The following is a 57,671-nucleotide window of genomic DNA, read 5'->3' as shown; positions in this document are numbered from 1 at the left end:
GCCGAACTCAGAAGTGAAACGCAGTAGCGCCGATGGTAGTGTGGGGCTTCCCCATGTGAGAGTAGGACATCGCCAGGCTTGTTTACTTGTTTTTAGATTTTGAAAAATCTAAAGGCAAAACTAGATAAAGCAATCTAACCATAAGACTTTATTTAGTAAAAGATACCACTGCGGAGTGGTAGTTCAGTTGGTTAGAATACCGGCCTGTCACGCCGGGGGTCGCGGGTTCGAGTCCCGTCCACTCCGCCACTTATTTTAAAAAGCCCTAATCGAAAGATTAGGGCTTTTTTACGTCTGTAACTTAGACAAAATTATAGTCTTTATGCTTATATATAGACGGTATAGGTGATACTACATGTGTCGCTAATACAAAAGCCAAAGTGGATCAATCTAGACCTAGAATGCATTTGAAACACTAAGACATCCTACCTCGACGAGCTCGAGATGTTATGCGATTGGTTATCCGTTGATCTTTTGGATGTATGCAAAGATATTCTTTACATCTTTTTCTTCCAATACACTTCTCCAGGCCGGCATGCCTTCATTACCGTTTAGCACAGTATCGATAAGTTCATACTCAGGCTCAAACCACGAGTTTAGACCTTCGTAAATATTTGAGGGTTGCTCTGATAAAGCCTTTCCAGCTAGGCCGTCGCCATGACCTAATTCACCATGGCAAGAAACACATAGGGTTTTGTAAGTACTCTCACCTGCGCTGATATTAATGTTGTCGGCATAAGCACCAGTACTGATAGTTGCAATTAGTAAAATGGCAGTGATCTTTAGCATAAGCTAGGCCTTCTGTATAATTGGATTACCTATAGTGTATGCTATGTTTGATGAATGAAGGCTGAATGAAATGTTCAAAAAAGCCGATGATAAACATCGGCTTAATCACGATAATGGCTAATGATATTTTAAGCGGGATTCATTAACTCTAGAGCTTTACGAGACACCTCATGGGCTGCTTTCGTTAAGTTTTGCTTCTCTAGCGCGTCAGAAAGATAACTGTAGTCAGACACGCTTGCACGTAACTCTAGTGCTTTTTCAAAGTGGTCTTGTGCTTCTTTCCACTTTTGATCTCGTAAGTAGAATTGAGCTAGAGCACTGTGCGCTTCCGCATTGCTACTGTCCTTATTCAATGTTTTTTCCAATAGGACCGTCGCAGGATATGCATCAGGAAGATTCATTTCAGGCAATAGGGTAAAAAGCTCAGGACTTGGGTTCTTTTTCAGAGCTTCTTTGACAACCGTATAGGCTTCAGAATCAGCTTTTCTTGCAATAAGCTGTTTAACAAAGCAATGAGTTAGATGTTGGCTCTGCTTTACTTTGCGAGGTAGGGAGTCCCAATGGCTAATTAAGCCTTCACTTCCTTGTTGTTGAGCAACCTCTGTTAATAAACCGCACTGCGCCGTTTGAGTTAAGCTCGCGTGCTCTTCACTATCGATTTGCTTAGCTTTAACAAGTTTAGGCAGCAAATCCAACAGTGGTTGCCATAGGCTTAGTTCCATGTAGGTGGTTTTCAGTAGGTTCAATACAATGCTGTTATTTGGGTAACTTGATTTAAGTGATGACAAGATATCGAATGCTTTATCAAATTCACTATCGCGTACCGATTGCTTCGCCTTAGTTAGCTCAACAGCAAGGTGAGAGTTTTCTTCTTTACTTGCTAACGCTAAATAGTTATCACGCTTCTCTTTATCGCCCATGCCTTGCGCTGCTTCAGATGCGACTAAATAGCAGAGTAAAGGCATATCGTGGTGGTTTGCCCAGCGAGTGACTTTTTTCTCAGCCCCTTTCCAGTCACCTTCTAGCAATTTTATGATGCCTTCGTTGGTATAGCGGCGAGAACGCTTCAACTTACGGACGCTAAACCAGTTCCATGTGGTTGAGCTTGCGTACAATGCTTTTTTAAATAGGAACTCTAAGCCAAATAAGATAGCAAGCAGTGCAATAATCATTAGCACTAATGTAGTGACACTCATCTCTATGGTTTTTTCAGCGATAGAGATCAGTACGTAACCCTGCTGTCCTGAAAATTGGGTTCCGACGAATAGTCCAGCCCCAAGGATAATAAAAAGAAAAATCCAACGTACCATTATTTCTCCTCCGTAATGATGGTTGTCACTTCACGGCGCAGACGATCGTTTATTACATCGGATAGAACATTTTGTGTTTGCAGCTTCACTGGGTATTCAACCTGAACATTCTGCTTACTTAGCTGGTTCAAACTCTTATTGAACTCTTTTACGGCATTGTCATCTTGATTGAAGAAAGCTTGAGACCAATCATTCGCGACCGATAAAGCCGTGGTGTATATCTCTTGTTGGTCAACATAAACAGCTTTGATTGCTGTTTCTAATTTGGCCTTAATGTTCTCTCTTAAATAGAAGTGCTGCTCAGGAGAGAGAAGAGGGATGACATTACCATCACGAGTTCGGAAGGTAATAAACTGCTCGGAGAATGCTTTGAGTGATGTCGTTAAGTTAGTCTGCCAATCGTTGATATCTTGAGATACTTCTTTTTTAACTTCTTGAGGTGCGTCAGGAAGAATTGCATTGGCTAATGGAAGTTTATTCACTTGCTGTTGAAGGCTTGTTAAGCGAAGAACGAGACCATCTCTATCAATGAGTGGAATGGTTCTTAATTTAGTGATGTCATTAGCCATTGCTTGGCGCAGCGGGACAAGGCTTGGATCATTCAATGCCGCTATGCGCTGATCCGCACTTTCCATTAGCTTAGTTGCACTTACCACGTCCTGTTCTAGGAATAATTTACGGCCTGCAAGTTTTACTAGGTAATCGGCTTCTGCTAGCAACCAATCATTTGGTCGGCGACCTTTAACATCGGCAATTGCGAGTTGAAGGCTTTCAATGCTTTTTTGTTGTTGACCTAAAATGACTTCAGCTTTATGGCTCGCAACCGTCGCTTTCTCGATGGTTTCATTTTTAACGTTATTAAGCTCACTCTGCATTGATGTTTGAGCTTGTCCTAGCTGATCTTTTAATGCTGAGATTTGTTGTTGGTACTCGGCATCTTTTTGCTGCATTTGGAATGTTAATCCGCCACCAAAAATAATGGATAAAATAATCGCAACAGTACCGAGTTTGACTCCGCGTTTTCCTTGTTTTTCTACAAATTCAGCAGGTTGTGCTGGCGCATTTTCTTTCTCAGGTTGAGGAGGCATGCTTTGCTCTTCTTGCTTGGCTTCAGGCGTAAGGCTTTCGGCTTCAACAGAAGTTTCGTCAACTACGGGGTGGTTTTTTTCGTTCTTATCTTCAGGTTCAATATGCTGATTGTTTTTTTTACTTGTCATACTTATATCCTGTTGTGCTATGGCTGGAGAGTAGCCAGTAAATCTGAATTTGATGCGCTACCTACGTTCAGCGCGTTTATAAAGCCTAAATTTATTGCTGTTTCTACAATACGTTGACTTGGAACGAGCAGTTGAAGATTAAATAGCCAAGTCTGATAAATTGGTGGTGTTTGAGAGACAAGAAACGCGAGTTGTTCACTACTTGTTATCACAATGCGAGTAACGTCATGCTGTTGCCAGTAAGGGAATGCTGATTCTGCAGAAAATGAGATAAATTCTCTGCAGTAGGTTTCACAATATTCAACCTTTGCTTGGCGTTGAACTAAGCGTTGATAAATTAACTCACGGCCACCATTACCGCGTAAAATTAAAATTCTTTTTCCATCAACATCTTGTAGTTCTGGTATTTCCAACAAGTGCTCACTATCCCCTACAAGCGGATAGTTTACTTTTTGTTTCGATAGTTTGCTTAAATAGTGTGCTGTTTTTTGACCAACGCCAAGGTAAATAATACCCACAGGCCAGTTTAAAGAAGCATTTGAGAGCAATTGCTGGGCGAAATTTACAGCGTGTTGGCTTATGGCTATTAAGATGTCACATTCCGCAAGTTGGTGAGCTAAATTGTTTCCATTAGGGTTTGCGACAATATTAATGAGCGGATGGTGGATTGCAGGAATCCCCACCCCCACCAATTGCTGGCAAAGTTCTCGCCCTTGTTGATCGGGTCTAGTGACCAACACAGTCATGATTAATCGTGTTCAGCGTAAAGTTTTTCTAGAATTTCACGCGCACCATCTTCTAAAAGTTGGTTGGCTAAAGTCACACCTAGAGTTTCCGCGTCTTCTCTATGGCCTTTAATTTCACCACGTACAATTTTTGAACCGTCTGGTTCGCCAACAAGCGCACGTAGCCAAATATCATCGCCATCGAGTAAAGAGTAACTGCCAATAGGAACTTGGCAGCCACCTTCTAAGGTGAGGTTCATCGCTCGCTCACATAGAACGCGATCGGCTGTGTCTTTGTGATTTAATGCACTAAGTAGTGAAATAACGCGTTCGTCATCTAGGCGACATTCAATACCAACAGCACCTTGGCCAACAGCAGGCAATGATTGTTCCGGTTCGATAAAGCTGCGAATGCGTTCTTCAAGTTCAAGGCGCTTTAGCCCCGCAGCCGCAAGTACAATGGCATCATAATTACCAGCATCGAGTTTGCCTAAGCGAGTTCCAACATTACCGCGCAACTCTTTGATGATTAAATCAGGACGCTGCTCTTTCAATTGACATTGACGGCGTAAGCTACAAGTCCCAACGGTTGCACCTTGAGGTAAGTCTTCAATGCAATCATAAGTATTTGAAACAAAGGCATCACGTGGGTCTTCACGTTCACAAATCGTCACTAAGCCTAAGCCTTCAGGAAAATCGACTGGCACATCTTTCATTGAGTGAACAGCCAGATCAGCACGGCCTTCTAGCATCGCGACTTCAAGCTCTTTTACGAACAAACCTTTGCCGCCAACCTTTGCAAGTGGTGTATCAAGAATGATGTCACCTTTAGTTACCATGGTAACCAATTCGACTTCTATACCTGGATGGGCCGCTTCAAGTTCGGCTTTAACAAAGTATGCTTGCCATAGTGCTAGAGGGCTTTTGCGAGTCGCAATGCGGATAGGGGAAGAGTTTGTCATTTGAGTTCCGATACTTATCTATTAATGGGGTAATCGTACCATTCAAATATCGAAAGTATTACTGTTAGATCGAGTCTGTGATAATTCGGTGATTGAATATGAATAATTAGCCAAAATAGTGTGACAAAGTTCTCATTTGATAGATGGACTATTATTAGTGAAGAGCATTAGAGTGGACACTATCGGCGCTCAAGCGTTTGTCAGTTTTTATCTCTTTGTTCGCTGAGATATGAAATTGCAAATTCTTTACCATTCAGGATAAAAGTGTTAAATTGATCACGTTTTGTTGTCGCTTTAGAATAAAACATAAACAAAACGTGCGTTTATACTCAAACCAAGGAAACACCTTGCAGGCTTACACTCAAACGTTAATCCAAAGATTAGATAACCTTAATCAACAGCGCATTGATCGTGCGTTAGCTCTCATGGATTTAGCCAGTCAGCGAGTGTTCCATCTCATTCCTACCCTATTTCATTTTAATCACCCTGTGATCCCTGGTTACTTCGATCAACAAGTGCCTTTTGGTATCCATAATTTTGAACTTAATGATATTCAATCGCAGTTTATTGAAGATACCCAACTGACTATTTCCCAAGAGCTTAATACAGCAGAAAAGCCTGCGATATTGGGCTTGTATACCATGGGCAGTACTTCATCTATTGGGCAAAGTACATCAAGTGATTTAGATATTTGGGTATGTGTATCACCACAAATGAGTAGTGATGATAAAGAGAATCTGAGTAATAAATGTTTACTGATCACTGATTGGGCGAAAGGTTATGGTGTTGAAGCGAACTTCTTTTTAATGAATGAAGAGCGTTTCAGAAGTAACCATTCTGAGGAGATGACCGGAGATAACTGCGGGTCTTCTCAGCATTTACTTTTGCTTGATGAATTCTATCGTTCGGCTGTGCGCTTAGCGGGCCAGCGATTGCTGTGGCAAATTGTGCCTCCAGAAATGGAAGAGTGCTACGACGAATATGTGCAAGGCTTGTGTGACCAAGGTTACATTGATTGTTCTGACTGGATTGATTTTGGTAAATTGAACCATATTCCAGCAGAAGAGTATTTTGGCTCAAACTTATGGCAGTTATACAAAAGTATCGATTCGCCATACAAATCCGTATTGAAAGCCATTTTGCTTGAAGCCTATTCGTGGGAGTACCCTCACACTCAGTTATTAAGTATTGATACAAAGCGTCGTTTTTTCGCCCATGAACCCGATCTCTATGGCATGGATGCGTATTATTTGATGCTTGAGAAAGTGACTCGTTACTTGGTTCGTATCAATGATACGACTCGCTTGGACTTAGTTCGACGTTGTTTCTACTTAAAAACTCATGAGAAGTTGTCCCGAGAGCCTAGTATGGGATCGGTAGCTTGGCGTCGTGAAGCGCTCAGTGACATGATCCAAAAATGGGATTGGGATGAGTCGGTGATTGAAGAGTTAGATTCGCGCCGTAATTGGAAGGTTGAGCTCGTTCAAATTGTACATCATTCATTACTAGATGCTTTGATGTTGAGTTATCGAAATCTGATTCAATTTGCTCGTCGTAATGGCATAACGTCTGCGATTAGCCCGCAAGATATCAGCATATTAGCTCGAAAACTGTATGCCGCTTTTGAAGTGCTTCCAGGAAAAGTCACCTTACTTAACCCACAGATCTCGCCAGATTTACATGAAGAAGATCTTAGCTTTATTGAAGTTCGAGAAGGGCGCAGTAATAAAGCCGGTTGGTATCTATATAAACAGCCGTTGATTGCTCATCGCATTATAGGTCAACCAGCGTTAGAGCATCATGAATACTTAAGCAAACTGGTTGCGTGGTCATTTTTTAATGGCTTGATCACGGAGTCGACCCGTTTGCATTCGGTTGTTCGTGACGCGCATATTGATATTGATAAGTTTTACCAGATGGTCAGCGACTTGAGAAATACCTTCTCGCTTCGTAAGCGTCGCCCAAGTATGCAAGCGTTAGCGAGCCCGTGTGAAATTAGCCAACTGGCGATGTATATTAACTTTGAAGATGATCCGACTGCTGAATTAAGTGGTAAGTCTCTTAAGGTTGATTTGAAAAATATCGATATTTTTAGTTTCGGGCCTGAAGCAAAAAGCTTAGTGGGCAGTGTGGATTTGGTGTATCGAAATTCATGGCACGAAGTCAGAACCCTGCATTTTAAGGGTGAAACCGCTATGCTAGATGCATTGAAAACGGTACTCGGAAAAATGCACCAAGATGCGATTCCCCCTGAATCTGTTGATGTGTTCTGCTACAGCAAGAATTTGCGCGGTGTGATGCGTAATATGGTGTATCAGCTTTTGGCTGAATGTATTGATTTGCGCCTTAAACCCGTAGAGCAAGAGAAACGTCGCCGTTTTAAAGCGATTCGTCTGGCTGATCAAATGTATGGCCTGTTTTTTGAACGCCGTGGCGTATCGGTACAAAAACTCGAAAATTCCGTCGATTTCTATCGCAGCATTTCGACCAATAAGCTGAAAGGCTCACCGCTGTTGATGTTGGATCGTGATCAGGAGTTCCAATTACCACGAGTAGTGGATGGCTTTGCGAGTGAAGGTTTGATTCAGTTTTTCTTTGAAGATACAGATCAAGGTTTCAATATCTATGTGTTAGATGAAGCGAACCAAGTGGAAGTGTATCACCAGTATAATGGTGAGAAAGATGAAATGATCGCAAGCGTAAATAGCTTCTATACCTCGGTTAAAGATGAGAACCAAGTTTCGTCGAAATACATTAACTTCAACTTACCGCAGTACTACCAAATCGTACATCCGGAAGATGGAGAAGCTTACGTCGTGCCTTATCGTAATGATTCATCACCGCACTCTAAACCCTCTAAAGCGGTGAATGCATAGATCTCAGCTTTTGGGTATGAAAAAGGAGTGATGATTCACTCCTTTATTGATTTCATTGCTTATCAAGTGATCTAAATGAGCAGGTTAAACCCAATCAATCGCTTCACCCGCGTGTTTTACGCACTCTTCCTTAACCATCTCAAAGAGTTCGATACCCGTTTTCGAGCATGTCCATTTATCATCAATTAATTTGAAGTGAAAACCACCCGAACGAGACGCTAACCAGATCTCATGCATTGGCTCTTGGCGATTAATGATGATCTGACTGCGATCATCAAATTCAAGCGTCATCACATTGCCAGATGTCTCAAAATCAATATCCGCACCCGATTCATCGATCGCTTCTTCGATGTTTTGCATCTGTGTATCTACAAGTTGATGAAATTCCGTATCGTTCATCCCGTCTATCCTATTGCTTTTCTTGAGTGTGGTGCGATTATAGGGGGCATTGAATCAATAATCACGATATGCAAAATGAAAAAATCAATCGCAGCCTTGTTTATGCTCTCTTTACTTGCCCTTTCTGGGTGTGGTCAAACCGGTGCGCTCTATCTACCAGAGCAAGCTCAACCAAGTGAACAGACGCAGTAATTGCAGTCGTTTTTTATAAGGGAAAAGAATTTTGGATTACTTCAACTATCAGGACGATGGCCAACTTTGGGCCGAAGATGTGGCGCTTTCAGAACTTGCTCAGCAACACGGAACACCTTTGTACGTATACTCTCGCGCAACATTAGAGAGACACTGGAATGCCTTCGATCAATCTGTTGGAGAGCATCCGCATTTGGTGTGTTATGCCGTTAAAGCGAACTCTAACCTTGGAGTACTTAATGTTTTAGCTCGTTTAGGCTCGGGGTTTGATATTGTCTCTGCGGGCGAACTTGAACGAGTGATCGCTGCTGGTGGTGATCCCGCTAAAGTTGTTTTTTCTGGTGTGGGTAAAACTGAAGCAGAAATGAAGCGAGCTTTAGAGTTAAAAATAAAATGCTTTAATGTTGAATCTGAACCAGAGTTAGAGCGATTAAATGACGTTGCGGGAGAATTAGGGGTGAAAGCACCTATTTCACTTCGTATTAATCCCGACGTTGACGCTCACACCCACCCTTATATTTCGACGGGCTTACGTGATAATAAATTTGGTATCGCTTTTGATCGAGCACCACAGGTTTATCAGTTTGCGAAAACGTTAAGCAACCTAGATATCCAAGGTATTGATTGCCATATTGGTTCCCAACTGACAGATCTTGCGCCATTTATTGACGCGACAGACCGTTTGCTTGCACTGATCGATCAACTTAAGGCGGATGGGATTAATATCAAACATCTCGATGTTGGCGGAGGCTTAGGGGTAACGTATCGTGATGAATTACCACCTCAACCGTCTGACTACGCAAAAGCGCTACTTGCTCGTTTAGAAAAGCATGCGGATCTAGAGCTGATTTTTGAACCAGGACGCGCGATTGCGGCAAATGCTGGTGTACTATTAACGAAAGTCGAGTTCTTAAAACCAACAGAGTATAAAAACTTTGCCATCATTGATGCGGCGATGAACGATTTAATGCGCCCAGCACTTTATCAAGCATGGCAAGATATTGTGCCTGTCAAACCTCGTCAAGGCGAAGCGGTGACTTACGATTTAGTTGGTCCAATTTGTGAAACGGGTGACTTTTTAGGTAAAGATCGTGATCTTGTTCTTGAGCAAGGTGATTTATTGGCTGTCCGCTCGGCGGGTGCTTATGGATTTGCGATGTCGTCAAACTACAATTCTCGTTCTCGTGTGGCGGAAGTGATGGTCGATGGCAAAAAAGCGTATCTTGTTCGTCAGCGTGAAGCGCTATCAAGCCTATGGGCACTTGAAAATATTATCCCGGAGTAAGTTGAAGCATTATGCATTTCCATTTTTCTAAAATGCATGGTTTGGGTAATGACTTCATGGTCGTTGACTGCATTACCCAAAACATATTTTTTTCTCCTGATTTGATTCGCCGTTTGGCGGATCGCAATACAGGGGTCGGCTTTGACCAGTTGTTAGTGGTTGAAGCCCCTTACGATCCTGAAACTGATTTCCACTACCGTATTTTTAATGCAGACGGTAGTGAGGTGGAGCAGTGTGGAAATGGCGCTCGCTGTTTTGCCCGTTTTGTTCGTATGAAAGGTCTTACCAATAAATACACCATCAATGTCAGCACCAAAAAAGGCAAGATGGTATTAAAAATTGAAGACAACGATTTGATTACGGTGAACATGGGTGAGCCTGTGTTTGAACCGGCTAAAATCCCATTCAAAGCCAAGCAGACGGAAAAAACCTACATTATCCGCACTGATGAACACACCCTGTTCTGTGGTGCGGTAAGTATGGGTAACCCTCATGTCGTAACGGTCGTTGATGATGTTGATACCACCGATGTCGATAAACTGGGGCCTCTACTTGAATCACATGAACGATTCCCTGAGCGAGTTAATGCTGGTTTTATGCAAGTCGTCAATCGCGAAGAGGTTCGCTTGCGAGTGTATGAACGTGGCGCGGGTGAAACTCAAGCGTGCGGCAGTGGTGCATGTGGCGCCGTTGCTATTGGTATTAACCAAGGTTTACTCGCTGAGTATGTGACGGTTCAGCTACCTGGTGGTGAATTGCAAATCAGCTGGCAAGGTCCGGGTTCTCCTCTGTATATGACAGGCCCTGCCACCCATGTATTTGATGGTCAACTTTCCTGTTAAGTCTTTCCATTATATAAAAATAAATTGTAGAGGATGAGTTTTGTCTCAAGTAGAAGCGAGTGCCCTGACGGCTGAAATTGTTGCGGAGTATTTGCGTGATAACCCCGATTTTTTTCTCCAGCGCCGCGAACTTGTTGATCGTCTATCGTTACCGAATCATCAACAAGGCGCGGTTTCGTTAGTTGAAGTTCAACTGAAGCGTCAGCGTCAACGAATTGAAGAACTAGAAGAAGAAATTACAACGTTAATGTCGTTGGCGGCCAATAACGACAGAACGTTTTATGAATTTATGGAGCTTCAAGAACAAATTTTACAGTGTGATAATATTGCTCAAGTGGTTAAGGCGATAAAGCTAAAAGCGAAAGATTTAGGCTTGAAGGCTTATGTCCGTTTGCTTAACCAAGAGGTTCCAGAACGTCGTCTTAGCCCAGAACTGAATCTTAGCAAAGAAGGTTGGGCTCGGTTTTCAACCAATCACTTAAATGGTAAAGATGCGTATTTAGGTCGGTTACGTAAAGCCGATCGAGAAGCGCTATTGGGTGAGCATTCAGGGCCAGAACTCGGATCTTATGTGGTTTTACCTTTAGTTAAGCAATCTTCATTAGGGGCTTTGGCTTTTTCAAGTGAAGATGGCGGCCATTTTCAACCTCATATGGATACCCTTTTCCTGCGCCACCTAGCATTAGTTGTGGCTCACCTTATTGAGACCTTAACTTGGCCAGAGAATGACGAACGAATCCAACACACCTCTTCCTTCTAGCTTGCAAAAGCCCTTAAACCGCTTCTATGAATACCTCAGAAGTGAAAAAGGGCTTAGCTTGCACACTCAGCGCAATTACAAACAGCAACTTGAAACCATGGGCAGCCACTTACTCCAAATGGGGCAAGATGAGTGGCAACAAGTGGATGCCGCTTGGGTGCGCCAGCTTGCAAGTAAAGGAATGCGAGAAGGGATGAAAGCCAGCAGTTTAGCGACTCGTCTCTCCTCATTACGTAGTTTCTTTGATTTTATGATCTTACGTGGAGAGATGACGGCCAATCCCGCAAAAGGGGTGTCGGCTCCTAGAAAGCAACGAACGCTACCAAAGAATTTAGATGTAGATGAAATGAACCAGTTGCTTGAGGTGAATGAAGATGACCCTTTAGCTATCCGCGATCGAGCGATGATGGAGGTGATGTATGGTGCGGGCCTGCGTCTGGCTGAAATGGTTGGGATTAATGTAAAAGACATTCATGGCAGCCGTGGTGAAATTCGCGTGATTGGTAAAGGCGATAAAGAACGGAAAGCGCCGTTTTCTGGACAAGCCAAAGAGTGGGTCGCGAAGTGGCTTAAAGTCCGTGGTGATATTGCTGCACCGGGTGAGCCCGCACTGTTTGTCTCTAAACTCGGCAGTCGGATCTCTCATCGAAGTGTGCAAAAACGAATGGCTGAGTGGGGTCAGAAGCAAGCTGTTGCCAGCCATATTAGCCCTCATAAATTACGCCACTCATTTGCGACACACGTATTGGAGTCGAGTAATAATTTACGCGCGGTCCAAGAATTACTGGGGCATGAAAACATCTCGACCACACAGATTTATACGCATTTAGATTTTCAACACCTTGCTCAAGCGTATGATGACGCTCATCCTAGAGCTCATAAAAATAAGAAACCGAAAGAATAGTGAGTGAATTGGCACATCCACCCATTGAAAATTTGGCACAGTAATGTAGGAGTTAAACATGCACATCTATCGCCGAACATCAGTCGTCAAAGCCATGACATTTGATCTTGATGACACCCTATATGACAACTGGCCTGTGATTCAAAATGTAGAGCAGAAGATGGTGGTTTGGCTGCATACTCATCACCCGGTATCGGCACTGATGAGCATTGAGCAATGGCAGGTGCTGAAACATGAACTGGCGATTCAAAACCCGAATTTAAAGCATGATGTCACTTTATGGCGCGAAACTCAGATTCAGCAGGGATTAATTCAATTAGGTTATGGTGAACCTGAAGCTACATCGGCAGCCAAAGAAGGGATGGAGCATGCATTGTGGTTGCGAAACCAGGTCGATGTCCCGGAACTTACTCACGAAGTGATGACCATTTTGGCAGAGAAGTTCCCACTGATCGCGATTACCAATGGAAATGTGGATCCTGATAAAATTGGATTGGGGCAATACTTTTCACATGTATTGAAAGCGGGGCCTGATGGTCGAGCGAAACCTTATGCAGATATGTTTGCTCGGGCGGTGGATTTGTTGGGCTTGCCTGCTGAGTCTATTTTGCATGTTGGCGATCATTTGATCACTGATGTATACGGGGCTAAGAGTAACGGCTTTCAAGCATGTTGGTATAATGACCAACGGAAAAATATTCAACATTGCGAAAAAGTGAGAGTTCTGCCTGATATAGAAGTAAATTCTTTGCGTGATCTCTTATACTTCAAATAGAAAAATTCCCATTTATGATAACTTATTGATAGATTAGATATTCTTGTACTCAATGTTTATCTGTTTATTCTTGATCTGCCTCGAAGAATGCGGACGGTGTCTAGATTTATGTTGGTATTGATTCAAATCTTTAACCGTACTTTATAGACAGATCATTAGGCTTTCATGAAAACACACTCAATTCTGTTTGATTCCATCGAACAGTTAAATGCCCAGTTAGAAAACTCAGTTTGGAATACGAACAAAAATTATTTAATCCAAGTCTTTTCAACTCAAGCGCCAGAAACAGTCCAACAATACGCCGAAATGCTTCAAATCAAATATCCTAACGGCGTTATCATAGGACAGAGCACAATGAATATCATCTGTGCGAATCAACTTGAGAGTGCGGGAACGTTATGCTTGGTGAGTGAGTTTGATGACACGACATTTTCAGCGACACGGCAAGAGTACAGTTTCTCCCCTAAGCACGATAGCGCCCAACTACTCAACTCATTGAACCTTAAGCCTAATACTCAAGCTATTATCAGTTTTTCAGATCAAATTGAGGATGGCGATTATCCCATCTATTGTGCTTTCAATCAGTCTGACAATTTACCACCTATTTCTGGGGGCCAAGCGCAAGAAAATAGGCATGGCTGTTGGGTTCTATTTGGAACCAAGACATATCAAAAAACGTGTGTCGCAGTGGCATTACACAGTGATAGCTTAAAAGTGTGGCGAGATGCTTACTCTGAGTGGAACCCGATAGGAATGAAACTGAGGGTGACAGAGGCACAAGGTAATCGAATCGATACCATCGAGTACAAACCCGCTTATGACGTCTATAAACATTACCTTTCCGATGGGCATAAGCTCTCTTTTGGTCAGTTGGTTCATTTCCCGTTGTATCGAGAATCCGGTACTTGTAAAGGCGTATGCACCGTCAAACAGGTGCTAGATAATGGCAGTATAGAGTTTGATCAAGCGTGGGAAATCGGTGATGAAGTTCGTTTTTGCTATAACCACCCTTCGTTAACGGTTGAACAAGTTCGTCATGGTACCGAACGTTTAGCTCTGCATCAGCCTGAATCCGTATTCATCTATAACTGCGCATCTCGACTTGATTTTATTGATGGTGCCGAAGAGTTAAAAACCTTTGAAGGGGTGGCAAGTAGTCACGGCGTCTACTGCATGGGTGAGCTGTATCGCTCAGAGCAGAAGCAAGAAATTTTGCATCACAGTATGACCTATTTGGCGATGCGAGAATCGTCTGTGATTGCCAAAATGACCAAGTTTGTTCCTCAAAATGAGCATGTCATTTCTCCACTATTCAGTTTAATCCGTAACGCAATTTCTGATTTAGACACGATGAATGCGCGTATGGAATATAAGCTTGATAAGCAATCGAAGAAACTATTAGACAGCTATCGCTATGATTCCCGAACAGGCTTGTTAAATCGCGCAGCGTTAAAAGAACATTTGGTCCATATTGATCCTGATGAGCATTTATTAACGTTAAAGCTGGTGAACTTTACGCAAGTGAACGAAAAGTATGGTTACCAAGTTGGTGACCAATTGCTGTGTGATTTATCCCAAAACTTCCAATCCCGCTTGGCGGATGTGGTTGGGGAGAAGAGTAGTTTTCGTCTGTTCAGTATTGGTGTTGGTGAGTGGGCGGTTATGTTCAAATCGAACATGCCGAGTTATACCATTAAGGCCCAGTTCGTCCAATTTGCGGATGAAATTGAACACATGAACTTTGAACCTTATGGGTTATCCGATGTGGATTACTTATCCGTCTCTCTGTGTGGAGGGTTGGCAAGTCGTCGTGATTTTATGTCTGACAGCGGTGATGAATGGCTGCTGAAGGCGATAGAAGCTCGTCGTGAGGGGGTCAGAAATAATACTCACATCTATAATGCCAATGAGATTGAGTTGGGTGATGAAAAGCGAAGAGAACAACTTGGCTGGTTAAGCTGTGTAAGCCGAGCGATCTTAGAACAGAAGATTGTCACTTTTCATCAGCCGATTGTTGCCGCCCACACTCACGAAGTGGTTTCACATGAGTGCTTGGTGCGAATTATTGAAGATGACCAGATTATTCTTCCCGGTAAATTCCTACCGATTATTGAAGGGACCCATCTTTACACTCGTCTAAGTCGACATATGATTAAAAAAACACTCGATTACATGTCAGATAAGGATCAGTCATTTTCAATCAATTTATCCCCTCAAGATCTGATGAGTGATAAAACGCTGCTATTACTTGAAGCATCAATTAATAATTTGCAGCACCCAGAAAATATTGGGTTGGAAGTATTAGAGTCGGAACAGATTAAAGATTACGGGCGGATGATTGAAGTTTGTAACCATTTCAAATCATTAGGCGCGCGGATTATTGTGGATGATTTTGGTTCGGGTTATTCGAATATCGATGAAATAATTAAACTTGAACCGCAAGTCATTAAGCTTGATGGAAGCCTTATTCGAAATATTGATACGGACTTAAAACAACGTAAAATTGCGTCACAACTTGTTAGATTATGCCAAGTGATTAATGCCAAAACCGTGGCTGAGTTTGTGCATAATGAAGAAGTGTGTCGCATTGCTGAAGGGATGGGCGTCGATTACTTACAGGGTTTTTACCTCGGTGAACCTAGCCGTCTGTTTTGATGGAGGGTTAACTTTGTACACTGCAAGGCATGTATCACGAATGAGAATTTAGGTTAGACTTAATCGTTAAATTCACATAATTAAAAAAATCTATAACCATTCAGTGCTATAGCGACGTTACCATTGCATAATGTTACGTATTACCACTCGTAACTGCTATGTGATTATGATATCTCAGTCTTACTTGATACACGATATTGAACAATTAAGAAGTGAATTGGCTCGCCTTGATAGCCAATTCACGGGTTCAGTGCTGGTTCAAATATTTTCATCACAGCCTCGTTCACTCGTCACGCAGTATAGCCGTGAAATTCAGCAATATTTTAATGACGTCACCATTATTGGGGCCAGTGGAAAGTACGCGATTAAGAGTGGCACGATCCAAAGTGAGAGTTCGTGTTTCGTCTTTACCTACTTTAAACAGTCGACATGTACATCATCGGTCGTGTCATATAGCGCTAATGCGGCGAGCGATAGCCAGTTACTTGCTAAAAACCTAAACCTGTCCTCATCGACAAAAGCCATCATCTGTTTTGCCGACCGTCTTTCAGTTAGTGAACGTTCACTTTTTTCAGCCTTCAGTGAAGGGGAGTATCGTATCCCTGTTGCGGGCGGAGCATCCGCTGATACCGATACTGGCCGTTGGATATTACATAATCAAACTATTTATGAGAATGCTTATGTTGCTGTGGCGTTGCATGGCGCGGAATTATCGGCATGGACAGGAAGTTACTATGAGTGGAACCCGATAGGTAAAAAGTTTCGAATCACTCATGCCGATAAGCATCGAATTTACAGTTTGGATGATCAGCCGATTCAGCATATTTACAATCGTTATTTAGCGGATGGGCTTGATGTGCCTTATGCGCAGATTACCGACTTTCCTTTAATGATTGGCGATCCTCGTGAACAGAATGTGTACTTACCATTAGCTTGTCATCAAGATAATTCCATAACGTTTGACGGTGAGTTCAATGTGGGTGATGAAGTTCGATTTTGTTATGATCATCCCTCACTGACCATTGAACAAGTTCGTTTGGGGTTGCAGCAAGTTGCGTTGCATCACCCACAACAGTTTTTTATCTATAACTGTATATCTCGTTTGGATTTCATTGAGGGAAACCAAGAGTTAGAGCCTTTTCAACAGGTCGCGAATAGTGATGGATTCTTTTGTTTTGGGGAGTTTTGCTATGAGAATGACCATCAACAGATTCTACATCATAGCCTGACGTATTTAGCTCTGCGAGAAGGGCCTGCCGATAATGCGGTTCGTTCAATTCCGCATCATGAACACACGAGTTCTATTTCGCCGCTATTTTCTCTGATTCGAAACGCTTTATTAGATGTTGATATTATGCACCAGGATATGGCACAGAAAATTCAACATCAAGCGAAGGCATTAACAACAAGCTATCGAATTGAAAGAAGAACGGGGTTACCCAATCGAACGGTACTGCGTGAACACCTTGCTAAAATGAAAAAAAGTGAGTATTTGCTAACATTAAAAGTCACGAATTTTCATCAAATTAATGAGAAGTATGGCTACCCGGTTGGGGATATGCTGCTTAGTGATTTAAGCCAATACTTTAAAGATAAGTTACACGGGGTATTTGATAAAAAATGCCAACTATATGGGGTTGGCATTGGTGAATGGTCCATCATCTTCGAAAGCCAAAATAAAATGTCACATATTCAGCAGCGTTTTTCTGAGTTTGCTGAAAATATTGAGCATGTGAATTTTGAGCCGATGGGCTTGCCCGATGTTGATTACCTCTCTGTCTCAGTGAGTGCAGGTATCATCAGTAAAGCCGACTTTCCAAATAGCTCTGTAGATGATCTATTATTGCGTTCAATTGAAGCGCGTCGTTATGCGGTGAGCAATAATCAACACTGTTGCAATGCCCGTACTTTGAAAGAGCAAGAGCAGAAACGTCAAGAGCAGTTAAGGGTGTTATCTTGTGTTAGCCGAGCGGTGTTAAATCAAAATGTGATCGCCTATGCTCAACCTATCGTGGCTGCGCATAGTCATGAGGTGCAATCTTTAGAGTGTCTGGTTCGAATCGAAGAGGAAGGGGTGATTATTCCGCCAGGCAAATTCCTCTCGATTATTGAAGACACGCATCTTTATACTCGTTTGAGTCGCCAAATGATCTCACGTACTTTCGATTTCATGAGTAATACAACGGATTCATTTTCGATAAATTTATCCCCCCAAGACTTAATGAGTGATAGAACACTGCAACATCTTGAAGCCGCGATAAGCAAAATTAGCCACCCTCAACGCATTGGTTTAGAGGTGCTTGAAAGCGAGAAAATAAAAGATTACGGACGAATGATAGAAGTCTGCGATCACTTCAAAGATTTAGGGGTGAGCATTATTGTGGATGATTTTGGCTCGGGTTACTCGAATATCGATGAGATCATCAAATTAGAGCCGCAAGTGATTAAGTTAGATGGCAGTTTGATCCGTAATATTGATACCGATAAAAAGCAGCGTAAGATCGCGCAGCAATTGGTGAGTTTGTGCGGCATATTTAAAGCGAAAACTGTGGCTGAATTTGTTCACAACCAAGAAGTATGCAACATCGCAGAAGACATTGGTGTGGATTATCTACAAGGTTACTATTTAGGAAAGCCGAAGCGGTTGTTTTAAATCGGTGACGAAACCATTGCTGGTGGCAGTGTTGGTAAAAATGAAACAAAGGCTCGAATTTTCGGGCCTTTGCTTTTTCTTCGATGCGATGCATGGTTACTTTTTGAGAAGGTGACCGCATTTGTCAGCTTTGAACATGGCCATGTAATGATCAAAATACTGGCTGAGCTGTATTGATGAAGATGTCTCTCCTAGCTGAGTGAGTAACTCAATAGCGACTTCACAGGTACATAAATGACCATCATCTTGATTACGTCGGAGCTGATAGCGTGAAGAGGCGGTCGATGACAAATGCACATGAGGTAATGCTTTTAGCCATGGACTACGACGAAGCATCTTCTTGGCTTCTTGCCAGGTTCCGTCCAAGATAATAAAAAGTGGCTTAATGGCTTGGTGTTGAGATGACGTATCTGACTCTGCCGAATTTTGGGCAGCGGTAGTGTCATGCAGTGTCGTGACATCCACGCTGTGTTCATTGGGGAACAATAAGTAGGGCTGAAGATCTTGAATCTTTATTCGATTGAGTAACGCTTCAGGTTGCTCTTTTCTGACCCAAACATGTTGGCTGCATTCGGGCAGCGTTTGTAGCAGTAGACGCCCAGTATTGGTATCTCGCGATAGCTCATTTTCATGCATCAGCAATGCAATCGGTAATGACGAGTGAATGTTAGGAATATCATTACAGATGCATTGATGTTGGAACCCACAATGAGGGCATGGTGTAGTCTTGGTCATTCTGATTGTGTCTTATTTTAAGCTTAACGATGATGATTCGAGTGAAAGTCTTAATTCCCTTGTTCCTGAAATAACACCAATCCGCCATTCGCGATGGGGTAGATAGTGTCACCGACTTTCTCTTTTTGTGCCGTTATTTTTCCATTATGACCCGTAAAGATGCGTTCTGACACTAAGTATTGCCGTTGGTGGCGTGTCATCACCACTTGAATTTGATTGGCATTGAGTTGCTGCCAGAACCCCGTTTCAATCGTAGGAGAGTCACCGTTAGCATAATCATAGGTGGTGATTGCGGTGTGATCTGACTTTAGTTCTAAATTGACACTGAAGTTGACGGATTGAGTGTGGCTTGCAAAATAATTACCCACCCAAGTTAATGTAGGATCTTGATTCGCGAGTGTCGCACACCCGGTATAATCTTGTTTGTTAATATTCAGTTTTGCTTTCCATCCATAAATAGAGTCACTCATGGTGTCATTACAGGTGGTTTTATTAAGGCTCAGTTGCCCATCACTAAAATAATACTTGCGGCTTGCTTGCTGTATAAGGGTTTTATCTAATGCGACTGTTTTCGTCTCTTCTCCCATTGGCTCAAAGTTTATGTGCCCTTTAGAGAAAGAGAGAGACCAAAATGGTTCGTTACCAAATGCGCGAGTAGAACGTAAGGATTGGTCACAGCGGTTCGGATTTTCTGCGGTCAGGAAATTTACATGGTCGACAACAAAACGAGCGGTGTAATCAGCATCAAACCCCATTTGAGTTGGACGCTCTAAATGACCGATAACTTCCCCATATAAAGGTTGATATGGGCGGGAAGTTAAGTTCATCACTTGTTGAGTATACGTTTGAGGTAATGTGAGCCAGAATTGTTTATTACTGCCACAAGGTGTGATGGTTTGAGCTTCATGACCAATAACAACTTCACCTCGCATGATAAATGTAGGAGGCGAAATGGATGATGGGCTATCTAAGCTCGCTTTTGGCATAGGCGTTGGGCTAGGCTCTGATTCTTGTGGAGTAGAGCAAGCTTGTAAAGTGAGTAAAACAAGCAGCAAGCCTGAGATTTTAAGCGTTTTCATGCCATTCATTCCTTATGCGGAGACAGGTCAGCAAACATTATGGCATATCAGTGGTTTAAAATAGAGCGATAGGGCTTCTATTGACCGTTTCCAGACATTGAGGTGGCAGATGTAGAGATGAAAATGTGGAAAGGAAAAGGCAACCTAAGCTGCCTTTGATTTCGTTACTTTGGATATGGAGTGTATTTAGAAAAGGTTATCTCGTAAGTAATGCGCAACGGCATCATCAGCATGGCTGCCAATGACCTGATTATTCGGTAGTGCTTTCATTACTTTTTCATGAGAAGTGGCCATGACTAACCCTTTTCCTGCCATTGAGAGCATTTCAACATCGTTCATGCCATCTCCGAAAGCAATACAGTTCTCTAGCGCCTTGCCAAGTGATTCAGCCACGACTTTGAGTGCTTCGCCTTTTGACACTTCAGCGGCCATCACTTCTAAACACCAAGGCGTTGAGAATGCGACATTCAATTTATCACCAAATTGAGCGTTAAGTTTCTCTTCAAAGGTGACGAGGTAGTCATGGTCATGATTTGGGTGAGTGATGAATATCTTAGCGATGTCGTGGGTTGGTGCGTTATCCACATCAAACAACTGGTAGCTAAATCCCGTGTCTTTATGGAAGTTCTTAAGGTAGTCATTCTCTTGGCTGATCAGCCACTCATCGCCTTGGTAGATATGAATGAATAGTTCAGGATCTTGTTTGATGGTGTTAATGATGGATTGAATTAAGGTTGAAGGTACATTTCCGCTGTACATCAATTGATTGTTTTGATCATGAACACGAGCGCCGTTTGAGGTAATCATGTAAGCAGGGATCCCTGTTTGCTCACGAATACCGGCTACATCTACATGATGGCGACCAGTCGCAAAAATAAAAGTGAACCCTTTTTGATGCAACTCTCGCAAGGTTTGCTTGGTAAAGTCACTAAGCTGATGATTTGGTGCCAGTAATGTTCCGTCTAAATCTGACGCTACAAGTTTGATCATTGCGTGATTATCTTCAATACAGTTTTTGCTTAGTGCGCTAGTGGTCATGCAACCCTCTTTGAACATCAATCGATGACAGTAGTTAATAAATATAGCCCGATTTAAAGCGTGGAAAGCCATCGGTTAAGCTAAGGATTTTACGCCAAATTAAACAGGAAAAAGAGGGTAAAAGTCAGGTGGTTGATTTCCTTATTTCGTCATTAATTGTTTTTAAAAAAATTAAACAGCGCATCTAATGTTTGGTTACGATACCGATCTTGTTCGAACAGTAGCTCATGTTTAGAGCCCGCAACACGGATCATTTGGCTGCAATGATTCGTTTTATTGAGTTTAGTAAAGAAGGTCTCTTGAGCGGTGTTACTGACGATCTGATCATTACCTGCCTGCAATAGAAGCAGAGGAATATGTATTTGTCGGGTTTGCTGAATGCACTGTTTTGCCGCCATCAAGCCTTGCCAAACCCAACGAGTACTTGGGCCTCCAAGTTTTAACTCAGGCTTTTTCTCATAAAGGTCTCGGAACCAGTGGTAGCGAATGGCACTTTGGGTAAGCAAGCTATCTTTAAAAGGCTTGGCATAATAGGCTTTATGGCCGGGAGCGTAATTTGGGGTTGCATGAACTTCGGTAAGCAGTTGGCTTAATCCCATTGCAATTGGGCGTAAGTACCAAGCGACGTTAATACCGTACATAGGGGCACTTAACGCGATCGCATCAAAGCTATGCTGTGGTGTTGTCTCTAAGTAACGGGTCGCAATGGCCCCACCCATAGAGTGAGCTAATAGATAACGCTTTTGATAGTGGTCGAGTTTAAAATGGTCGACCATAGCAGCGAGATCTACTAGGTAGTCATCAAACTCATCTACGTATCCCATTTGTTTATCGTCAATCAGGCGATTGGATAAGCCTTGACCTCGATGATCAAATGAGTAGATGTCATAACCCTGTTGGTAAAGGTCATAAAACAACTCTTGATATTTCCAAGCGGACTCAATACGCCCATTGACTACCACAATGGCTTTAGTATGCGACGCTGAGGTAAGAGAGCACCAATAGAGTGATTTTTTGTCGCTACTTTTGATATAGCCATCATTACGCTGCTGCCACAGTTCTGCAATCTGATGATTGATTGCTTGCTCAAAATTGCTCTCTTGGGTATAACGAGAATTCACAGAGCTCGAATTGACCATAAAACTACCTATTGTATGGATTGATCTTGAGTGGCGATTAATATTCGCTAGATTAAAGCAGTAGAGAGGAAATGCAATGGATACTCATGTTTGGTTGGCATATGTTGCTACCGCTATTATTTTTAGTTTAGCGCCGGGCTCTGGAACCGTAAATTCGATCAGTAATGGCTTAAGCTACGGCACTCGAAAGTCACTCGCGGCCATCGTTGGGTTACAGTTAGGCATGATTTTCCATATCATTTTAGTTGGAGCTGGCATCGGTGCATTAGTCGCGCAATCGGCATTGGCATTTTCAATCATTAAATGGGTTGGTGTGGTTTACTTGGTGTGGTTGGGTATCCAAAAGTGGCGAGATCGTTCGAGCATGGTTGCGAGAATGGGTGATGATGGTCTCTCAAGCATGACATTAATGCGTAAAGCGATACTGATCAATTTAACCAATCCTAAGTCGATAGTCTTCCTCGTCGCGCTTTTCCCTCAATTTTTAGACCCAGCGAAAGACCAACTTACTCAGCTTTTAATTCTGGGTGCCACTACGGTATTTATTGATGCGGTTGTTATGTTAGGTTACACATCATTAGCGTCACAAATGGGACGATTTATTCGCTCAGATGCCGTGATGGGTAAAATAAATAAAGTCTTTGGTTCAATGTTTATCGGTTGTGGTGCATTATTAGCGGCAGCTAAAGCGTAGCAGATCAAAATAATCAAATAGTTATATTGAGTGGATCGATGAATAACACCTATGTGGCAAGACAGCCTATTTTTAACCGAAAACAGAATACTATCGGGTATGAGCTGTTATTTCGTGACGGTGAAAATAATGCTTACCCAGCCCATATTGATTCAAACCGGGCCACTTATCGGCTGATTGTCGAAAATTTCTTATCGATAGGCGTTAATCCGACGATTCAAAGTTCGCGTTGTTTTATTAATTTCCCTCAAGCTAGCTTATTGCGTGGCTTGCCTCTGACTCTGCCTAAAGAAAGTATTGTGGTAGAAATTCTAGAGACGTGCGAACCGACGGATGAATTGCTTGAGGCGATACGTGAACTTTATCGCCGTGGTTATATTCTGGCTCTTGATGATTTTACCTTTCTTCCTGAATGGGAACGTTTTCTACAGTACGCCCATATCATTAAACTCGATATTATGGCGTTAGGCTTAGACAATGCTTGCCAAATTGTGCGTGAACAGCAGTTAAAAAGGACTAAGTGTCAGTTTCTCGCTGAAAGAGTCGAAACGGAAGCTGAATTTGAAAAAGCAAAAAACTCAGGCTTTAAGTTTTTCCAAGGTTACTTTTTTAGCAAACCTGAAGTGATGAAAACGCAATATGTCGGGCCAGAACAAGCGATTGCAATGGAACTATTTCAAGAAGTTTGTAAGCCCGGAGTTGACTTTAAACAGGTGGAAAATATTGTCGCTAAAGATGTGGCGTTGTCATATAAATTATTGCGCTTTGTTAATACGATGTCACCGCGCCTTGAAGTCACTATCTCCTCTTTTCGCCAAGCTTTAGTCTATTTAGGGCAAGATAAGCTTAAGATTTTTGTCTCTTTGGCTGTTGCGTCTTATGTTTCTGATAAGAAGCCGAAAGAGCTATACAATATGTCACTGCATCGTGCTCAATTTTGTCAATTGATGTCTCGGTATCGCCCTTTTCAAGATCATCAAGAACAAGCCTTTATGATTGGACTGTTTTCAATGCTTGATGCTCTGCTTGATCTCTCCTTAGACAGTTTGGTTGAACAACTTCCGTTAAGCCATGTTATCAAGGTCGCACTACTCAGACGAGAAGGGCCCTACGGAAGCTTACTAGCATTGGAAGAGTGTTATGAACATGCTGATTGGAGTGGCATGGAGGAGCACTGTAAAATATTAGGCTTAAATATGGATGATGTGCGCTATGAATTAGTGGCGGCACAGAAATGGAGCCAAGACATGGTCAGTCTTTCTTAATTGCTCGACGCCACCTTATCATTTTTGGATATGAATTTTTGATGACAAGAACGCACTCGCATTGACGGGTGCTTTTTTTTATCTATTATATATGGATATGCGTATATGTGAGATTTAAGTATGTTACCTCATCAATTTTTTAAAATGCTTGCGGATGAAACTCGCATGCGCTGCCTGCTAATTATTGCTCGTGAAGGCAGTTTGTGTGTGTGTGAATTAACGCAAGCTTTAGGTGAAAGCCAGCCTAAAGTATCGCGTCATTTAGCACAGTTACGTCAATCCGGCGTGCTGGTGGATGAGCGAAAAGGGCAGTGGGTGTATTACCAAGTCTCAAGCGATCTTCCTGGTTGGATGAGGAAAGTGATCACCAGCTTGAAGGAGTCAAATTGCTTGCAGCAACAGTATTTAACCGATAGTGAACGATTGAAATCGATGAGCGATCGACCTTGTGTTTAATGGATTGAATTGAGTAAAGATTGAGAGAGAAAGAGTATGACGATTAAGATTGGTATCAATGGATTTGGACGAATTGGTCGCTTGGCTTTAAGAGCGTCATTTGATTGGCCAGAAGTGGAGTTTGTGCAAATAAATGATGTGGCTGGAGATACCGCGACTTTAGCGCATTTGTTGGAATTCGATTCTATTCAAGGCCGTTGGCACCATGCTGTAACGGCTAAAGATTCAGATATTGTTATTAATGGCCATAAGGTTGCGACTTCGCAAGAGAAAGAGATTAATGCCGTTGATTGGTCTGGCTGTGATGTTGTGATTGAAGCGACAGGCGTACATCGCAAAACGGCTTATTTGAACCAGTACCTTGAGCAAGGAGTGAAGCGCGTTGTGGTTTCTGCTCCGGTAAAAGAGGACGGTATTGCCAATATCGTTGTCGGTGTGAATGACCATATTTTTGACCCTGCAGTACATAAGATTGTAACAGCTGCATCTTGTACGACGAATTGCTTGGCTCCTATCGTTAAAGTGATTCATGAAAAGTTAGGCATTGAGCAAGCCGCGTTCACGACGATTCATGATTTGACCAATACTCAAACCATTTTGGATGCACCTCATAAAGACCTACGCCGTGCTCGTGCATGTGGTATGAGTTTGATCCCAACCACCACAGGGAGTGCTACAGCAATTGTTGAAATATTCCCTGAGCTAAAAGATAAGATCAACGGTCATGCGGTACGTGTACCTTTAGCGAATGCGTCACTGACAGATATTATTTTTGATGTTCAGCGCGATACAACCGCTGAAGAGGTGAATGCGTTACTGAAAGAGGCGTCAGAGAATGAATTAAGCGGCATTCTTGGCTTTGAAGAGCGTCCATTGGTCTCTATTGATTACAAAGGGGATCAACGTTCAACGATTGTGGATGCGCTTTCAACGATGTTGGTCGGTAAGCGTATGGTGAAAATTTATGCTTGGTATGATAACGAAATGGGGTACGCGACTCGTACTGCTGAATTAGTTCGTACTGTTGGTTTGGCATAAGGAGCAAGCATCATGACAAATTCTACTGTTCACCCAACGTGGCAACTGGATGTAGAGGCGGGAGCCTTAGTGCTCACACCGTGTCCAGGTACCAAAGGGATCGATCTAGATACTTCTTTAGCCCAGCTTAAAGCTCAAGGTGTTGAAGCGATTGTCACAGCTCTTGATGATGCTGAACTGGCAAGTAAAGGCGTGAGCGAACTCGGTGAGAAGACCCAGGCTCTAGGCATGCGATGGTTTCAGATTGAAATTGAAGATGACTGTGCGCCAGGGGCTGATTTTGCCAAAAAATGGCAAGCGACAAGCCCGACCCTTCATAAGATTATAAGTAATGGAGGCAAGGTGGCGATGCACTGCATGGGGGGCTCTGGTCGTACGGGGCTATTTGCGGCGCACTTTCTATTAGAGAAAAACTGGGCATTAGAAGAGATTATTCGTGATGTTCAAGCTCTTCGTCCGGGAGCGTTTACCAAATCCGTTCAAGTTGAATACATCAACAGTGTCGCGGCTCAATAATTTTTGATTCGTTAGCGAAAAGAGCTTTAGGATCACCATGTCCCTAAAGCTCTATGAGCGACAGCTCGGGGAATAAAAGCTCCATGAACTACCTGAATCATTTTCCTTCGATAGGTATGACGTTATGTTTTCAAGCCTAAGCAAAAGCGTTCGCCAATATATATTGGTCACTTTTAATTATTGGAATTTTACATTAACCGATGGTGCGCTTCGCATGTTGGTGGTGCTCTACTTTCATGATTTAGGTTACGGAACGTTAGCGATCGCGTCTCTGTTCCTTTTCTATGAATTCTTTGGAGTGGTGACGAACCTCATTGGTGGCTGGTTGGGTGCTCGATTAGGGCTAAATCGAACCATGAATGTCGGTTTAGCAATGCAAATTATCGCCTTACTCATGCTCGCGGTGCCAAGTGGGTGGTTGACGATACCATGGGTGATGGCGGCTCAAGCATTATCAGGAATCGCCAAAGATTTAAATAAAATGAGTGCAAAAAGCGCGATCAAGACACTAGTGCCAGATAACCAACAAGGTGCGTTGTATAAATGGATTGCGATTCTCACGGGGTCTAAGAATGCACTTAAAGGTGCGGGTTTTTTCCTAGGTGGGTTGCTGTTATCGATGATTGGCTTTCAAGCCTCGGTTCTGTTGATGGCTTCTGTCCTCGCGGTGGTACTGATTGGCAGTTTATCGTGGTTAGAAAGCGATATGGGCAAAGCGAAAAATAAACCTAAATTTACTCAGATCTTCTCTAAGTCTGAACCGATCAATATTTTGTCCGCCGCGCGAATGTTCTTATTTGGAGCTCGCGATGTATGGTTTGTCGTTGCTCTGCCTGTCTACCTGGGTAGCGTGTTTGGTTGGGATCACTTGTGGGTCGGTGGTTTTCTCGCGACATGGGTGATTGCGTATGGTGTGGTTCAAGGCTTTGCCCCTAAGATCACAGGGAAAGCGCAAGGACGAGTGCCAGATGGTCATGCGGCTCTACGATGGGCAGGGTTACTTGCCATCATTACAGGGCTGATTGCTTATGCCGTACAAATCGGTTGGCAGCCACAATTAGTGATTGTATTGGGGTTGATGATCTTCGGTGCGGTATTTGCGGTCAATTCATCATTGCACTCTTACCTTATCGTGAGTTATGCCAAGGGTGATGGCGTATCAATGGATGTCGGTTTTTACTACATGGCGAATGCGATGGGCCGTTTGATTGGTACGATTCTGTCGGGTTGGGTATTCCAAGTGGCGGGGCTGGCAGCGTGTTTGTGGGTCTCGTTTGCTTTTCTATTGGTGACGACACTCATTTCACTCAAACTCCCGACACTTTCGAAAGATAGAGCCATTCAGTAGGGGATCTTATTGGTTGGCATTGAGTGATGAAGAAGCCGCGTATGGTTATCCTACGTGGCTTTTTTTCTATTCATCGTAACGAGCACCAATTGGATAATTGAATTTACTCGTTATGCTCTCGACTTAGCGCTTTTAAGATCAGTTGCAGTGCTGGTTGTAAGCTCGTTGTGGCGGGGTAACATAGCCCTAAGCGGCGAAACATTCTTGGTCCATTGAGCGGGCGAGTGATCAGTTTTTGAGAGGCTTCTAATACCCCTGTTGGCAGAAATGAAATACCTAATCCAGACTGCACCAAGTGCATGACTTGAGTTTTGTGTTCTGCTTTTGCCACCATATTCAGGGCGAGTCCATCACAAGCCAGTAGTCCAACGGTTTGTTGATGCGCTTGGCAAGGTGGACACTCAATAAAATCGTGCTGGTGGAGTTGATATGGCTCGACACTCTCTTGTTCGGAAAGTGGGTGATCAGGCAACATACAAAGAACGTAGTCCTCATCCCATAGCGGTAGGAATATCTCATCTTCCCCCTGAAATAGATCTAGGGTGATTCTCGCATCGCACTCTGCATCATGATCGACAATCTCTATCAGTAGGTTTGGGATCTGCTGAGTTAATCTTTTGAGCAGTTTTGCCATTTCAAGCTGGCTGATATCAGGGAAATTTGCCAGCTTGATCGGTAAGCATTCGGTTCTTTCTTGGAATAAGCTAGGTAACTTATTTATGTCATTAAGTAAACGAATGGCAAGAGGGTAGAGGTAATGCGCCTCATCAGTGAGGTCGACCCCTTTTTTATGTCGAACAAAGAGCGACGTATTTAACTCTTCCTCTAGCTGTTTTACGGCATTTGAAATGGAGGGTTGAGAGACAAAACAACGTTCAGCCGCTGCCGTGATATTTTTCTCTTCATAAACAGCAACAAAGCTGCGTAACAGGCGTAAGTCCATCCTCATTCCTTTTCTAAAAATCAAACCATAAGTTTAACTTATCATAACTCTAAGAAAACGATATTTATCATTTACTCTTGTTATCCATATAGTAGCGCCATCCACACAAAACGTGTGACTCAAACAAGATAGGAAGAATCAGAATGTCTAAATTAATCGTCGTTACAGGTGCAAGCTCTGGTATTGGTGAAGCAACAGCGAAGCAACTTTCATCTGAAGGTTTTTCATTACTACTTCTTGCTCGTCGCGTTGAAAAACTAGAAGCATTAAACCTACCAAACACACTTTGTCGTCAAGTAGATATCACAGATCTAGAAAGCTTCCGCAGTGCAGTTGCTGAAGCAGAAGAAAAATTCGGCCCAGTTGACGGTTTAGTTAACAACGCTGGTGTGATGCTGCTTGGTAATGCTGATGTTCAAGATCCAGCAGAATGGAAGAAAATGTTTGACGTGAATGTACTTGGTCTTCTAAACGGTATTCACCTAGTTCTAGAGAAAATGAAAGCGCGTAAAACAGGTACGGTTATCAACATCAGTTCTGTTGCAGGTCGTAAAACATTCCCAAGCCATGCGGCTTACTGTGGTACTAAATTTGCGGTTCATGCTATTACTGAAAACATCCGCGAAGAAGTGGCAGATGATAGCGTACGCATGATCACGATTGCACCAGGTGCGGTAGAGACAGATCTTCTTAGCCACACAACTAACGAAGATATTATTTCTGGTTACCAAGAGTGGAAAGAAGGCATGGGTGGTGCAATTGCTCCTCAAGATATCGCTAATGCCATCAGCTACGCTTACAACCAACCACAAAATGTCTGTGTACGTGAAATCGTGATTGCTGCGACTCGTCAACCTGCATAATTTTTTGCAACCGACATAAGCTTTTACTTATCGCTGACCTTGTGTATTCACAGGTCAGCTTTTTTGTTGTTATAGTTTGATGACGCCACTTATTCGGCTCGACTACAGGTCATCAATTTATATGAGACAAAGAGTTCAATTTTTCGATTTATTGCGATGTGTGGCAGCGATTGCCGTTATTGCCATTCATGTACTCGCCCCTTACCGTTCTGAGTTAGGTTCGATTCCATTCGACCAGTGGTTAACGGCGGTGAGCATTAATAGTGTGAGTCGTTGGGCTGTCCCAGTGTTTATTCTTATCACTGGTGCATTAATGCTGAGTGATACACGCCCTTTTGATGCGAAGTATTATGTCAAAAGACGCTTAGGAAAAGTGCTGCTTCCTTTTATTATTTGGTCTCTTTTCTACACTTATCTTTCAGGCTGGTCGGCTGCAGGGTTTGATGGTGCGGTGAGTTGGGATGTACTGCTTAATAGTTACCACCATTACACTTACTACCATTTAGGCTTCTTTTACTACTTTATTCCACTCTATTTTGTGATCCCATTCCTGCAGATCTTTGTCAGGAAAACAGACGACTCCGCCATATATGCGTATACCGCAATATGGTTACTGACCACCACGCTATTTCTATTTCAAATTGATGGCCCTTGGAGTCACCAGTTATGGCTTTATAGTGGGTACTTACCATTGGGGTATCTGCTGTTTAAAAAAGTGCCGTTAAATAAAATGACCCTCTTCCTTTCGGTAGCGCTAGGGATCATTGCTTTGGTTGCAACGATTGCAATGGTGGTTTCAGGAAGTATCACTGCTGAAAAATATACGGTAGGGCGCTGGTTATCTTACAAAACGCTGAATACGGTTTTAGCGGCGAGCATGGTGTTTGTGGTGTGTCGTTATTATGGTGAAAGGTTATCTCAGCGTAGTCATCAAGTGGTGAGTTTCATTAGCCAACATAGTTTAGGGATTTATATTCTCCATCCGATTTTTTTATGGCCGATGAAAGCGTTTAACTGGCATCAAGGCCATCCTGCTTGGGTTATCCCTCTGTGGGTCATCATTGGAGGCGCTGGTGCCTTAGGGTTAAGTTGGTTGTTGTTTCGTTCAGCCAAAACGCGCTGGTTATTACCATAGATAGCGAGTGCGATTAATAAAGGTGCTTAGCTTTCTCTCTGTTTCGCAAAATGTAGAAAGCGAGTTCCTTGGTATGTCATCACTCCTTTATCCCCTGGTTGAAGTGCATGGAAGTAGTGAATGCCAACTTGAAATTCTCGTTTTAATCCCATGCGGCCTCGCTGTACATAAATCCAATACTCTTGGTCATCTTCTCCTGGCTGAGCGTCTTCTATCTGAATGGATTGCTTATCAAGAATCGTTACATTCGCAGTTTGTTCTGGTGCATTCTCACCTTGAATATGTTGTTGGTAGAATCGACTGAACCCCCAACCTGCGAGGATAGCTAAAGTAATAAGAGAGAGTAAAAGTGAGACTGGCATGGTGATGACCCCTATTGTAATAAGTCTATATTCTATATGGAGAAGTGCTCTGAAAGTCGGACTTTGATATTTATCTGCGATTTTACTTAGACATGGGGAGTTATTTTTCGGCTCACTTCACAATCTTTGGTGTGGTATATGCATCGTATTTACTCAAATTTACGCTTAAGTGCTCGAAAATGTGTTCTATTTATAGAAGAATGGAAAGTAGCTCGACTAGAATTATGATGAGTTAAGGAGAACTGCGATGTCTGATATTGAGAAAGTCGTCACGCGCACTCGAAAGATCGAGAAGCTGTTGAGAGTTCAATACCATGCCGATGGAAAGGGTTTGCATCAACTGATTACCAGTAGTGAAGAGAGGTTACCTCACGACGTTATCGGTAAGTTGAGATATATCGCGACGATTCGTAATAAGATTGTTCACGAGGATAATTATAAGCTTGATGACCGAAAACAGTTTTTATCGGTGTGTGATGAATGTGAAAGAGAGTTAACCCCTAGAAGTAGCCGATTCATTTGGCGAGTTGTGGTGTTATTGATGGGGCTGATCACTTTTGCAGCATTGGGTGTTTATTACTTACACTGGGATGAATTAATGAATCATCTTTCATAATAATGAGAATAAAACAAAAAAGGGACGCAATCGCGTCCCTTTTTGTATTTTTGATAGTACTGATTAGTACATCATTGGCAGTGTCATTAGGCCAACAACTACTGCGATCATTACAAGCCCTTGTTTTTGCGACGAAGAAATCATAACACTGCTCCTTTGTTTGGTGGATGTTCTCTATGTCTTTAACAATAGCATTACTTTGGTGGTTTGATCAACTAATTTGTTGTCAAGCTTTCGTAAATATACATTATCTACCCAGTAATCTTGTTTATATCCTTACTTTTTTTGTATTTTTGATGTGTTTTTTATTTGTGCGTTAAGTCTAAAAAACATACGCCAATGGTTTTAACTTGTTGTTTTTGTTGGTGGTATTTAGTGTTTTTATTGTGTTAATAGATGTAAAGTTTGCTTAATTGCGCTTTCCTTATCTGAATCTTGTTTTGGTCGGTAAATGATACTTTTGATTATTCCTGTTGGCTCTGTTTGTAAGGTGAGTGTCAAAAAAAAGATGCAATGACAATAAATCGTCATCAATTACATTGTTTTGTTGGCTCTGGATAGGTTGTGGAGTCTGTCTCTGTGTAAGTTGTTATTTTTGTTTTAACTATATGAAATTAATAATTATTTGTTGGGTGTTTCTGGTTTTTTTTAGGATTTCAAAGGACAAAAGTAGGCATGACCATGCTCGCAGATGGAGGTTGCTAGAGAGTAAGCGCTGTAATCGTTTGCTTTTGGTGTTTTACTTTAATTTTTGAGCCGAAGAGGCCGCTATAAAAGGCTTGAGCGTTGTGAGGAATACGCGGCTAGATTATTTATAAACTCGTAATGCCAATAAATACTTATTCACAATCAAGATCCAACTTTTTCTCTATATCGCTTTACATCAAATCATAGCTCCCTAGACTGACGGCGATGAATCATCAGAGGTAATGATATGTGGAGTTGGCTAGCTGTTAGCCTATCAGGCTATATTTGTATTTCGGCCGCTAATCGAGGCGAGCGAACTCACTCTTTAGCAGCGAAAGTATTTACGCTGTTGTTACTGATTTTGATTGTTTTGACCGAAGTTCAGACTCAAAGCACTGCGTTCTGGATGGTTTCGGGTTTAGCGCTCTTCATGTTCTCAGATGTATTGCACGTACTGACAGAAAAAAGAGTCTTACCTTTTATTGGCTTTCTGATTGCGCAAATATGCTATAGCAAACTATTTTGGTTGCAGCTTTCTGGCGATATTGTGTGGTGGTTACCTGCATTGTTGTTGGCGACCAGTATCGTGGCGTTTCTGTTGCTTCTTCCCCAACTTGATAGTTTTCTATTTCCAGCCACAATTATGGGGATTGTCTTAATACAGTTAAGCTGGGCGAGTGGAGAGTTGTGGTTACTAGAACCCACGCTAGGGCATAGTCTTGGGTTTATTGGCTGTTTTATTCTTATTTTTTCGGGGTTAATGTTTGTTATTAACAGTTATCGAAAGCCAATAAGAGGTGCGAACTACTGGATATCAGGTAGTTATTTTCTTGCTCACGCGCTTATTGTGTCTTCTATCATTTTCTAAAATTAAACTGTGATAAATCAAAACAGAGTATTGATAATTCGCTATGCTGTGTGCCTCAAAATAGGAGTGAATAAAATGACTGAAGTTCATGGCCATAATGTGCTGAATTTATTAAACGAAACCCCAATGTCTAAAGAAGACCTACATGCACATGTTGCAGCTGAACATGGTCAAGATACTCGCTTTTGTACTTGTCAGCACAGCGACCTTACATTAGATGATCTGCTTGAGTTCCTACTATCAAAAGGAAAGCTGGTGGAAGTGGATGGAAAACTGGCAACAAATACAGAGCGTGTTTGTCATCACTAATACGTTTTCATTCTAAATAGTATTCCCGCTTTTAGCATCGAAAAGCCAGAATTAGGCTGTTATACTGCGCCAATTCTGGCTTTGTGAGACTATCTTCATGGAAATCTTATCTGCTGCAACCATGTTGTTCCTTATTATGGATCCACTTGGTAACTTGCCTATCGTTTTATCGATCCTAAAACACTTAGATCCAAAGCGTAGAAGAATGGTTTTAATTAGAGAGCTTTTCTTTGCTCTAATTATTCTCATGGTCTTTCTATTTGCAGGTCAGGGGATCTTGAGTTTCCTTCACGTCCAGCCTGAAACATTAAGTATTTCTGGTGGTATCATTCTATTTATCATTGCGATTAAGATGATATTCCCGCAAGCAGGAAGCATTACTGGTTTGGCGGCGGGTGATGAACCTTTCATCGTACCAATGGCCATTCCCATGATTGCTGGGCCATCGGTTCTTGCATCTTTGCTTCTGCTTTCAAGTAAAGAGCCCGATAGACTTTTTGACTGGTCTATCGCTGTGTTACTCGCTTGGGGGGCTACTTTCTTTATTTTGATGTTCTATAACTTCTTCCATAAATTACTTGGTGAGAAGGGACTGAAAGCCATTGAGCGACTCATGGGGCTCATGCTAGTGATGATTTCAACTCAAATGTTCCTCGATGGTGTGAAGCTTTACCTAGGCTAGACTACGAATAGAGTGTATTGAATAAAAAAACGGAGCTCGATAATGAGCTCCGTTTTTATTTGGTACGATGAAAGATCACATCATATGTTTACGACGTATATCCAGCAGAGCGAAAATACCAAAGAAAAGAATCGACCATCGTTCCCAGCGACTCATTTTGACTTTATCGCCGAAAGCTCCAATGAAGATAAGCATTTGCAAGCCATGCATAATGAACAGAAAGGCCGTCATGATATATAGAGCAATGGCTGCTTTGCCTGGGAAAGGCTGAAAAATATTAAACAGCAATACAAACCACACAAAAGCAATAGACGCTTTCGCTAATAAAATTAGAATTTTCATTCAGTTACCCTTTCAAATAATCGATAGCAAACTTGGCCTGCGGTTTTCTCGCGGTGTAAGTTCCAATGCTGAGGTATCCCCTCTAACAGCAGCTTTTTTTCTGTCTCAATATAGATCATCGCGCCATCACTGAGCCAACCATTTTGCTCTAAAAGTGTAACGGTTTCTGTCAGTAAGCCTTTATGAAAGGGAGGATCAATAAAAACCACATCATAAGGGGTACCTGATTGGCCTAAAAAAGCTAAAGCATCGGTTTTTACTGCCGTTATGTTATTGGCTTTCAACGCGGTGATGTTAGTCTTAATCTGTTGGAAAGCCGCAGGGTTTAACTCCAATAAGGTCACTTTGTCTGCTTGACGAGAGGCGGCTTCAAAACCTAGCCCTCCTGAACCAGAAAAAACATCCAAGCAGTTAGCATGTGGGATATCTTGTGCTAACCAATTAAATACCGTTTCTTTCACACGATCGGTCGTTGGTCGTAGACCTTCAGCATCATGGACAGGAAGTTTTCTGCCTCTCCATAAGCCACTAATGATGCGCACAAAGCCAGTTGAAGGCTTTTTTTGTGATGTGTTTTGCTGACGACGTCTTACCATAGATTTTTTGACCGCTAATAAAGTGATACTATACCGAGCCCCATGACATTGGAGTGGGTGTTAAACAAATTTGTAATGGTGAAGTGTAGCAAGCTAAATGAAAAATTTTCACTGCTTTATCATTTTTCTTTGTCGAAAAGGCAGAGAGTTGTAATTATTTAAGTAGATCTAGGAAGCTCCTCAGATGACAGAAAAAAAGAAGCGCGGATTACTCTCGTGGCTTGGCTTTGGTGATGATGATCAAAAAGCCCCAGTAGAAAAGCAAGAGATTGAAGAGTCAGCATTAGAACAAGAAGCCGTTGAGCAAGAACTTGCCCAGCAGGAATTGGTCGATGAGCTTAAAGAAGAGGTTTCTGAGGTTGAAGAAACTACACAAAATAGTATTGAAGAAGAGACGACTGCAGATAATGCTGACCTAGCAGAAGCAGAAGCAGAAGCAGAAGCAGAAGCAGAAGCAGAAGTCAGAGTTCAAGAGCAAGAGAAGCCAACAGAAAGCTTTTTTGCACGCCTAAAACGCAGCTTAAGCCGCACGAAAGCCAATATTGGTGCTGGGTTCTTTGGCTTGTTTAAAGGCAAAAAAATCGACGAAGATCTTTTTGAAGAACTCGAAGAACAGTTGCTTATTGCTGATGTGGGAATGAACACCACAGTAAAAATTATCGAAAACCTAACGGAAAAAGCATCGCGTCAAGATTTGAAAGATGGTGAAGCGTTATATGGCCTATTAAAAGAAGAGATGTCAGACATCTTGACTCAAGTCGACCAACCACTAGAAGTGGATACCACCAAAACACCTTACGTTATTTTGATGGTGGGTGTGAATGGTGTTGGTAAAACCACGACGATTGGCAAACTTGCGAAGCAGTTCCAAGGCCAAGGTAAAAAAGTCATGCTTGCGGCGGGTGATACTTTCCGAGCGGCAGCCGTTGAACAACTGCAAGTTTGGGGTGAGCGTAACGACGTTCCTGTGATCGCGCAACATACCGGAGCAGACAGTGCTTCTGTTATTTATGACGCCATTGAAGCGGCGAAAGCGCGTGGTGTTGATGTTGTGATCGCCGATACCGCTGGTCGTTTACAGAATAAGAGCAACCTGATGGAAGAGTTGCGTAAGATTGTTCGAGTGATGAAGAAAATTGATGATTCAGCACCGCACGAAATTATGCTAACCCTTGATGCGGGTACAGGACAAAACGCAATTAGCCAAGCAAAGTTGTTTAGTGAAGTTGCGCCAGTAACCGGTATCACATTGACTAAATTGGATGGCACAGCAAAAGGCGGCGTTATCTTTGCGATTGCAGACCAATTCCAGATCCCTATCCGTTTTATTGGTGTGGGTGAAGGCATTGACGATTTACGTCCGTTTGAAACTCAAGATTTTATTGAAGCGCTATTTAGCCGAGAAGAGTAATAGTTCGCCGTTAATGGTGACTAACTTGTAAGAGGATATATTCGGTGATCAAATTTCAACAAGTGAGTAAAGCTTATCGCGGTGGGCGACAAGCATTGCAGAAAGTGGATTTTCATTTACGTCGCGGTGAAATGGCGTTTTTGGGGGGGCATTCTGGTGCAGGTAAAAGTACCTTGTTGAAATTGATCTGCGCGATTGAAAGACCAACTGATGGCAAAATCAGTTTTAATAATCACGACATCACGCGAATCCCAAACAAAGATATCCCATTTTTGCGTCGTAACATTGGTATTGTCTTCCAAGAACACCGCTTGTTAATGGATCGCAGTGTATTTGAGAACGTCGCGCTACCAATGCGAATTGAATCTATCTCTGAAAATGAGATAAAACGCCGAGTGTCGGCAGCATTAGATAAAACCGATCTATTAGATAAAGCGCGTTGTTTGCCAAGCCAACTGTCTGGCGGTGAGCAACAGCGCGTTGGCATTGCACGAGCAGTGGTTAACCGACCAACGCTACTATTGGCCGATGAACCTACTGGTAACTTAGATACAGAACTTTCCAGCCGAGTGCTTAAGCTGTTTGAAGAGTTTAATCGTGCAGGTGTCAGCATTCTATTAGCGACGCATGATGTCAGCCTTGTGAATTCTCGACCTCAGTATCGTCACTTAGAGTTGAATCAAGGTTTTTTGAGTGAGGTCGAAGATTATGGCCGCTAATCGTCGTAATAAAAAAGTCCAAAATAAATCTCGAACGGGCTACCGACCAAAAACAGATGGTTTCATTCGCATCCATATCAACCAAGCAAAATCCTCATTTTCAGCATTGTGGAGCCGCCCTTTAGGCAACTTATTAACCCTAGCCGTTATTTCAATGGCGTTGAGCATGCCAGCTTGTCTTTACTTATTGGGTAAAAATATTTCAGTTGCGGCACAAGATGTTACGGGCTCTTCGCAAGTGAGTGCTTATATAGAAGAAGGAATGCCAGACGCCCGGGTCATGGTGCTTAAAGATGAAATTGAACGATGGGATGTGGTGGCGGGGGTCGAATATATCTCTCCACAACAAGGTCTCAGTGAATTAAGTCAGTATTCTGGTTTTGATCAAGCGATCAGTCTGCTTGATGACTACGCCTTGCCCGGTGTCCTTGTTATTACTCCTAATGTGAGTGATAACACAGAAGTAAAAGGTATCGCTAAGCAGGTTCAAGCGAAACAAGAAGTGACAGATGTGCGTTTGGATGAAGATTGGTTGGCGCGGTTGAGTGCCATTCAGACGTTAGCTACGGCAATCGTCATTGCATTAACGATTTTGATGGTTGGTGCCGTATTTTTGATTGTAGGTAATACATTACGCTTTAATGTATTGGCGAATAAAGATGAAATCCAAACCATGAAGCTTATCGGTGCGACTGATAGCTTTATATTACGCCCATACCTTTATTCAGGAATGTGGTTTGGTCTGTTAGGTGCGGTAAGTGCGTGGGTATTAACCGCATTAATAACCGTATTACTTAACAGTACTGTCGCCGATCTTGCTCGGCTTTATGACAGTCAATTTCGATTAATAGGCTTGAGTTGGGATGAGTCCTTATTGTTGCTCATGCTTGGGACGTTACTCGGTTGTATGGCTGCGAAGCTTTCTGCACAAAGGCACCTAAAAGAAATTGAACCTGTATAAGTGAATGGGGTCATATTTAAACAATAAGTAAGCTCTGTGGTTTATTTATTGACTTGTATCAGGGGAAAGTTTATGCATAATAACTTCCCCCAACTTGAATCCTGTTCATTTTAGGTTCAAGATAGGCGGTTAGAATACTCAATCGATGTAAGTTTAATCGATTCGAAGTAGGTAATACTCCAGATCAGAGATTGATGAGGAATTGAATGACAAAGCAAGCATACCCAATGGCTCTAGTCACACAAGACAGTTTAGACAGCTATATTCGTTCTGCTCACAGCTACCCAATGCTGACACCAGAAGAAGAGCGCAGTCTAGCTGAGCGACTACATTACAAGGGTGAAATCGATGCAGCGAAAGGTTTGATCCTTTCTCACCTTCGATTTGTTGTCCATGTGGCTCGTGGTTATTCCGGTTACGGACTGCCAATGGCCGACCTTGTCCAAGAAGGTAACATCGGTTTGATGAAAGCGGTAAAACGCTTTAACCCAGAAGTGGGCGTCCGACTGGTCTCTTTTGCTGTTCATTGGATTAAAGCTGAAATCCATGAGTATGTATTACGTAACTGGCGTATCGTAAAAGTAGCAACGACAAAAGCTCAGCGTAAATTATTCTTTAATCTACGTAAGTCAAAAAAACGCTTAGGTTGGTTTAATAATGGTGAAGTTGAGACGGTAGCGAAAGAGTTGGGTGTCGACCCTTCTGAAGTTCGTGAAATGGAATCTCGCTTGGCTGCTCAAGATCCAACGTTTGAAATGCCTTCTGACGATGATGATTCAGCTTCTGCTTATACTGCTCCTGTTCTGTATCTTGAAGATCATGCTTCAGATGTTGCAGAAAACATTGAGGCGGATAACTGGGAGTCGCATACTAATAACCGCTTAGGGCTCGCTTTGGCTACTCTTGATGAGCGCAGTCAGCATATCGTGCGATCTCGTTGGTTAGAAGATAATAAATCGACCTTGCAAGAGTTGGCCGAAACTTACAGTGTTTCTGCCGAACGAATTCGCCAACTAGAAAAAAATGCCATGAAGAAATTGAAACTGGCGGTTGGAGAGTTCTAACGACCTCAAACAAATATTATGAAAAAGCCGAGATCATTTGATCTCGGCTTTTTTGTGGGTGATCGAAAATAAATCGAAATAAGATCGTATATGACAACTTTACCTGTGGGTAAGTCTGTGGGGTAATTCTTCAACAGTAGTGAAAAAGCAGGGTGTATCAAGGCAGGAGAGCGGTTTGTCTTGTGGGGATACTTTCCATCTTACACACAAATAAATAAGGATCATTACTATATATAGTGGATCTAATTTGTAGGTAACACTTTATCAACGCAATCCACAGCTTTATCCACAAACGATGGTTTTTTGAACGTTAGTGGATAACCCTACTGAGTGTCTGTGCTTGTTTGTCTTGGGATAGGTTACAATGACTAAATAATAATTAGCCTAAGAGAAAGTCAATGGAACAGTTTCAACACATTAATGTTCAAGATGCCAACAACCTGATAGATCAGAAAGGCGCTCGCCTTGCCGACATTCGAGACCCACAGTCTTTTGCTGTTGCTCATGCGAAGTCGGCTTACCATTTGACCAATGACAGTATGGTTTCCTTTATGGATGAAGTAGAATTTGAACAGCCTATTTTAGTTATGTGCTACCACGGAATTAGTAGCCAAGGTGCGGCACAATATCTAATTAACCAAGGCTTTGAACAAGTTTATAGTGTCGATGGTGGGTTTGAAGCTTGGCACCGTGCACAGTTACCAATAGAGAATCACTAAATGATAAGACTGATCACATTAAATAATCCTCGAGTTGCCCAATCGTTCATTGATTATATGGCAACGCGTCAAATTGAAGTTCAGATGATGCCTGAAGGAAGTGGTCAGTTTGCATTGTGGCTCAGGGATGCGCAATTTCAAATTGAGGTCGAATCTGAACTGAATCAATTTTTGCAAAACCCTCAGCAGAGTAAATACCAAGCTGCATCGTGGGATGTGGCTGAAACGAGAAAGAACGTACTACATTATCCAATGCCAAGCATGCTAGCCATGATAAAAGCAAAGGCTGGACCTTTTACTCTTGTGATTATGCTGACTTGTATTGTCGTTTTTATTTTGCAACAAGTTGGTTTTGGACAGCAGATATTCTCTGCTTTGCATTTCCCCGCAATTGAAGGACAACAATGGCAAATTTGGCGTTGGTTGAGCCATGCTGTATTGCATTTTTCTGTCATGCACATCGCATTTAATGTGCTGTGGTGGTGGCAACTCGGCGGCGATATTGAGAAAAAGCTGGGCGCGTTCAAGCTCGCCCAGATATTCGTCATTTCTTCCGCTTTATCAGGAGCCGGGCAATACTGGATTGAAGGGGCTAATTTTGGTGGGCTCTCAGGGGTTGTGTATGCATTGGTTGGCTACTTATGGGTCTTTGGCACTCGTGCGCCACATCAAGGTTTATCGATTCCAAAACCAATCGTGGGGTTCATGCTGGTATGGCTCGTTCTGGGGTTTGTTCAACCATTTATGGCGATAGCAAATAGTGCACACTTAGCAGGTTTGCTCAGCGGTGTTGTTCTTGCCTACATCGACAGTGCTAAATATAAGAAAGCGTAATAGCCTTTCTGTTGGGTTTGAATATAAAAAAAGCGACATGAAGTCGCTTTTTTGGTTCTTTCATCGGTAGAGACCTCATTGGTCTAGAGCTAATAGAAGGTTTATTAATAGAAAGCTTTACTGGTGACGCGTTTTATTGATAAAGATATTTTGTGAAAAGTAGATCGGCGATTAACGTTTTTCCCGTTTCAGGGAGTAAAATCGTATTTAGGTGATCAACTAACACTTTTCTCAAATCTTCACGTCCTGAGAGTGATTTTACGGTATCTTCTGATTGTTGGCCAAGTAGCTCAATAACAGCATCACGAATTAATGGTTGGTGAAGCTCCACCGTCGCTAAGTCTGCTGAATTAGCGACCATGATATCGATACGAACTTGAATATAGCCAAGCTTCTTACCTTTGGTATGAAAATTGGTTGTTAGATCCGGTTCTAATGTAAAGTAAGCCAATGTTGGAGCCGCTTCTTCTTCCGCAACGGTTGGGAGCGACATAAGAACGCTGAATGCGAGAAGTATCTGGGTTATATAACGTTTATACATAGTGCTAACTTTTCTTTCTCTTATCTCGATATTCGAAACGCCTTTGTCTTGGTACAATGGAGAGTCAAAAATTTATAATAAACAATATGGTCAGAGTGACCACTCATTGAAGCTTTATTGTACGATATAAAGCCACTAATTGAATACTAGTATGAATCAACTTACAGCACCTTATCTATCTTATTTATTAGAGGTAGAGTGGCAAAAAATAGAAAATTTCGTGTTCCCGAGTGAATTTGCCAAGCAATGGCTTTTAGAGCAAGGATCACTTTCACGTCGATTAGGTGAACATTGTCAGAATTTGACGGTTGAACTGTTACATAACCAGATTGTTGATATGTCCGTACTCAAGGATGACGAAACGAGCTTATTATCTCCTCAAGAATGTTTATTACGAGAAGTGGTGTTGAGTGGTGATAAACAAGCTTGGGTTGTAGGTCGAACACTGATCCCACGTTCAACATTGATTGATCAGCAGTATGATTTAGCAAGGCAAGGGGATATCCCATTAGGGCTGACCGTGTTCAGTGCTGATGCCGTTAAGCGTGATGGCTTGCAAGTGGGAGTTATTATGACTCCTGATGGTCCACTATTGGCTCGTCGCTCTCGGTTATGGATGAACCATAAGCCGATGCTCGTGGCTGAACTATTTTTACCGACATCCCCAATTTACTCTAAGGAGAGAGTGTAAATGACAGCATCGAAAGCTCGCGCCTATTGGCAGTTGATGCGTATGGACAGACCGATTGGAACCTTGTTGCTCTTATGGCCGACCCTCTGGGCATTAATTATTTCAGCACAAGGCATCCCAGATGTAAGCGTGCTTGTGGTATTTGTTGCTGGTGTGATTCTAATGCGTGCTGCTGGTTGTGTGATTAATGATTTTGCTGATCGCAAAGTCGATGGGCATGTAAAAAGAACCAAGTCACGTCCATTACCCGCAGGAAAAGTGAGCTCGAAAGAGGCGGTAGGGCTGTTTTTAGTGCTCGCAGTGGTCTCTTTTCTGCTGGTATTAACCATGAACCCACTCACCATTCAGCTCTCTTTTGTCGGGCTTGTGTTAGCGTTCATCTATCCATTCATGAAACGCTTTACCCACTTACCACAACTGTTCCTCGGTTTGGCATTCAGTTGGGCGATTCCTATGGCTTGGGCTGCACAGTCTGGTGAATTACCGACGTTAGTGTGGTTTGTCTTTGGTATTAATGCACTATGGACAATTGGCTACGATACTCAGTATGCCATGGTGGATAGAGATGATGATCTTAATATCGGCATCAAATCGACGGCTATATTATTCGGTCGTTTTGATAAGATGGCGGTAGGGTCTTTTCAGTTAATATCGCTAGCGATGCTGATTGTGCTGGGTAACTGGTTAACGCTAGGGGCGAGTTATTATTGGGCATTGTTAATCGTTGGCGCTCTGTTTGTCTATCAGCAGCACCTAATTCGTCATCGAGATCGTGATCTCTGCTTTCAAGCTTTTTTGAATAATAACTATGTCGGCATGCTTGTCACATTGGGTTTGTTTATTGCTTACTGGTAATCAAAAGCTATAGAAAGATAGAAAGATAGAAAGATAGAAAAAAGGCATCCCTCGGTAGGATGCCTTTTTGCTCATGGTGTTACCAACGCTCACTTAAGCGTGGTAAGCACTTTCTTGAATGGTTAGGCGTATCTCTGGGTAAAGCATAGAAAACAGTAGATTAGAGAATTCACGCGTTTTCTCTAAGTCACAGTTACCATCTTGGTCGAGATAATCTTGTTCTTTCAATGTATTGAACATCGCAGAGAACACGCCTTTATCGAAGAATTCTGGTGCATTGATACCGTGTAGGCGACCTAAGCGCTGAGCGATATCTTGGCTCTTCTGTTCTAAATCTGATTTACCTAGCTCAGGGTTTGATACCAATAAGTTCATCGTAATCGAGTAGCGTTGTAGCGTTTCTGTAATCGTGCGTCCTAGCAGCATTAACGTCTGGCTATTTGATTCATTGATTGAGATGACATCGTCATCAATCGTGAGCATTTTCTGTTGAGAAAGTTCATTCACAATCGCCGTTACTACGCCATCTAACTGCTCATCTTCATAGCTTAAGAACAGCTCTTTCTTTAAGAAAGGATAAATGTTCGCAACATTCTCTTGGACTTGTTGAATCGATAAGTGGCGATGACGAATCAACATCTGTGCAATGAGCGAAGGCAAGGCAACTAAATGAATGATGTTATTGCGATAGTAAGTCATCAAAATCGACTGGTTGCGATCGAGTGAAATGATGTCACCCATGCTGTCAGATTCGATTACAAACTTATTCAGTGACTCCGCGTGTTTCACTAACTCAGCCGCAGTCTCACTTGGAATTGTACTGGTTGCTGAGTAAGGAATATTTCTTAAGATCGATAGATAACAGTCAATCTGAGAGATCAATGAATCACGAGATAATGCACGCTGACGAGAAGCCAATAGAGCGGTGGCACATAAAGTTAACGCGTTGGTGGCAGCAGCATCATTGATATGCGTCATCATCTTAGTGGCAAGTTGATTAACCACAGGGTTTAGCCATTGTGGTTTGGTTGTGCCCATCGCATCAATATCTTTATTCCACTCAGGAGCATGCTCATTTAGGTATTGATTCAGAGGGATCGGCTCACCAAAGTTAACGTACCCTTGGCCGAAATTACGCAGTTTACGAATGGTTCGTAGAACTAAACTCGCATTCTCTTTCTCTTTGCGTTTACCGCGTAGCTCTTTGGCGTAAGTGCCCACTTCCATTACGTGCTCGTAGCCGATGTAAACCGGAACTAACGTAACAGGGCGATCCAATCCACGGAGCATGGCTTGAATCGTCATCGCAAGCATACCCGTTTTCGCTTGCAGTAAACGGCCAGTACGAGAGCGTCCACCTTCACTGAAGTATTCGACAGAGTAGCCTTTAGTGAACAACTCTGCTAAATACTCACGGAAAATAGTCGAATATAATTTATTGCCTTTAAAGCTACGGCGAATAAAGAATGCGCCACCACGGCGGAAAATAGGACCCGCAGGGAAGAAGTTTAAGTTAATACCAGCGGCAATATGTGGTGGAACCATACCTTCATGATAAAGCACATAAGAGAGTAGCAAGTAGTCCATGTGGCTGCGGTGACAAGGAACATAAACGATTTCATGTCCATCTTGTGCTAAACGACGCACGGTTGCCGCATTATTAATATTTAGACCTTGATAGATTTTATTCCATACCCAGCCCAATATTTTTTGACCATTTCGGATGAGCGAATATGAGAAGTTCGCAGCAATTTCATCCATGATCGCTTGTGCTTCTTTGCGCACTTTCTCTATCGGGATGTTTTTGGCTTGTGCTTCTTCTTCAATCGCTTTCTCAATAACCGCTGATTTCAGTAAGCGATCAAACAGCACCATGCGATTAGGTAAGTTAGGGCCAGATGCTGCCAGTTTTTGGCGAGAAAAGTGAATTCGAGCCACTCGAGCTAATTTGTGCGCGATAGTTTCGTCGGTGCCGTGGGTATCTGCCATATGGCGTAGTGATACCACAGGGCTAAAGCGAACGAGGCAGTCTCGGCCAGATACGATAACGGCTTTCGCTTTTTGTAAACCATTCATCGCTTGCAAGTACGGCTTCTGTTTATCTTCTTTACCTGGCTTGCGACCCCAAAGTACCGTCGCAGGGATAACCTGTACGTCTAACTCAGAATCCAAGCTATGTAATTTTAGTAGCTCTGAGAATAACGAAATTGAATCACTTGGAACATGCTGATCATTTTGAACAATCGTAGGTCGTGATGAGATAAACACAAAACGTTTAAAGGATTGGCCATTGATCTCTAAAGGTGAAAGTGGATCGGGTAGCCCGAACTCTAGAGCATGTTTTTGAAGAGTCAGTAGGTCGACACTGGAGCGAAAAGGCAATGCATAAACAATGGGTTTATTGATATCAATACTATGGTCTTCAATAGGATTTGAAGGAATAGCCGTTCCTTTTACCAATAATGACATGGGTAATTTTAGTAATGAACGTGAGAAAGAGTGCCCTGAAGACATAAAGGTTCGCAGCCTCGAAAGTTATAAAAAATACATAGGCGTATCTTTACTTTCAACCACATAAGACAGAAAGACTTAGGAAAAAAATAGAGATAGGCATAAGCGTTAAATTTAAGCGATGCAAGAATACCAGAAACTGGTCGAACCTTTTAATGGTATTAGTCATGTGAGCATCAATTAATGTAAAAGTATTCACTCACTAAATTTAAGTATACGCGATAACGGGTTAAAAAATATTAAACCATCGTTCTAGAAGCATTGATGTTTAATCGGCTGAATGTATGAATAGTTCAGTCGTTTTCGCAGTGAATGAAGAGATTAAAAGACTAAAAAAGAGAGGTTTTTCATCGGTAATGATGCAGGAACTCGTGCGTCTTTATGAAACAAATTAAAAAACAACCAATTAGCTTTTCATTTCACCACTTACTGGATATACTCACAGTCAACTGTATAAAAAGACAGGTGACTTATGAAGCCGTTAACGCCCCGCCAGCAACAAGTTTTCGATCTAATCAAAAGTAAGATTGAAGAAGCCGGAATGCCACCAACACGAGCCGAAATTGCCCGTGAACTTGGTTTCCGTTCTGCGAATGCTGCAGAAGAACATTTAAAAGCGCTTGCTCGAAAACAAGCTATTGAAATCATTCCGGGAGCTTCACGCGGTATTCGTATCCTTCTGGAAGATGCCCCTGATGAGGGTTTGCCTCTCATTGGACAAGTTGCCGCAGGTGAGCCAATTTTAGCCCAGGAGCATGTTGAGACTCACTACAAAGTGGATCCTGGTATGTTCAAGCCTCAAGCGGATTTCTTACTGCGCGTAAATGGCGAAAGCATGAAAGACATCGGAATTATGGACGGAGATTTACTTGCGGTTCATAAGACACAAGATGTGCATGATGGACAAGTGGTCGTGGCTCGTGTCGATGAAGATGTAACGGTTAAGCGCTTAGAGCGTAAAGGTTCTACCGTACTATTACATGCTGAGAATGAAGAGTTCTCGCCAATTCAAGTTGACCTCACATCTCAACATCTTGCGATTGAAGGCATCGCCGTTGGTATTATTCGTAATACAGACTGGATGTAGTTTATGGGATTTATTCTCAATAACTTGCAAGTGTAATTGATATTCATTATCATCTTCTTTATGGTGACATAAGGAAGATGATGATGCCCCGACCAAATAAAAAAACTGACTCTAGTTATCAAATTCCAGCCAATTTGTTACAACCTCTTTGGCTTCGAAGCCGAGAAAGTTTAGTTGATAATGGACTGGTGTATGACCCTATCGCAGCCCAAGCATGTCAACGTTGCTATCTTGCTGCTGAATGCTTATCTGGGAATGTTGACCAGAAACAACTCCTTCATGCCACTCTTACTCAATTATGCGATGCACAAGTACTCCTGTTCTTACAACAATACCCAGATGCGTGGGTGATTAACGTTGGAGCTGGGCTCGATACTCGTTTTTATCGTATTGATAACGGTCGTTGTCATTGGCTTGAGCTGGATGTCACTGAAAACCTAGTGTGGCGACAGAAACTATTTCACAAGAATGAACGTTACCAATTGAGCTGTGGATCTGTGAATGATTTATCATGGCTCGATAGGTTGAACATTCCTGAGCAAGCCCCTGTGATGCTCTTGTGTGAACAAGCGTTGTTAGATTGTTCAGAAAAGCAGGTTGCCAACTTTGTACAAGCTCTAGGCCGTCATTTTGTTCAAGCTCATGCGTGCTTGGTTCTCGCGGGAGATCAAACCTCTTCCCGTATTGGTCAAGGTTTAGGTTCTAGTGATTATCAACACGGCTTTTCATCTCCTAGTGAGAAAGTACTGAATTGGCTGCCATGGGCGCAGTGGGTTCGACAATTTTCGCCACTCGATAAAAACTGCAGCCGTTGGAAATTTTGGCAGCGATGGTTATGCCGTTTCCCCTCATTAAAGCAGAGGTTAACCCCCGTTCTTATTCAACTTCGCTGGTAGGTGAGTTAGAGCCTTGCTTTGATGTCGCTGATTGTCGCGTATGAGATCACCGCTGAATGAGTAGCGGCTGAAATTCGACTAAGCTACACTCGCTCATCAACCAAAGAGGTGAGCGTGCAGAATCTATTCTTCCAAACTTTATCCAATCAAGCAGTACACAAACGCGTGTTGTTGCTTGCTATCCCAATGGTGTTATCCAATATCACGATTCCTTTATTAGGTTTAGTGGATGCTGCGGTTATCGGTCATCTTGAGCATGCTTGGTACCTCGGCGGTGTGGCTTTAGGTAGCATGATGATCAGCGTGACTTTCTGGTTACTTGGTTTCTTGAGAATGTCGACCACAGGACTTGCTGCTCAAGCATATGGCGGTGACGATAAACGCCAACTGGCTTTGGTTTTTGTTCAGGGTGTTGGAATGGCATTGAGTTTTGCATTTATTTTCTTGCTATTACACAGCGTCGTCGCCGATATTATTTTCGCTTTTAGCGATGCGAGTGAACAAGTTAAGCATTACGGAGAACAATACTTTTCGATTCGAGCTTGGAGTGCGCCAGCAGCGTTAGCTAATTTTGTCATTTTAGGCTGGTTACTCGGAACGCAAAATTCGAAAGCGCCTATGTGGATGGTGATTATTGCCAATGTCACTAATATTGCACTCGATATTCTTTTTGTAATGGGGTTAGGGTTAAAGGTAGAAGGTGCTGCCTTTGCTTCCGTTATAGCGGATTATGCAGGAATGAGTTTCGGTTTGTTATGCGTCGTTCGTGTGTGGCGACAAAAATCACTGCCTTCCCCAATGGCGATTTTGTCTCAAGCTCGTTCTGGTTTAAGCCGATTCATTAATTTAAATCGTGATATTTTCTTACGTTCACTTTGCTTGCAGGCTGCGTTTAGCTTTATGACCTTTAAAGGTGCGAACTTTGGTGATGAAGTGGTTGCTGCTAACGCGGTATTGATGAGTTTTCTAATGATGATCTCTTATGGCATGGATGGTTTCGCATATGCGATGGAGGCTATGGTTGGAAAAGCGATTGGAGCCAGGGATCGTGCGGAGCTAAATCAATCGCTCATCGGTACTTTTTTCTGGAGCTTGATCATCTGCGTTGGGCTGACCTTTGTTTTTGCTTTTTTTGGATCGCACATGATCCTGTTGATCACCTCTATCGGTGAGGTCCAAGATCTTGCCAATACCTATTTACCTTGGCTTGTAGCTATGCCTCTTGCGGCGATGTGGTGTTTTTTGTTGGATGGTATCTTTGTTGGTGCAACGAAAGGCAAAGAGATGAGAAATAGTATGTTTATTGCAACCAGCGGCTTCTTTCTACTCTTTTTCCTTTTTTCTTCACTTGGTAATCATGCGCTATGGTTGGCGATGATCGGTTTTATGCTAATGCGTGGCATTGGTTTGGGCACTATTTTTATCTATCAATGGAAGAAAGGGACGTTTTTAGGTGATTTTGACATTAAGAGCAGTGTTGCCTGATTAATTAAATTTTATAATCAAAGCGCCCTCACTGACGAGGGCGTTTTTATTTGAAGGAGAACTCTAGCGTTACATCTGCTTATAGCGACTTAATCTCATCGCGGCCTAACCAATATCGGTTTGCAAATATGAAGGTTAAAATAAGCGATTCAGCCCATTTAATGCGGCAACACGATAAGCTTCAGCCATTGTAGGGTAGTTAAAGGTAGTGTTGACGAAGTACTCAATCGTATTCGCTTCCCCTTTTTGTTCCATAATGGCCTGACCAATGTGAATAATTTCCGCAGCACGCTCTCCAAAAACATGGATGCCTAAGATCTCTTTTGTTTCTCGGTGGAACAGTATTTTTAAGCTACCTAAATCTTTACCTGAGATCTGTGCGCGCGCTAAATGTTTAAACGCAGATCGTCCCACTTCATAAGGCACTTTTGCCGCCGTGAGCTCTTGTTCTGTTTTACCTACTGAGCTGATTTCCGGGATGGTATAAATGCCCGTCGGGATATCTTCAATCAGGTGACCTTTTGCTTGACCATGAGTGATCGCTTGAGCGACAAAACGACCTTGGTCATAGGCGGCACTGGCTAGGCTAGGGTAACCAATCACATCCCCGACAGCGTAGACATGGTCGATCTCAGTTTGATAGTTTTGGTTCACCGCAATTTGACCACGAGAGTCCGCAGATAACCCCGTCGCTTCCAAATTGAGTTTATCAGTATTACCGGTTCGTCCATTGGCATAGAGAATACAGTCGGCTTTCATTTTCTTGCCAGACTCTAAATGAACGATCACACAGTCATCAGTGCCTTCAATTTTCTCAAAAGTTTCGTCGTTACGGATTACGACACCGCTATTCCAAAAGTGATAAGACAAAGCGTCAGAGGTTTCGTTATCTAAGAAAGAAAGAAGTCGATCACGAGTATTAATCAAGTCTGTTTTGACGCCTAAGCCACGGAAAATCGAAGCATATTCACAACCAATCACGCCAGCACCATAAATAATAATATGCTGAGGGTCGTGTTTTAACGATAAAATCGAATCGCTGTCATAAATTCGTTCATGTAAAAAATCGACATTGTCGGGTTGGTAAGGGCGAGAACCTGTGGCAATCACAAATTTATCGGCACTGTATATTTCAATGGTTCCATCGGCTTGAGTGACCGAGATTGTGTGGGAATCAGTAAATCGGGCGGTACCAAATACTAAGGTGCATTGGTTTCGATCGTAGAAACCTTGGCGTAAGCGAGTCTGTTTATCAATGACTGATTTGGCATGACCAAGGATGTTAGAGAACGTCGAGTGAATGCTGGAGTTGTTATTACAGAATAGGGGGTTGTTATTGAATTCAATAATACGACTGACCGCATGACGCAATGCTTTCGATGGGATCGTGCCCCAATGGGTACACCCTCCTCCAACGCTGCTCTCCTTTTCAATAATCGCGACATTCAATCCCGCTTTGGTTAATCCCATTGCTGCCCCTTCACCTCCGGGGCCACTACCAATTACGATCACGTCAAAGTGATTGGAATGTGCCATAATTCATCCTTGTTATAATTATTAACATTGCTGTAGCGAGATTTTAACTGATTAGTGGTCTTGGTAAATGAAAAGCACCCCAGAGAGTGGATCGGATCACGCAGATTCATCTAATTCTCAAATTTGGTATGCGGTATGTCTCCAAATGCAGAGTTGTCGATTGCAATTGGATCTCTGGGTGTATTAACTTCTTTGGGTTATTCAAGTGGGTGAATGTTAAGGCTTAAATTACGCCGTTATTCGCGTTATATTAAACACTACACATCATTCAATGATAACCAACAGAAGACCTAGTTAACTATGAAGTCCATGGGAATCCGCGCACAGCAAAAAGAGAAAACTCGTCGCTCATTGATTGACGCTGCATTTAGTCAGCTGAGTGCAGATAGAAGTTACTCGAATTTAAGCTTACGAGAAGTCGCTCGTGAAGCGGGTATTGCACCTACCTCTTTTTATCGTCATTTTAAAGATATGGATGAGTTAGGCTTAACTATGGTTGATGAGGGCGGATTACTATTAAGACAGCTGATGCGACAAGCTCGTCAACGAATAGTCAAAGAAGGCAGCGTGATCCGGACATCGGTAGAGACCTTTATGGAGTTTATCGAGAGTAATCCTAACGTTTTTCGCCTCTTATTACGTGAACGCTCTGGTACCTCATTTGAATTTAGAACTGCGGTAGCTCGAGAAATCCAACATTTTGCCGCAGAATTGACAGAATATTTAATTACCACTGGTATGAATAGAGAAGAGGCGATGACTCAAGCTGAGGCGTCGGTCACTCTTGTTTTTAGTTCTGGTGCTGAAGTATTAGATGTAGAAAAACATGAGCGAGAAGAGCTCGAAGAAAGATTGATTATGCAGTTGCGAATGATTGCCAAGGGCGCTTTTTGGTATCGCAAAGAACGTGAACGTAACCGATTAAAAGGCAGGATTGAATAATGTCGAATGAAAATAATGCTACAACTCGTAAGTCTGAAAAAAAAACGTTGGTATTAGCACTCATCGCGGGTGTATGTGGTGATGCTCTTTTGTCTTGGATGACAATGAGCGAAGTTTCGTTTTCTATTTTTCCACTAATTGCATTGGTACTATCTGTTCAGATGCTATACCAAGAGTACCTAAGCCGTCCTGTATCTGAAGATATTCCATTAGTTGGTTTGGCATGTTTCTTTGTCGGGATGTTTGGCCACTCCGCTTTCGTAAAAGCACAATACCCAGAAGCAGGCTCAAACTTTTTTTCGATTATGGTAATGCTTGTTCTGTTGGCTTGGGTCGGCAAGAAACTTGGCTTTATGGATCGTCCAACGGCTGAGTAAGTGATTTTTAAAATAAAAAACGAGCCGAAAGTGGCTCGTTTTTTTTGCTTTCAATTCTGTTCTACGCTTTGCGCTCTAGGAATACGCCTGCTTCCATGTGATGCGTATATGGAAATTGGTCAAATAGAGCAAAGCGAGTCACGTTGTGAGTTTCACTTAAAATATCTAGGTTTTCTTGTAGTGTCTCAGGGTTGCAAGAGATGTACATGATTCTCTCGTAGCTTTGAACCATCTTACAGGTATCGACATCCATGCCAGAGCGAGGTGGATCAACAAAGATGGTGTTGCAGTTGTAGCTCTTTAAATCAACGTTAGCTTGCTTCAAGCGACGGAACTCACGTTTGCCTTCCATTGCTTCTGTGAAGTCTTCAGCAGACATTCGGATGATTTGCACGTTATCGATATGGTTTGCTTCAATATTGTATTGTGCAGACACAACCGATGGCTTTGCTAATTCAGTCGCTAATACACGGTCAAAGTTTTGCGCTAAAGCGAGTGAAAAGTTGCCGTTCCCGCAATACAGTTCAAGCAAGTCACCACTGCTATCTTGAGTGCAATCGATAGCCCATTCTAGCATTTTCGTGGCAACCACACCGTTGGGTTGAGTAAAGCTGTTTTCTACTTGTAGGTAGATGTAAGGCTTGCCATTCACGTCCAGTTTCTCGATGACATAATCGCGGTCTAATACAATTTTCATCTTACGCGCACGGCCAATAATGTTTAGATTGAACCCTTCATCATTGAGTCGCTGTTTTAGAGCTTTGGCGTTCTCGATCCATGCTTCATCTAATTGGCGATGGTAAAGCAGCGATACTAATATCTCACCACTGAGAGTTGATAAGAAATCGACTTGGAATAATTTATGACGCAGTGCCTCACACTCTTTCATGGCATCAGTAAGCAGTGGCATTAAATCATTTATTAATCGACTTGCTGCTGGGAATTGATCGACGCGATATTTCTCTTTAGTCTCTTGATTGAACATGACGTAGTAGAGATCGTCACCTTCATGCCAGACGCGAAATTCTGCACGCATACGATAATGCTGCTCTGGAGATTCGAAGACTTCCAATTCAGGCACGTTGTATTGAGTAAACATTTGAGTAAGGCGTTCAACCTTCTCGGCCAATTGTTCTTGGTAGCGTTGCGGGTTTACATCTAGAGTCGCCATGTTCATGCCTTTTTGGTCGCGTGCATTTAAATCAGAGCGCAGATTTTATTCAATCCCTCGCGCTTGTCCAGTGCTGTTGTGTAATCCGTCTAAATTGTGTCCTAAAAACTATAGCTTATGCCTATCTTTAACTAGACAAACTATCAATAGCTTAATACTATCCTCGCGAGCTGGTGCCATTTTAGATGTATAGATGGCCGAAAAGGGAATCTGGTGCAAATCCAGAACTGACGCGCAGCGGTAAAAGAGAACGAGTATTTGTCAAACACTGCACATAGGTTTGTGTGGGAAGTTAAATATAAGGTGGCCTATTGGCTGTGCTCTTAAGTCCGAATACCTGCCAGCAGCTGAGTCATATCGGATGATTTAGTCGGAATTTACGCGATTTAGGAATACAAAATGAACAAATCCCTTTTAGCGATCGCTGTAGCATCGCTGCTTACCCCTATCTCTTATTTACATGCCCAAGAAGCCTCTGCTGATGAAACCATGGTGGTGACGGCTAATCGCTTTGAGCAGCCTCTAAATGAAGTTATTGCTTCAACTACTGTTATTACCAAACAAGAAATTGAAGAGTACCAAGCAAAGTCATTGGTTGATGTATTAAAACGAGTGCCTGGAATTGAGGTTTCTCAAACGGGTGGCCGTGGGCAAAGTGCCTCTATTTTTATGCGTGGTTACAATAGTGATCATGTCTTAGTCTTGGTTGATGGTGTAAGAATTGAAACATCGGCAGGCAAAGTTAGCTTTAATCACTTTCCAATTGGCTTAATCGAGCGTGTAGAAATTATTAAAGGAGCTGGTGGCGCTTTATATGGTTCTGATGCGATTGCTGGTGTCATCAATATAATTACAAGCACACAAGATGCAGAAGAAAGAACATCTGTAAATATTGGTGCGGGTAGTGACAACCAGCGTGAAGCTAGCTTCTCGACAACAAAAAAAGTAGCGGCAAGCGGTACGCTTAAACTTGCTGGTGGTTTTGAAGAAACTGAAGGTTTTGATATTAAAGACCCTGCAACAGGGCTGGATTATGGATATGAAAGCAGCAATATTTTTGCTGGCTATTCGCATCAAATTTCAAAACAGTGGTTAGGTTCACTTTCTGTTCGTTGGTTTGATAGCTTGGCGGAGTACGATTCATTTGGGAAAAAATTTGGTTATACAGAAAACTTAAGTGTAACCGGAGAAGTACAATATCAAGGTGATAAACTCAATTCCGTGTTTCGAGTAAATCAACAGGGCATTGATTCCCTGGAATATACTTCTGCAGAAGGTAAAGATGGAGCGGGAACTAAGAAATTTATTGATCAAACTAGTGTTCAATTCCTCAATCTTTATGCAATAAACAATTTGGTTTCTCTTGGTGCTGGTGCGGATTGGAGACAAGAAAAGCTCAGTGATGATTCTGTTGGGTGGGGGTTAGACCCACTAGTCGGGGAGACTCAAAATACGACTGGTGTTTATGTTTCTGGTGATATTAAAGATGAACGCTTTCATGTAAACGCGAGCGTTCGTAATGATAAGCATGATAAATACGACAATTATACCACTTGGAGTTTAGGTGGATCTTATAGTGTCGCTAAGAATCATCAAGTGCGAGCAAATATAGGTACGGCTTTTAAAGCGCCTAGCTATTCTGATTTATCAAGCAACCCAGATTTGAAAGCCGAAGAGTCTATCAATCGTGAAATTGGATATAGTGGCCAATTTGATCTCATTGATGTTGATGTCACTTATTATAACAATGAAGCCGACAATTTGATTATCTGGTACCAAGGAAGCCCATGGTATGCCGAAAATGTAGATGCGAAGCTGAAAGGTATCGAGATTTCAGCTGGATTTGATACCGGATTTATTCATCACACGATAGTTGCTGAATTTAAAGATCATAAAGATTCTAGAGGCAACAAACTCGCTAAACGAGCAGATGAAAATTATAAATGGTTGCTAGATGCTTACTATGAAGATGTTGAGTTCAACTTAACTTACCTTTATACCGGTGAGCGATTGGGGAATCCTGATGAAACCAATATTTCCGGAAATATGCTGCCATCAGTTAGCCTTTGGGATGTGTCTGTTGGCTACTGGATCAGTCCTGAACTAGTTGTTCGCGGTAAAATTGATAATTTAACTGATGAAAAATACCAAACGTCGCTGGGCTATAATGCTCCAGAGCGTCGGTTCTTTACTAATTTAAGCTATCAATTCTAAATATCTAAACCGCCTTCGGGCGGTTTTTCATTAGGGATAATTATGAAAAAGAACGTTGTTATTAGTTGGTCATCAGGCAAGGACTCAACTTTAACTTTAGAGAGACTAATTGAAGATCCAGATTATGATGTGGTTGGCCTCTATACAACATATGTTGGAAACCAGGTTCCCTTTCAAGCAACACCAATCGCTGTCGTTGAGATGCAAGCCCATCTTATTGGTTTGCCTCTAATCTTAATAGAGCTGCCTGAAGTCTTTCCAAGTAATGAGGTATACCAATCAGCAATTGTTGATGGTTTAAAGCAAAGCTCATTAGACATTCAAGCCGTAGCGTTTGGGGATATGTTTTGTAACGGTATTGCCGAATACAGAAAAGAATATATTGAACCTGCTGGCTGGGAATGCGTTTTCCCACTGATGGGTACACCAAGCGAAGAACTTGCTGAAGAGATCATTCAACGTGGTGTTCAAACATTTATCGTGACGGTCGATGGCCAGCATTTAACGAATGATTGGTGTGGAAAAGCGTATACAAAGGAATTACTGAAGAACCTGCCAAGTTCGGTTGATCCATGTGGCGAAGATGGCGAGTTCCACACATTGGTGACGAACGCTCCTTGCTTTAAAGGGAGCATTGATATTGTGCTACAAAATATCGATAGTGAAGGGCGTTTTAGTCATCAAAAATATTTAGCAACCTTGAACGAAAATTCGAGGTGATTGCCAAAATATTAGGAGCGAGTATTATTGCTGCGTATTTTTCTCGAGGCTGAAGCGTGTCTAAACAAAGTAAACGAGTGCTGGTTTTTGATTCGGGTGTTGGTGGCTTATCTGTATATCAAGAAATCAAATTCCTCTTACCTCAACTTGATTACATCTATATTTTTGATAACGAAGCTTACCCATACGGTGAGCTCGAACAAAGTGTATTAATACAGAGAGTCAAAGCTCTTGTGCTTGATTTTGTAGCCAAGCATGAGGTTGATCTTGTTGTTATTGCTTGTAACACGGCCAGTACAATAGTACTCCCGACTCTTAGAGAAGAGTTAACTATACCGATTGTCGGTGTGGTTCCTGCCATTAAACCTGCATCATTGCTATCAACCAAAGCCGTGGGACTTATCGCTACACCAGCAACTGTCACTCGAGAGTACACACATGATCTCATTAAGAGCTTCTCTCTAGACAAAAACGTAAAACTCCTTGGCTCTACAAGATTAGTTGATATGGGAGAAGAAAAGCTAAGAGGCGAAAGTGTCAATATCGATGAACTTGCGACGATTTTATCGCCTTTAGTTAATCATATTGATGTTGCGGTTTTGGGATGTACTCATTTCCCTCTAATTAGAGATGAGATTCAACAAGTGTTAGGGTCGAATGTTGTATTAATCGATTCAGGAAAAGCAATTGCGCGGAGAGTTGAAGAGTTGCTCGAACTCACCGAGATAAAAGAGAAAAGTCAGGTAGGAATGAATCAAATTTTTTGTAGTGCGCCTCCTATAAAAGAGGACGCACTAAATATTATATTGAATCAGCTAGGCTTTATTCCTGTTCAGCTTCATCAATTTCAGGATGTTTAGGGTCATTTGCAATACGTACTTTCAGAGTTCGCTGCATATAATCCTTATCATTTAATGCTGAAATAGCCGTTTGCACATCATTGCTTGCCATAACAACAAAACCAAACCCTCTACGTTTACCAGTACGCTTATCTTTCATTAGGCGTACAGCAAACACTTCACCCTGCTCAGAGAACAATTCGCGAACATGAGATTCGTTGGCTTTATAAGGTAAGTTACCTACATAAAGTGTCTTAGTTGATGGGTTTTGTTCAGGCTCACTTGCCGACTTGGTGCTTGAAAGATTAAGAATAAAAGCGGAAGCCAAAACACCGATAACAAAAGTTAGCGCAGGGGAAATAGCAACCTGCGAGAATACAATGCCACCTAGAACAGCTAGAGCGACGGTTAACAAGATAGATTTTTTTGAGTTCATATATGAATACTACATTTTAAGTAACGAAATAGACGCATCTACTATTAACATAATAGATACATGAATCTTACGTACATGCTTGACGTTTTTCCAACCCATTGCTGTGATGCGTTTCAAATGTTGAAATTTTATTCGATAAACAATGGATTGTTTGTATTTTAAACGAACAGAAATTTATTGCAAAAAAGTACTTGTCATAAATTCATTCATCTCTATAATGCCGCCTCACTGACACGGAACGAGACGCAAGTCACGATTCGAAATCAGTAGAGAAAATAAGTTTTTTTAAAAACATATTGACTCTTAAATTGGGAAGCGTATTATTCGCACCCCTAGCGACATGCCGAAAGGCAAGCTAGAAAAGCTCTTTAACAATTTAGACCTATCAATCTGTGTGGGCACTCGTTGATGATAATCACTAGTTTCGTACTGTTTGGTTTCGTTTTTTAAAGCGAAAGTAAATTAAGTCGAAACAAAAGATATCAATGAACTGAGTGACCAAAACAAGTTCTTAGAACTTGGCACAGTCAATTCATTATCATTCTGTTGGAATGATAATAGCTTTAGAATTACATGTTCACGTTCCTTTTTCGAAAAGAGCGAATGA

At 42.3% G+C, this 57,671-nt stretch carries 56 protein-coding genes, 1 tRNA gene, 1 rRNA gene and 1 riboswitch (1 of these 59 running past the window's edge); of the genes, 39 read left to right on the top strand and 19 right to left on the bottom strand.

All coding sequences use genetic code 11. The features are described 5' to 3' along the window. Positions 1-78, top strand: a 5S ribosomal RNA gene (gene rrf, locus F0249_RS17550); its annotated part reaches 24 nt to the left of the window's first position; the annotation flags it as partial. A gap of 94 nt (positions 79-172) precedes the next feature. Continuing rightward, positions 173-249: transfer RNA gene (locus F0249_RS17545), tRNA-Asp, on the top strand. A gap of 210 nt (positions 250-459) precedes the next feature. On the opposite strand, the gene F0249_RS17540 is transcribed toward F0249_RS17545, so the two are convergent. The 5 genes from F0249_RS17540 to hemC all read right to left on the bottom strand — a co-directional run bounded on the left by F0249_RS17540 (position 460) and on the right by hemC (position 5,003). After that, positions 460-789 carry a cytochrome c gene (locus F0249_RS17540; RefSeq protein WP_171757347.1) on the bottom strand — a complete coding sequence of 110 codons (330 nt, stop codon included), beginning with the start codon at positions 787-789 and terminating at the stop codon, positions 460-462. Between the two features lie 128 nt (positions 790-917). Then, entirely contained in the window at positions 918-2,099 is a 1,182-nt protein-coding gene (locus F0249_RS17535; protein ID WP_171757346.1) for a heme biosynthesis protein HemY, read from the bottom strand. Further along, positions 2,099-3,316: a uroporphyrinogen-III C-methyltransferase gene (locus F0249_RS17530; protein ID WP_171757345.1), complete on the bottom strand. Its 1,218-nt coding sequence runs from the start codon at positions 3,314-3,316 to the stop codon at positions 2,099-2,101. The genes F0249_RS17535 and F0249_RS17530 overlap by 1 nt, the downstream gene beginning before the upstream one ends. 17 nt (positions 3,317-3,333) lie before the next feature. Beyond that, positions 3,334-4,062, bottom strand: a complete 729-nt coding sequence (locus F0249_RS17525) for a uroporphyrinogen-III synthase (protein WP_171757344.1) — start codon at positions 4,060-4,062, stop codon at positions 3,334-3,336. A gap of 2 nt (positions 4,063-4,064) precedes the next feature. Then, entirely contained in the window at positions 4,065-5,003 is a 939-nt protein-coding gene (hemC, locus tag F0249_RS17520) for a hydroxymethylbilane synthase (RefSeq protein ID WP_017052858.1), read from the bottom strand. Positions 5,004-5,350: 347 nt separating this feature from the next. Between hemC and F0249_RS17515 the strand changes: the two genes are divergently transcribed. After that, entirely contained in the window at positions 5,351-7,879 is a 2,529-nt protein-coding gene (locus F0249_RS17515) for a class I adenylate cyclase (RefSeq protein ID WP_017052859.1), read from the top strand. 84 nt (positions 7,880-7,963) lie between these two features. Here the strand turns inward: F0249_RS17515 and cyaY are convergent, their stop codons facing one another. Continuing rightward, on the bottom strand, positions 7,964-8,278 hold the full coding sequence (cyaY, locus tag F0249_RS17510) for an iron donor protein CyaY (protein WP_017052860.1): 315 nt from the start codon (positions 8,276-8,278) through the stop codon (positions 7,964-7,966). Between cyaY and F0249_RS17505 the strand changes: the two genes are divergently transcribed. The 8 genes from F0249_RS17505 to F0249_RS17470 all read left to right on the top strand — a co-directional run bounded on the left by F0249_RS17505 (position 8,258) and on the right by F0249_RS17470 (position 18,344). Next, positions 8,258-8,470: a lipoprotein gene (locus F0249_RS17505; protein ID WP_170961675.1), complete on the top strand. Its 213-nt coding sequence runs from the start codon at positions 8,258-8,260 to the stop codon at positions 8,468-8,470. The genes cyaY and F0249_RS17505 overlap by 21 nt on opposite strands. Positions 8,471-8,501: 31 nt before the next feature. After that, entirely contained in the window at positions 8,502-9,755 is a 1,254-nt protein-coding gene (lysA, locus tag F0249_RS17500; RefSeq protein ID WP_171757343.1) for a diaminopimelate decarboxylase, read from the top strand. Positions 9,756-9,766: 11 nt separating this feature from the next. Further along, positions 9,767-10,597, top strand: coding sequence for a diaminopimelate epimerase (gene dapF / locus F0249_RS17495; RefSeq protein ID WP_017052863.1), 831 nt, complete (start codon positions 9,767-9,769; stop codon positions 10,595-10,597). A gap of 40 nt (positions 10,598-10,637) precedes the next feature. Continuing rightward, a complete protein-coding gene (locus F0249_RS17490) occupies positions 10,638-11,357 on the top strand; it encodes a DUF484 family protein (protein WP_171757342.1) in 720 nt (239 codons plus the stop codon). Then, positions 11,323-12,261 carry a tyrosine recombinase XerC gene (xerC, locus tag F0249_RS17485; RefSeq protein WP_171757341.1) on the top strand — a complete coding sequence of 313 codons (939 nt, stop codon included), beginning with the start codon at positions 11,323-11,325 and terminating at the stop codon, positions 12,259-12,261. Before F0249_RS17490 ends, xerC begins: the two co-directional genes overlap by 35 nt. A gap of 58 nt (positions 12,262-12,319) precedes the next feature. Further along, complete coding sequence (gene yigB / locus F0249_RS17480) at positions 12,320-13,036, top strand: 5-amino-6-(5-phospho-D-ribitylamino)uracil phosphatase YigB (protein ID WP_136995775.1); 717 nt, start codon at positions 12,320-12,322, stop codon at positions 13,034-13,036. A 165-nt stretch (positions 13,037-13,201) separates the two neighbouring features. Beyond that, positions 13,202-15,691 carry an EAL domain-containing protein gene (locus F0249_RS17475; protein WP_113798812.1) on the top strand — a complete coding sequence of 830 codons (2,490 nt, stop codon included), beginning with the start codon at positions 13,202-13,204 and terminating at the stop codon, positions 15,689-15,691. Positions 15,692-15,857: 166 nt separating this feature from the next. Further along, positions 15,858-18,344: an EAL domain-containing protein gene (locus tag F0249_RS17470; RefSeq protein ID WP_171757348.1), complete on the top strand. Its 2,487-nt coding sequence runs from the start codon at positions 15,858-15,860 to the stop codon at positions 18,342-18,344. Between the two features lie 96 nt (positions 18,345-18,440). On the opposite strand, the gene F0249_RS17465 is transcribed toward F0249_RS17470, so the two are convergent. The 4 genes from F0249_RS17465 to F0249_RS17450 form a co-directional block, all read right to left on the bottom strand. Next, complete coding sequence (locus F0249_RS17465; protein ID WP_171757340.1) at positions 18,441-19,079, bottom strand: tRNA-uridine aminocarboxypropyltransferase; 639 nt, start codon at positions 19,077-19,079, stop codon at positions 18,441-18,443. A 50-nt stretch (positions 19,080-19,129) separates the two neighbouring features. Then, positions 19,130-20,158 carry a COG3650 family protein gene (locus F0249_RS17460; protein WP_171757339.1) on the bottom strand — a complete coding sequence of 343 codons (1,029 nt, stop codon included), beginning with the start codon at positions 20,156-20,158 and terminating at the stop codon, positions 19,130-19,132. A gap of 186 nt (positions 20,159-20,344) precedes the next feature. After that, positions 20,345-21,196, bottom strand: a complete 852-nt coding sequence (locus F0249_RS17455) for a Cof-type HAD-IIB family hydrolase (protein WP_171757338.1) — start codon at positions 21,194-21,196, stop codon at positions 20,345-20,347. Between the two features lie 152 nt (positions 21,197-21,348). After that, positions 21,349-22,335 carry an alpha/beta fold hydrolase gene (locus F0249_RS17450; protein ID WP_171757337.1) on the bottom strand — a complete coding sequence of 329 codons (987 nt, stop codon included), beginning with the start codon at positions 22,333-22,335 and terminating at the stop codon, positions 21,349-21,351. Between the two features lie 76 nt (positions 22,336-22,411). On the opposite strand from F0249_RS17450, the gene rhtB reads away from it, so the two are divergent. From rhtB to arsJ, 6 genes are all read left to right on the top strand, one after another. After that, complete coding sequence (rhtB, locus tag F0249_RS17445) at positions 22,412-23,029, top strand: homoserine/homoserine lactone efflux protein (RefSeq protein WP_017052873.1); 618 nt, start codon at positions 22,412-22,414, stop codon at positions 23,027-23,029. Between the two features lie 38 nt (positions 23,030-23,067). Further along, positions 23,068-24,294, top strand: a complete 1,227-nt coding sequence (locus tag F0249_RS17440) for an EAL and HDOD domain-containing protein (RefSeq protein WP_017052874.1) — start codon at positions 23,068-23,070, stop codon at positions 24,292-24,294. 120 nt (positions 24,295-24,414) lie between these two features. Further along, complete coding sequence (locus F0249_RS17435; RefSeq protein ID WP_017052875.1) at positions 24,415-24,750, top strand: metalloregulator ArsR/SmtB family transcription factor; 336 nt, start codon at positions 24,415-24,417, stop codon at positions 24,748-24,750. Between the two features lie 36 nt (positions 24,751-24,786). Continuing rightward, positions 24,787-25,788 carry an ArsJ-associated glyceraldehyde-3-phosphate dehydrogenase gene (locus F0249_RS17430; RefSeq protein ID WP_017052876.1) on the top strand — a complete coding sequence of 334 codons (1,002 nt, stop codon included), beginning with the start codon at positions 24,787-24,789 and terminating at the stop codon, positions 25,786-25,788. 12 nt (positions 25,789-25,800) lie between these two features. Then, on the top strand, positions 25,801-26,304 hold the full coding sequence (locus F0249_RS17425) for a cyclin-dependent kinase inhibitor 3 family protein (RefSeq protein WP_171757336.1): 504 nt from the start codon (positions 25,801-25,803) through the stop codon (positions 26,302-26,304). A 124-nt stretch (positions 26,305-26,428) separates the two neighbouring features. Beyond that, positions 26,429-27,652: an organoarsenical effux MFS transporter ArsJ gene (gene arsJ, locus F0249_RS17420; protein ID WP_017052878.1), complete on the top strand. Its 1,224-nt coding sequence runs from the start codon at positions 26,429-26,431 to the stop codon at positions 27,650-27,652. A 103-nt stretch (positions 27,653-27,755) separates the two neighbouring features. Here the strand turns inward: arsJ and F0249_RS17415 are convergent, their stop codons facing one another. Then, positions 27,756-28,595 carry a LysR family transcriptional regulator gene (locus tag F0249_RS17415; protein ID WP_113798830.1) on the bottom strand — a complete coding sequence of 280 codons (840 nt, stop codon included), beginning with the start codon at positions 28,593-28,595 and terminating at the stop codon, positions 27,756-27,758. Positions 28,596-28,738: 143 nt separating this feature from the next. On the opposite strand from F0249_RS17415, the gene F0249_RS17410 reads away from it, so the two are divergent. Next, complete coding sequence (locus F0249_RS17410; RefSeq protein ID WP_171757335.1) at positions 28,739-29,458, top strand: SDR family oxidoreductase; 720 nt, start codon at positions 28,739-28,741, stop codon at positions 29,456-29,458. A gap of 121 nt (positions 29,459-29,579) precedes the next feature. Further along, positions 29,580-30,593: an acyltransferase gene (locus tag F0249_RS17405; RefSeq protein ID WP_171757334.1), complete on the top strand. Its 1,014-nt coding sequence runs from the start codon at positions 29,580-29,582 to the stop codon at positions 30,591-30,593. A 26-nt stretch (positions 30,594-30,619) separates the two neighbouring features. Here F0249_RS17405 and F0249_RS17400 read toward each other — a convergent pair whose 3' ends face one another. Further along, entirely contained in the window at positions 30,620-30,955 is a 336-nt protein-coding gene (locus F0249_RS17400) for a DUF2500 domain-containing protein (RefSeq protein ID WP_136995782.1), read from the bottom strand. Positions 30,956-31,202: 247 nt separating this feature from the next. Between F0249_RS17400 and F0249_RS17395 the strand changes: the two genes are divergently transcribed. The 4 genes from F0249_RS17395 to F0249_RS17380 all read left to right on the top strand — a co-directional run bounded on the left by F0249_RS17395 (position 31,203) and on the right by F0249_RS17380 (position 34,117). Beyond that, the gene (locus F0249_RS17395; RefSeq protein WP_017052883.1) at positions 31,203-31,571 is read left to right on the top strand and encodes a hypothetical protein; all 369 of its coding nucleotides are present in this window, start codon (positions 31,203-31,205) and stop codon (positions 31,569-31,571) included. A 934-nt stretch (positions 31,572-32,505) separates the two neighbouring features. Further along, entirely contained in the window at positions 32,506-33,126 is a 621-nt protein-coding gene (locus F0249_RS17390) for a lysoplasmalogenase (protein ID WP_113798836.1), read from the top strand. Between the two features lie 75 nt (positions 33,127-33,201). After that, positions 33,202-33,435: a YecH family metal-binding protein gene (locus F0249_RS17385; RefSeq protein ID WP_017052885.1), complete on the top strand. Its 234-nt coding sequence runs from the start codon at positions 33,202-33,204 to the stop codon at positions 33,433-33,435. Between the two features lie 97 nt (positions 33,436-33,532). Further along, a complete protein-coding gene (locus F0249_RS17380) occupies positions 33,533-34,117 on the top strand; it encodes a YhgN family NAAT transporter (protein WP_017052886.1) in 585 nt (194 codons plus the stop codon). A gap of 75 nt (positions 34,118-34,192) precedes the next feature. Here F0249_RS17380 and F0249_RS17375 read toward each other — a convergent pair whose 3' ends face one another. Then, the gene (locus F0249_RS17375) at positions 34,193-34,459 is read right to left on the bottom strand and encodes a DUF1145 domain-containing protein (RefSeq protein ID WP_017052887.1); all 267 of its coding nucleotides are present in this window, start codon (positions 34,457-34,459) and stop codon (positions 34,193-34,195) included. Continuing rightward, positions 34,456-35,055: a 16S rRNA (guanine(966)-N(2))-methyltransferase RsmD gene (gene rsmD / locus F0249_RS17370; RefSeq protein ID WP_171757333.1), complete on the bottom strand. Its 600-nt coding sequence runs from the start codon at positions 35,053-35,055 to the stop codon at positions 34,456-34,458. Before rsmD ends, F0249_RS17375 begins: the two co-directional genes overlap by 4 nt. Positions 35,056-35,239: 184 nt before the next feature. Between rsmD and ftsY the strand changes: the two genes are divergently transcribed. The 6 genes from ftsY to glpG all read left to right on the top strand — a co-directional run bounded on the left by ftsY (position 35,240) and on the right by glpG (position 40,763). Continuing rightward, the gene (gene ftsY, locus F0249_RS17365) at positions 35,240-36,466 is read left to right on the top strand and encodes a signal recognition particle-docking protein FtsY (RefSeq protein WP_171757332.1); all 1,227 of its coding nucleotides are present in this window, start codon (positions 35,240-35,242) and stop codon (positions 36,464-36,466) included. Between the two features lie 44 nt (positions 36,467-36,510). After that, the gene (ftsE, locus tag F0249_RS17360; RefSeq protein ID WP_017051804.1) at positions 36,511-37,185 is read left to right on the top strand and encodes a cell division ATP-binding protein FtsE; all 675 of its coding nucleotides are present in this window, start codon (positions 36,511-36,513) and stop codon (positions 37,183-37,185) included. Beyond that, entirely contained in the window at positions 37,175-38,146 is a 972-nt protein-coding gene (gene ftsX, locus F0249_RS17355) for a permease-like cell division protein FtsX (protein WP_113798840.1), read from the top strand. The genes ftsE and ftsX overlap by 11 nt, the downstream gene beginning before the upstream one ends. Positions 38,147-38,352: 206 nt before the next feature. After that, positions 38,353-39,210, top strand: a complete 858-nt coding sequence (rpoH, locus tag F0249_RS17350) for an RNA polymerase sigma factor RpoH (protein ID WP_017051806.1) — start codon at positions 38,353-38,355, stop codon at positions 39,208-39,210. Between the two features lie 398 nt (positions 39,211-39,608). After that, positions 39,609-39,929 carry a thiosulfate sulfurtransferase GlpE gene (gene glpE, locus F0249_RS17345; protein WP_113798842.1) on the top strand — a complete coding sequence of 107 codons (321 nt, stop codon included), beginning with the start codon at positions 39,609-39,611 and terminating at the stop codon, positions 39,927-39,929. Next, on the top strand, positions 39,930-40,763 hold the full coding sequence (gene glpG, locus F0249_RS17340) for a rhomboid family intramembrane serine protease GlpG (protein WP_113798843.1): 834 nt from the start codon (positions 39,930-39,932) through the stop codon (positions 40,761-40,763). It abuts the gene before it with no gap. A gap of 133 nt (positions 40,764-40,896) precedes the next feature. Here glpG and F0249_RS17335 read toward each other — a convergent pair whose 3' ends face one another. Continuing rightward, a complete protein-coding gene (locus F0249_RS17335) occupies positions 40,897-41,304 on the bottom strand; it encodes a flagellar basal body-associated protein FliL (protein ID WP_017051809.1) in 408 nt (135 codons plus the stop codon). Positions 41,305-41,455: 151 nt separating this feature from the next. Here F0249_RS17335 and F0249_RS17330 point away from each other — a divergent pair, with 151 nt between their 5' ends. Both F0249_RS17330 and ubiA read left to right on the top strand, forming a co-directional pair. After that, positions 41,456-41,995, top strand: a complete 540-nt coding sequence (locus F0249_RS17330; RefSeq protein ID WP_113798845.1) for a chorismate lyase — start codon at positions 41,456-41,458, stop codon at positions 41,993-41,995. Then, positions 41,996-42,850, top strand: a complete 855-nt coding sequence (gene ubiA / locus F0249_RS17325; protein ID WP_017051811.1) for a 4-hydroxybenzoate octaprenyltransferase — start codon at positions 41,996-41,998, stop codon at positions 42,848-42,850. Positions 42,851-42,943: 93 nt separating this feature from the next. On the opposite strand, the gene plsB is transcribed toward ubiA, so the two are convergent. Further along, the gene (plsB, locus tag F0249_RS17320) at positions 42,944-45,364 is read right to left on the bottom strand and encodes a glycerol-3-phosphate 1-O-acyltransferase PlsB (protein ID WP_017051812.1); all 2,421 of its coding nucleotides are present in this window, start codon (positions 45,362-45,364) and stop codon (positions 42,944-42,946) included. A 469-nt stretch (positions 45,365-45,833) separates the two neighbouring features. Here plsB and lexA point away from each other — a divergent pair, with 469 nt between their 5' ends. The 3 genes from lexA to dinF all read left to right on the top strand — a co-directional run bounded on the left by lexA (position 45,834) and on the right by dinF (position 48,829). Next, the gene (gene lexA, locus F0249_RS17315) at positions 45,834-46,448 is read left to right on the top strand and encodes a transcriptional repressor LexA (protein ID WP_029203273.1); all 615 of its coding nucleotides are present in this window, start codon (positions 45,834-45,836) and stop codon (positions 46,446-46,448) included. A gap of 83 nt (positions 46,449-46,531) precedes the next feature. Next, positions 46,532-47,344, top strand: a complete 813-nt coding sequence (locus F0249_RS17310; RefSeq protein ID WP_171757331.1) for a class I SAM-dependent methyltransferase — start codon at positions 46,532-46,534, stop codon at positions 47,342-47,344. A gap of 114 nt (positions 47,345-47,458) precedes the next feature. Continuing rightward, positions 47,459-48,829 carry an MATE family efflux transporter DinF gene (gene dinF, locus F0249_RS17305; protein WP_171757330.1) on the top strand — a complete coding sequence of 457 codons (1,371 nt, stop codon included), beginning with the start codon at positions 47,459-47,461 and terminating at the stop codon, positions 48,827-48,829. Between the two features lie 135 nt (positions 48,830-48,964). Here dinF and sthA read toward each other — a convergent pair whose 3' ends face one another. Then, positions 48,965-50,365, bottom strand: coding sequence for a Si-specific NAD(P)(+) transhydrogenase (gene sthA, locus F0249_RS17300; protein WP_017051815.1), 1,401 nt, complete (start codon positions 50,363-50,365; stop codon positions 48,965-48,967). A gap of 300 nt (positions 50,366-50,665) precedes the next feature. Here sthA and fabR point away from each other — a divergent pair, with 300 nt between their 5' ends. Together fabR and F0249_RS17290 are read left to right on the top strand one after the other, a co-directional pair. Continuing rightward, on the top strand, positions 50,666-51,307 hold the full coding sequence (gene fabR, locus F0249_RS17295; RefSeq protein WP_029203275.1) for an HTH-type transcriptional repressor FabR: 642 nt from the start codon (positions 50,666-50,668) through the stop codon (positions 51,305-51,307). Beyond that, on the top strand, positions 51,307-51,684 hold the full coding sequence (locus F0249_RS17290; protein WP_017051817.1) for a YijD family membrane protein: 378 nt from the start codon (positions 51,307-51,309) through the stop codon (positions 51,682-51,684). The genes fabR and F0249_RS17290 overlap by 1 nt, the downstream gene beginning before the upstream one ends. 61 nt (positions 51,685-51,745) lie before the next feature. Here F0249_RS17290 and trmA read toward each other — a convergent pair whose 3' ends face one another. Further along, positions 51,746-52,855 (bottom strand): tRNA (uridine(54)-C5)-methyltransferase TrmA, encoded by a 1,110-nt coding sequence (gene trmA, locus F0249_RS17285; protein ID WP_171757329.1) that lies wholly within the window; start codon positions 52,853-52,855, stop codon positions 51,746-51,748. Positions 52,856-53,009: 154 nt separating this feature from the next. Then, a riboswitch (cobalamin riboswitch) is annotated at positions 53,010-53,215 on the top strand. A 39-nt stretch (positions 53,216-53,254) separates the two neighbouring features. Between trmA and F0249_RS17280 the strand changes: the two genes are divergently transcribed. From F0249_RS17280 to murI, 3 genes are read left to right on the top strand one after another with little or no spacing between them, the layout of a single operon-like run. Beyond that, positions 53,255-55,069 carry a TonB-dependent receptor gene (locus tag F0249_RS17280; protein WP_017051819.1) on the top strand — a complete coding sequence of 605 codons (1,815 nt, stop codon included), beginning with the start codon at positions 53,255-53,257 and terminating at the stop codon, positions 55,067-55,069. A 42-nt stretch (positions 55,070-55,111) separates the two neighbouring features. After that, entirely contained in the window at positions 55,112-55,789 is a 678-nt protein-coding gene (locus F0249_RS17275; RefSeq protein WP_171757328.1) for an adenine nucleotide alpha hydrolase, read from the top strand. Positions 55,790-55,845: 56 nt separating this feature from the next. Then, positions 55,846-56,649 carry a glutamate racemase gene (gene murI / locus F0249_RS17270; RefSeq protein WP_171757327.1) on the top strand — a complete coding sequence of 268 codons (804 nt, stop codon included), beginning with the start codon at positions 55,846-55,848 and terminating at the stop codon, positions 56,647-56,649. On the opposite strand, the gene F0249_RS17265 is transcribed toward murI, so the two are convergent. Further along, a complete protein-coding gene (locus tag F0249_RS17265; RefSeq protein WP_171757326.1) occupies positions 56,612-57,064 on the bottom strand; it encodes an RNA-binding protein in 453 nt (150 codons plus the stop codon). The genes murI and F0249_RS17265 overlap by 38 nt on opposite strands. Positions 57,065-57,671 lie beyond the last annotated feature (607 nt).

It is taken from the genome of Vibrio sp. 03-59-1 (genome assembly GCF_013114135.1).
GTDB classification, from domain to species: Bacteria; Pseudomonadota; Gammaproteobacteria; order Enterobacterales; family Vibrionaceae; genus Vibrio; species Vibrio cortegadensis.
Note: the sequence above shows the minus strand (reverse complement) of the source record. Positions and strands in the feature narration are given on the sequence as shown.

Bases quoted from the DNA above. Each gene is read 5' to 3' on its own strand.
- F0249_RS17275 (WP_171757328.1), top strand. From the start codon at position 55,112: ATGAAAAAGAACGTTGTTATTAGTTGGTCATCAGGCAAGGACTCAACT.
- F0249_RS17425 (WP_171757336.1), top strand. From the start codon at position 25,801: ATGACAAATTCTACTGTTCACCCAACGTGGCAACTGGATGTAGAGGCG.
- F0249_RS17470 (WP_171757348.1), top strand. From the start codon at position 15,858: ATGATATCTCAGTCTTACTTGATACACGATATTGAACAATTAAGAAGT.
- hemC (WP_017052858.1), bottom strand. From the start codon at position 5,003: ATGACAAACTCTTCCCCTATCCGCATTGCGACTCGCAAAAGCCCTCTA.
- F0249_RS17430 (WP_017052876.1), top strand. From the start codon at position 24,787: ATGACGATTAAGATTGGTATCAATGGATTTGGACGAATTGGTCGCTTG.
- glpE (WP_113798842.1), top strand. From the start codon at position 39,609: ATGGAACAGTTTCAACACATTAATGTTCAAGATGCCAACAACCTGATA.
- F0249_RS17505 (WP_170961675.1), top strand. From the start codon at position 8,258: ATGAAATTCCGTATCGTTCATCCCGTCTATCCTATTGCTTTTCTTGAG.
- ubiA (WP_017051811.1), top strand. From the start codon at position 41,996: ATGACAGCATCGAAAGCTCGCGCCTATTGGCAGTTGATGCGTATGGAC.
- rpoH (WP_017051806.1), top strand. From the start codon at position 38,353: ATGACAAAGCAAGCATACCCAATGGCTCTAGTCACACAAGACAGTTTA.
- F0249_RS17390 (WP_113798836.1), top strand. From the start codon at position 32,506: ATGTGGAGTTGGCTAGCTGTTAGCCTATCAGGCTATATTTGTATTTCG.
- F0249_RS17265 (WP_171757326.1), bottom strand. From the start codon at position 57,064: ATGAACTCAAAAAAATCTATCTTGTTAACCGTCGCTCTAGCTGTTCTA.
- F0249_RS17385 (WP_017052885.1), top strand. From the start codon at position 33,202: ATGACTGAAGTTCATGGCCATAATGTGCTGAATTTATTAAACGAAACC.
- F0249_RS17475 (WP_113798812.1), top strand. From the start codon at position 13,202: ATGAAAACACACTCAATTCTGTTTGATTCCATCGAACAGTTAAATGCC.
- F0249_RS17310 (WP_171757331.1), top strand. From the start codon at position 46,532: ATGCCCCGACCAAATAAAAAAACTGACTCTAGTTATCAAATTCCAGCC.
- yigB (WP_136995775.1), top strand. From the start codon at position 12,320: ATGCACATCTATCGCCGAACATCAGTCGTCAAAGCCATGACATTTGAT.
- glpG (WP_113798843.1), top strand. From the start codon at position 39,930: ATGATAAGACTGATCACATTAAATAATCCTCGAGTTGCCCAATCGTTC.
- F0249_RS17535 (WP_171757346.1), bottom strand. From the start codon at position 2,099: ATGGTACGTTGGATTTTTCTTTTTATTATCCTTGGGGCTGGACTATTC.
- F0249_RS17530 (WP_171757345.1), bottom strand. From the start codon at position 3,316: ATGACAAGTAAAAAAAACAATCAGCATATTGAACCTGAAGATAAGAAC.
- ftsY (WP_171757332.1), top strand. From the start codon at position 35,240: ATGACAGAAAAAAAGAAGCGCGGATTACTCTCGTGGCTTGGCTTTGGT.
- ftsX (WP_113798840.1), top strand. From the start codon at position 37,175: ATGGCCGCTAATCGTCGTAATAAAAAAGTCCAAAATAAATCTCGAACG.
- plsB (WP_017051812.1), bottom strand. From the start codon at position 45,364: ATGTCTTCAGGGCACTCTTTCTCACGTTCATTACTAAAATTACCCATG.
- arsJ (WP_017052878.1), top strand. From the start codon at position 26,429: ATGTTTTCAAGCCTAAGCAAAAGCGTTCGCCAATATATATTGGTCACT.
- F0249_RS17400 (WP_136995782.1), bottom strand. From the start codon at position 30,955: ATGCCAGTCTCACTTTTACTCTCTCTTATTACTTTAGCTATCCTCGCA.
- F0249_RS17440 (WP_017052874.1), top strand. From the start codon at position 23,068: ATGAATAACACCTATGTGGCAAGACAGCCTATTTTTAACCGAAAACAG.
- F0249_RS17450 (WP_171757337.1), bottom strand. From the start codon at position 22,335: ATGGTCAATTCGAGCTCTGTGAATTCTCGTTATACCCAAGAGAGCAAT.
- xerC (WP_171757341.1), top strand. From the start codon at position 11,323: ATGACGAACGAATCCAACACACCTCTTCCTTCTAGCTTGCAAAAGCCC.
- F0249_RS17380 (WP_017052886.1), top strand. From the start codon at position 33,533: ATGGAAATCTTATCTGCTGCAACCATGTTGTTCCTTATTATGGATCCA.
- dapF (WP_017052863.1), top strand. From the start codon at position 9,767: ATGCATTTCCATTTTTCTAAAATGCATGGTTTGGGTAATGACTTCATG.
- rhtB (WP_017052873.1), top strand. From the start codon at position 22,412: ATGGATACTCATGTTTGGTTGGCATATGTTGCTACCGCTATTATTTTT.
- F0249_RS17455 (WP_171757338.1), bottom strand. From the start codon at position 21,196: ATGACCACTAGCGCACTAAGCAAAAACTGTATTGAAGATAATCACGCA.
- F0249_RS17415 (WP_113798830.1), bottom strand. From the start codon at position 28,595: ATGGACTTACGCCTGTTACGCAGCTTTGTTGCTGTTTATGAAGAGAAA.
- F0249_RS17460 (WP_171757339.1), bottom strand. From the start codon at position 20,158: ATGAAAACGCTTAAAATCTCAGGCTTGCTGCTTGTTTTACTCACTTTA.
- F0249_RS17330 (WP_113798845.1), top strand. From the start codon at position 41,456: ATGAATCAACTTACAGCACCTTATCTATCTTATTTATTAGAGGTAGAG.
- F0249_RS17435 (WP_017052875.1), top strand. From the start codon at position 24,415: ATGTTACCTCATCAATTTTTTAAAATGCTTGCGGATGAAACTCGCATG.
- F0249_RS17410 (WP_171757335.1), top strand. From the start codon at position 28,739: ATGTCTAAATTAATCGTCGTTACAGGTGCAAGCTCTGGTATTGGTGAA.
- F0249_RS17290 (WP_017051817.1), top strand. From the start codon at position 51,307: ATGTCGAATGAAAATAATGCTACAACTCGTAAGTCTGAAAAAAAAACG.
- F0249_RS17465 (WP_171757340.1), bottom strand. From the start codon at position 19,079: ATGACCAAGACTACACCATGCCCTCATTGTGGGTTCCAACATCAATGC.
- F0249_RS17540 (WP_171757347.1), bottom strand. From the start codon at position 789: ATGCTAAAGATCACTGCCATTTTACTAATTGCAACTATCAGTACTGGT.
- F0249_RS17335 (WP_017051809.1), bottom strand. From the start codon at position 41,304: ATGTATAAACGTTATATAACCCAGATACTTCTCGCATTCAGCGTTCTT.
- cyaY (WP_017052860.1), bottom strand. From the start codon at position 8,278: ATGAACGATACGGAATTTCATCAACTTGTAGATACACAGATGCAAAAC.
- fabR (WP_029203275.1), top strand. From the start codon at position 50,666: ATGAAGTCCATGGGAATCCGCGCACAGCAAAAAGAGAAAACTCGTCGC.
- trmA (WP_171757329.1), bottom strand. From the start codon at position 52,855: ATGGCGACTCTAGATGTAAACCCGCAACGCTACCAAGAACAATTGGCC.
- rsmD (WP_171757333.1), bottom strand. From the start codon at position 35,055: ATGGTAAGACGTCGTCAGCAAAACACATCACAAAAAAAGCCTTCAACT.
- F0249_RS17280 (WP_017051819.1), top strand. From the start codon at position 53,255: ATGAACAAATCCCTTTTAGCGATCGCTGTAGCATCGCTGCTTACCCCT.
- lexA (WP_029203273.1), top strand. From the start codon at position 45,834: ATGAAGCCGTTAACGCCCCGCCAGCAACAAGTTTTCGATCTAATCAAA.
- F0249_RS17405 (WP_171757334.1), top strand. From the start codon at position 29,580: ATGAGACAAAGAGTTCAATTTTTCGATTTATTGCGATGTGTGGCAGCG.
- F0249_RS17375 (WP_017052887.1), bottom strand. From the start codon at position 34,459: ATGAAAATTCTAATTTTATTAGCGAAAGCGTCTATTGCTTTTGTGTGG.
- F0249_RS17395 (WP_017052883.1), top strand. From the start codon at position 31,203: ATGTCTGATATTGAGAAAGTCGTCACGCGCACTCGAAAGATCGAGAAG.
- F0249_RS17525 (WP_171757344.1), bottom strand. From the start codon at position 4,062: ATGACTGTGTTGGTCACTAGACCCGATCAACAAGGGCGAGAACTTTGC.
- sthA (WP_017051815.1), bottom strand. From the start codon at position 50,365: ATGGCACATTCCAATCACTTTGACGTGATCGTAATTGGTAGTGGCCCC.